The organism is Collinsella sp. LCP21S3_A3 (assembly GCF_052118905.1).
Classification (GTDB): domain Bacteria; phylum Actinomycetota; class Coriobacteriia; order Coriobacteriales; family Coriobacteriaceae; genus Collinsella.
Genome location: NZ_JBQKGH010000006.1, coordinates 1 through 55,995, shown reverse-complemented (window position 1 = coordinate 55,995; position 55,995 = coordinate 1). Strand labels below are relative to the sequence as shown.

Annotated in this window: 54 protein-coding genes and 1 riboswitch (1 of these 55 only partly in view); of the genes, 35 read left to right on the top strand and 19 right to left on the bottom strand. The window is 59.7% G+C overall.

Going from position 1 to position 55,995, the window contains the following annotated elements:
• On the top strand, positions 1-40 hold the end of the coding sequence (locus ACTQ0H_RS04670) for an amino acid ABC transporter ATP-binding protein (protein WP_022094423.1). The gene continues 713 nt to the left of window position 1, outside the view; 40 of the gene's 753 nt are visible here — the last part of the coding sequence; the start codon falls outside the window, past its left edge; the stop codon is at positions 38-40.
• A 43-nt stretch (positions 41-83) separates the two neighbouring features.
• On the top strand, positions 84-434 hold the full coding sequence (locus ACTQ0H_RS04665; RefSeq protein ID WP_441547868.1) for a heavy-metal-associated domain-containing protein: 351 nt from the start codon (positions 84-86) through the stop codon (positions 432-434).
• Between the two features lie 20 nt (positions 435-454).
• On the opposite strand, the gene ACTQ0H_RS04660 is transcribed toward ACTQ0H_RS04665, so the two are convergent.
• Positions 455-880 (bottom strand): hypothetical protein, encoded by a 426-nt coding sequence (locus tag ACTQ0H_RS04660; protein WP_427718560.1) that lies wholly within the window; start codon positions 878-880, stop codon positions 455-457.
• Entirely contained in the window at positions 873-2,444 is a 1,572-nt protein-coding gene (locus ACTQ0H_RS04655; protein ID WP_441547867.1) for a Y-family DNA polymerase, read from the bottom strand. The genes ACTQ0H_RS04660 and ACTQ0H_RS04655 overlap by 8 nt, the downstream gene beginning before the upstream one ends.
• A gap of 214 nt (positions 2,445-2,658) precedes the next feature.
• On the opposite strand from ACTQ0H_RS04655, the gene ACTQ0H_RS04650 reads away from it, so the two are divergent.
• From ACTQ0H_RS04650 to ACTQ0H_RS04630, 5 genes are all read left to right on the top strand, one after another.
• Positions 2,659-3,183: an iron-containing alcohol dehydrogenase gene (locus ACTQ0H_RS04650; RefSeq protein ID WP_441547866.1), complete on the top strand. Its 525-nt coding sequence runs from the start codon at positions 2,659-2,661 to the stop codon at positions 3,181-3,183.
• A 199-nt stretch (positions 3,184-3,382) separates the two neighbouring features.
• On the top strand, positions 3,383-5,077 hold the full coding sequence (gene pgi, locus ACTQ0H_RS04645; RefSeq protein ID WP_117817172.1) for a glucose-6-phosphate isomerase: 1,695 nt from the start codon (positions 3,383-3,385) through the stop codon (positions 5,075-5,077).
• 282 nt (positions 5,078-5,359) lie between these two features.
• Positions 5,360-6,034 carry a deoxyribose-phosphate aldolase gene (gene deoC, locus ACTQ0H_RS04640; RefSeq protein WP_441015806.1) on the top strand — a complete coding sequence of 225 codons (675 nt, stop codon included), beginning with the start codon at positions 5,360-5,362 and terminating at the stop codon, positions 6,032-6,034.
• A 149-nt stretch (positions 6,035-6,183) separates the two neighbouring features.
• Positions 6,184-7,026: a Cof-type HAD-IIB family hydrolase gene (locus ACTQ0H_RS04635; protein ID WP_441536801.1), complete on the top strand. Its 843-nt coding sequence runs from the start codon at positions 6,184-6,186 to the stop codon at positions 7,024-7,026.
• Between the two features lie 64 nt (positions 7,027-7,090).
• A complete protein-coding gene (locus ACTQ0H_RS04630; RefSeq protein WP_370450635.1) occupies positions 7,091-7,750 on the top strand; it encodes an HAD family hydrolase in 660 nt (219 codons plus the stop codon).
• A gap of 60 nt (positions 7,751-7,810) precedes the next feature.
• Here the strand turns inward: ACTQ0H_RS04630 and ACTQ0H_RS04625 are convergent, their stop codons facing one another.
• Together ACTQ0H_RS04625 and ACTQ0H_RS04620 are read right to left on the bottom strand one after the other, a co-directional pair.
• Entirely contained in the window at positions 7,811-8,593 is a 783-nt protein-coding gene (locus tag ACTQ0H_RS04625; protein ID WP_441536803.1) for a TatD family hydrolase, read from the bottom strand.
• Positions 8,594-8,607: 14 nt separating this feature from the next.
• On the bottom strand, positions 8,608-9,405 hold the full coding sequence (locus tag ACTQ0H_RS04620; RefSeq protein WP_441538098.1) for a tRNA threonylcarbamoyladenosine dehydratase: 798 nt from the start codon (positions 9,403-9,405) through the stop codon (positions 8,608-8,610).
• A gap of 296 nt (positions 9,406-9,701) precedes the next feature.
• Between ACTQ0H_RS04620 and ACTQ0H_RS04615 the strand changes: the two genes are divergently transcribed.
• From ACTQ0H_RS04615 to ettA, 3 genes are all read left to right on the top strand, one after another.
• Positions 9,702-9,980, top strand: coding sequence for an autorepressor SdpR family transcription factor (locus ACTQ0H_RS04615; protein ID WP_154517353.1), 279 nt, complete (start codon positions 9,702-9,704; stop codon positions 9,978-9,980).
• The gene (locus ACTQ0H_RS04610; protein ID WP_427718513.1) at positions 9,973-10,674 is read left to right on the top strand and encodes an SdpI family protein; all 702 of its coding nucleotides are present in this window, start codon (positions 9,973-9,975) and stop codon (positions 10,672-10,674) included. The genes ACTQ0H_RS04615 and ACTQ0H_RS04610 overlap by 8 nt, the downstream gene beginning before the upstream one ends.
• A 184-nt stretch (positions 10,675-10,858) precedes the next feature.
• A complete protein-coding gene (gene ettA / locus ACTQ0H_RS04605; RefSeq protein WP_055251458.1) occupies positions 10,859-12,538 on the top strand; it encodes an energy-dependent translational throttle protein EttA in 1,680 nt (559 codons plus the stop codon).
• 59 nt (positions 12,539-12,597) lie between these two features.
• On the opposite strand, the gene ACTQ0H_RS04600 is transcribed toward ettA, so the two are convergent.
• Together ACTQ0H_RS04600 and ACTQ0H_RS04595 are read right to left on the bottom strand one after the other, a co-directional pair.
• The gene (locus ACTQ0H_RS04600) at positions 12,598-13,905 is read right to left on the bottom strand and encodes a hypothetical protein (RefSeq protein ID WP_441538096.1); all 1,308 of its coding nucleotides are present in this window, start codon (positions 13,903-13,905) and stop codon (positions 12,598-12,600) included.
• A 138-nt stretch (positions 13,906-14,043) separates the two neighbouring features.
• Complete coding sequence (locus tag ACTQ0H_RS04595) at positions 14,044-15,006, bottom strand: hypothetical protein (RefSeq protein ID WP_441040975.1); 963 nt, start codon at positions 15,004-15,006, stop codon at positions 14,044-14,046.
• Between the two features lie 203 nt (positions 15,007-15,209).
• Here ACTQ0H_RS04595 and ACTQ0H_RS04590 point away from each other — a divergent pair, with 203 nt between their 5' ends.
• From ACTQ0H_RS04590 to ACTQ0H_RS04570, 5 genes are all read left to right on the top strand, one after another.
• Complete coding sequence (locus tag ACTQ0H_RS04590) at positions 15,210-17,189, top strand: NAD(+) synthase (RefSeq protein WP_441538094.1); 1,980 nt, start codon at positions 15,210-15,212, stop codon at positions 17,187-17,189.
• 118 nt (positions 17,190-17,307) lie between these two features.
• Positions 17,308-18,471, top strand: coding sequence for a pyridoxal phosphate-dependent aminotransferase (locus ACTQ0H_RS04585; protein ID WP_441015783.1), 1,164 nt, complete (start codon positions 17,308-17,310; stop codon positions 18,469-18,471).
• A 201-nt stretch (positions 18,472-18,672) separates the two neighbouring features.
• Positions 18,673-19,623 carry an L-lactate dehydrogenase gene (locus ACTQ0H_RS04580; RefSeq protein WP_089573042.1) on the top strand — a complete coding sequence of 317 codons (951 nt, stop codon included), beginning with the start codon at positions 18,673-18,675 and terminating at the stop codon, positions 19,621-19,623.
• 172 nt (positions 19,624-19,795) lie between these two features.
• The gene (locus tag ACTQ0H_RS04575) at positions 19,796-20,800 is read left to right on the top strand and encodes a nucleoid-associated protein (protein ID WP_118377194.1); all 1,005 of its coding nucleotides are present in this window, start codon (positions 19,796-19,798) and stop codon (positions 20,798-20,800) included.
• A 258-nt stretch (positions 20,801-21,058) separates the two neighbouring features.
• Entirely contained in the window at positions 21,059-21,214 is a 156-nt protein-coding gene (locus ACTQ0H_RS04570; RefSeq protein WP_441068540.1) for a hypothetical protein, read from the top strand.
• A gap of 70 nt (positions 21,215-21,284) precedes the next feature.
• Here ACTQ0H_RS04570 and dapD read toward each other — a convergent pair whose 3' ends face one another.
• Genes dapD through dapA form a run of 3 tightly spaced genes read right to left on the bottom strand, consistent with a single transcriptional unit; the run spans position 21,285 to position 25,086 of the window.
• The gene (gene dapD, locus ACTQ0H_RS04565; protein ID WP_441538091.1) at positions 21,285-22,004 is read right to left on the bottom strand and encodes a 2,3,4,5-tetrahydropyridine-2,6-dicarboxylate N-acetyltransferase; all 720 of its coding nucleotides are present in this window, start codon (positions 22,002-22,004) and stop codon (positions 21,285-21,287) included.
• A gap of 39 nt (positions 22,005-22,043) precedes the next feature.
• A complete protein-coding gene (gene dapB / locus ACTQ0H_RS04560) occupies positions 22,044-22,784 on the bottom strand; it encodes a 4-hydroxy-tetrahydrodipicolinate reductase (RefSeq protein ID WP_441538089.1) in 741 nt (246 codons plus the stop codon).
• On the bottom strand, positions 22,777-25,086 hold the full coding sequence (dapA, locus tag ACTQ0H_RS04555; protein ID WP_441040964.1) for a 4-hydroxy-tetrahydrodipicolinate synthase: 2,310 nt from the start codon (positions 25,084-25,086) through the stop codon (positions 22,777-22,779). Before dapA ends, dapB begins: the two co-directional genes overlap by 8 nt.
• Before the next feature lie 65 nt (positions 25,087-25,151).
• Positions 25,152-25,320, bottom strand: a riboswitch (Lysine riboswitch).
• Positions 25,321-25,464: 144 nt separating this feature from the next.
• Between dapA and ACTQ0H_RS04550 the strand changes: the two genes are divergently transcribed.
• The 9 genes from ACTQ0H_RS04550 (at position 25,465) to ACTQ0H_RS04510 (ending at position 33,120) form a co-directional block, all read left to right on the top strand.
• A complete protein-coding gene (locus ACTQ0H_RS04550; protein WP_441547865.1) occupies positions 25,465-26,652 on the top strand; it encodes an N-acetyldiaminopimelate deacetylase in 1,188 nt (395 codons plus the stop codon).
• Positions 26,653-26,752: 100 nt separating this feature from the next.
• The gene (locus tag ACTQ0H_RS04545) at positions 26,753-27,034 is read left to right on the top strand and encodes a type II toxin-antitoxin system RelE/ParE family toxin (RefSeq protein WP_427747940.1); all 282 of its coding nucleotides are present in this window, start codon (positions 26,753-26,755) and stop codon (positions 27,032-27,034) included.
• Entirely contained in the window at positions 27,006-27,347 is a 342-nt protein-coding gene (locus tag ACTQ0H_RS04540; protein WP_427727846.1) for a HigA family addiction module antitoxin, read from the top strand. The genes ACTQ0H_RS04545 and ACTQ0H_RS04540 overlap by 29 nt, the downstream gene beginning before the upstream one ends.
• Before the next feature lie 89 nt (positions 27,348-27,436).
• A complete protein-coding gene (locus ACTQ0H_RS04535) occupies positions 27,437-27,700 on the top strand; it encodes a hypothetical protein (RefSeq protein WP_441547864.1) in 264 nt (87 codons plus the stop codon).
• A 480-nt stretch (positions 27,701-28,180) separates the two neighbouring features.
• On the top strand, positions 28,181-29,104 hold the full coding sequence (locus ACTQ0H_RS04530; protein WP_427727850.1) for a GIY-YIG nuclease family protein: 924 nt from the start codon (positions 28,181-28,183) through the stop codon (positions 29,102-29,104).
• 9 nt (positions 29,105-29,113) lie between these two features.
• Positions 29,114-30,217, top strand: coding sequence for an ADP-ribosylglycohydrolase family protein (locus ACTQ0H_RS04525; protein WP_441547863.1), 1,104 nt, complete (start codon positions 29,114-29,116; stop codon positions 30,215-30,217).
• A 420-nt stretch (positions 30,218-30,637) separates the two neighbouring features.
• Positions 30,638-31,180, top strand: coding sequence for a DUF4352 domain-containing protein (locus ACTQ0H_RS04520; RefSeq protein ID WP_154517316.1), 543 nt, complete (start codon positions 30,638-30,640; stop codon positions 31,178-31,180).
• 39 nt (positions 31,181-31,219) lie between these two features.
• Positions 31,220-31,642, top strand: coding sequence for an XRE family transcriptional regulator (locus ACTQ0H_RS04515; protein ID WP_154517313.1), 423 nt, complete (start codon positions 31,220-31,222; stop codon positions 31,640-31,642).
• 98 nt (positions 31,643-31,740) lie between these two features.
• A complete protein-coding gene (locus tag ACTQ0H_RS04510; protein WP_441547862.1) occupies positions 31,741-33,120 on the top strand; it encodes a serine/threonine protein kinase in 1,380 nt (459 codons plus the stop codon).
• A gap of 37 nt (positions 33,121-33,157) precedes the next feature.
• Here the strand turns inward: ACTQ0H_RS04510 and ACTQ0H_RS04505 are convergent, their stop codons facing one another.
• Both ACTQ0H_RS04505 and ACTQ0H_RS04500 read right to left on the bottom strand, forming a co-directional pair.
• On the bottom strand, positions 33,158-34,291 hold the full coding sequence (locus ACTQ0H_RS04505) for a coiled-coil domain-containing protein (RefSeq protein WP_441031575.1): 1,134 nt from the start codon (positions 34,289-34,291) through the stop codon (positions 33,158-33,160).
• A gap of 234 nt (positions 34,292-34,525) precedes the next feature.
• A complete protein-coding gene (locus tag ACTQ0H_RS04500; protein ID WP_441547861.1) occupies positions 34,526-34,690 on the bottom strand; it encodes a hypothetical protein in 165 nt (54 codons plus the stop codon).
• A 220-nt stretch (positions 34,691-34,910) separates the two neighbouring features.
• Here ACTQ0H_RS04500 and ACTQ0H_RS04495 point away from each other — a divergent pair, with 220 nt between their 5' ends.
• Together ACTQ0H_RS04495 and ACTQ0H_RS04490 are read left to right on the top strand one after the other, a co-directional pair.
• Entirely contained in the window at positions 34,911-36,167 is a 1,257-nt protein-coding gene (locus ACTQ0H_RS04495) for a carboxylate--amine ligase (protein ID WP_154517304.1), read from the top strand.
• Between the two features lie 85 nt (positions 36,168-36,252).
• Positions 36,253-36,999, top strand: coding sequence for an aspartate/glutamate racemase family protein (locus ACTQ0H_RS04490; protein WP_441547860.1), 747 nt, complete (start codon positions 36,253-36,255; stop codon positions 36,997-36,999).
• Positions 37,000-37,192: 193 nt separating this feature from the next.
• On the opposite strand, the gene ACTQ0H_RS04485 is transcribed toward ACTQ0H_RS04490, so the two are convergent.
• The 4 genes from ACTQ0H_RS04485 to ACTQ0H_RS04470 all read right to left on the bottom strand — a co-directional run bounded on the left by ACTQ0H_RS04485 (position 37,193) and on the right by ACTQ0H_RS04470 (position 41,984).
• Positions 37,193-37,939, bottom strand: coding sequence for an energy-coupling factor transporter transmembrane component T family protein (locus ACTQ0H_RS04485; protein WP_441547859.1), 747 nt, complete (start codon positions 37,937-37,939; stop codon positions 37,193-37,195).
• Positions 37,932-39,698, bottom strand: a complete 1,767-nt coding sequence (locus ACTQ0H_RS04480) for an ABC transporter ATP-binding protein (protein ID WP_441031568.1) — start codon at positions 39,696-39,698, stop codon at positions 37,932-37,934. The genes ACTQ0H_RS04485 and ACTQ0H_RS04480 overlap by 8 nt, the downstream gene beginning before the upstream one ends.
• 162 nt (positions 39,699-39,860) lie before the next feature.
• Entirely contained in the window at positions 39,861-40,430 is a 570-nt protein-coding gene (locus ACTQ0H_RS04475) for a tryptophan transporter (RefSeq protein WP_427794869.1), read from the bottom strand.
• 636 nt (positions 40,431-41,066) lie between these two features.
• Positions 41,067-41,984: a diacylglycerol/lipid kinase family protein gene (locus ACTQ0H_RS04470; RefSeq protein WP_427727874.1), complete on the bottom strand. Its 918-nt coding sequence runs from the start codon at positions 41,982-41,984 to the stop codon at positions 41,067-41,069.
• A 98-nt stretch (positions 41,985-42,082) separates the two neighbouring features.
• Between ACTQ0H_RS04470 and rnd the strand changes: the two genes are divergently transcribed.
• The 7 genes from rnd to ACTQ0H_RS04435 all read left to right on the top strand — a co-directional run bounded on the left by rnd (position 42,083) and on the right by ACTQ0H_RS04435 (position 49,192).
• Positions 42,083-43,216 carry a ribonuclease D gene (rnd, locus tag ACTQ0H_RS04465; RefSeq protein WP_154517283.1) on the top strand — a complete coding sequence of 378 codons (1,134 nt, stop codon included), beginning with the start codon at positions 42,083-42,085 and terminating at the stop codon, positions 43,214-43,216.
• Between the two features lie 238 nt (positions 43,217-43,454).
• The gene (locus tag ACTQ0H_RS04460; protein WP_427727878.1) at positions 43,455-44,159 is read left to right on the top strand and encodes a zinc metallopeptidase; all 705 of its coding nucleotides are present in this window, start codon (positions 43,455-43,457) and stop codon (positions 44,157-44,159) included.
• A 115-nt stretch (positions 44,160-44,274) separates the two neighbouring features.
• Positions 44,275-45,726 (top strand): exodeoxyribonuclease VII large subunit, encoded by a 1,452-nt coding sequence (xseA, locus tag ACTQ0H_RS04455; RefSeq protein ID WP_441538076.1) that lies wholly within the window; start codon positions 44,275-44,277, stop codon positions 45,724-45,726.
• 42 nt (positions 45,727-45,768) lie between these two features.
• Positions 45,769-46,035 carry an exodeoxyribonuclease VII small subunit gene (gene xseB, locus ACTQ0H_RS04450; RefSeq protein WP_006234311.1) on the top strand — a complete coding sequence of 89 codons (267 nt, stop codon included), beginning with the start codon at positions 45,769-45,771 and terminating at the stop codon, positions 46,033-46,035.
• Between the two features lie 154 nt (positions 46,036-46,189).
• The gene (locus tag ACTQ0H_RS04445; RefSeq protein WP_035137921.1) at positions 46,190-46,525 is read left to right on the top strand and encodes a histidine triad nucleotide-binding protein; all 336 of its coding nucleotides are present in this window, start codon (positions 46,190-46,192) and stop codon (positions 46,523-46,525) included.
• 147 nt (positions 46,526-46,672) lie between these two features.
• Complete coding sequence (locus tag ACTQ0H_RS04440) at positions 46,673-47,851, top strand: acetate/propionate family kinase (protein WP_006234305.1); 1,179 nt, start codon at positions 46,673-46,675, stop codon at positions 47,849-47,851.
• 162 nt (positions 47,852-48,013) lie between these two features.
• The gene (locus ACTQ0H_RS04435) at positions 48,014-49,192 is read left to right on the top strand and encodes an acetate/propionate family kinase (RefSeq protein WP_195361193.1); all 1,179 of its coding nucleotides are present in this window, start codon (positions 48,014-48,016) and stop codon (positions 49,190-49,192) included.
• Positions 49,193-49,742: 550 nt separating this feature from the next.
• On the opposite strand, the gene pta is transcribed toward ACTQ0H_RS04435, so the two are convergent.
• Positions 49,743-50,723 carry a phosphate acetyltransferase gene (gene pta, locus ACTQ0H_RS04430; protein ID WP_427718446.1) on the bottom strand — a complete coding sequence of 327 codons (981 nt, stop codon included), beginning with the start codon at positions 50,721-50,723 and terminating at the stop codon, positions 49,743-49,745.
• Between the two features lie 231 nt (positions 50,724-50,954).
• Here pta and glf point away from each other — a divergent pair, with 231 nt between their 5' ends.
• Both glf and ACTQ0H_RS04420 read left to right on the top strand, forming a co-directional pair.
• Positions 50,955-52,157 (top strand): UDP-galactopyranose mutase, encoded by a 1,203-nt coding sequence (gene glf / locus ACTQ0H_RS04425; protein WP_441538074.1) that lies wholly within the window; start codon positions 50,955-50,957, stop codon positions 52,155-52,157.
• Complete coding sequence (locus tag ACTQ0H_RS04420; RefSeq protein WP_427748209.1) at positions 52,150-53,181, top strand: glycosyltransferase family 2 protein; 1,032 nt, start codon at positions 52,150-52,152, stop codon at positions 53,179-53,181. Before glf ends, ACTQ0H_RS04420 begins: the two co-directional genes overlap by 8 nt.
• A 375-nt stretch (positions 53,182-53,556) precedes the next feature.
• On the opposite strand, the gene ACTQ0H_RS04415 is transcribed toward ACTQ0H_RS04420, so the two are convergent.
• The 3 genes from ACTQ0H_RS04415 to ACTQ0H_RS04405 form a co-directional block, all read right to left on the bottom strand.
• Positions 53,557-54,558, bottom strand: coding sequence for a P1 family peptidase (locus ACTQ0H_RS04415; RefSeq protein ID WP_441538072.1), 1,002 nt, complete (start codon positions 54,556-54,558; stop codon positions 53,557-53,559).
• A gap of 100 nt (positions 54,559-54,658) precedes the next feature.
• Complete coding sequence (locus tag ACTQ0H_RS04410) at positions 54,659-55,240, bottom strand: Maf family protein (RefSeq protein ID WP_154517256.1); 582 nt, start codon at positions 55,238-55,240, stop codon at positions 54,659-54,661.
• Positions 55,237-55,779, bottom strand: coding sequence for a DJ-1 family glyoxalase III (locus tag ACTQ0H_RS04405; protein ID WP_441538069.1), 543 nt, complete (start codon positions 55,777-55,779; stop codon positions 55,237-55,239). Before ACTQ0H_RS04405 ends, ACTQ0H_RS04410 begins: the two co-directional genes overlap by 4 nt.
• Between the last annotated feature and the right edge of the window lie 216 nt (positions 55,780-55,995).

Genomic DNA, 55,995 nt, shown 5'->3' with positions numbered 1-55,995 from the left:
GAGCGAGCGCACCAAGGCGTTTTTGGGCAACATCTCGTAGCTGCTTTATGTGGCTGACATAGCAGAAAACGGCAAACATCATTGTGCTTGCCGTAATTGCCGGCGGCTTATTTTTTGGATTCCGGCGTATTGTCGCATCGACGCATGGCACATGCTGTTGCGGCGATGGGGCGGGCAGAAAGAAGGTCAAGAGGGTCGCGGTCGCGGACACCGATGTGTCTCACTACCCCTATAGCGATGAGCTGCTTATTGGCGGTATGAGCTGCGGCGGCTGCGCGCAAAATGTGACGAACGCCCTCAACGCTCTCGATGGCATTTGGGCCACGGTGACGTATACAGACCACACGGCGTGCATCCGTTCTAAAAACCCGATCGATCGTGAGGTGCTTGAGGCTGCCGTGAGGGATGCGGGCTATTACGTCATAAAGCCGTAGGGCCGGGCGTACGCTTGCGCTTAGGCTCGGCCGCGCAGCTCGATGTCTTGGATATCGTCGAAGCCGATGGCGATGTCTCGGAGTTTGAGCAGCTTGAACGCGGGGAGCACTTCGTCGAGAATGCCGGTGCGGCTACGATAGCCGTATGTATCGTAATAAGTGACGCGCACCAAGTCGCCGCGTTTGAGGCCCTCGAGCTTTTTTGAAAGTTCGAGGGCTTTTTCTTCCGTGAGTTCGCATTTGGGCTCAACAGAGATCTCTTGTTTGCGCACGAGCTCGTAGTATCCCGTGAGGGCGGCAAAGGGCATAAACTGCGCGGCGCGGTTGGCGCGAACGGCACCGTTAGCGGTGAGCTTGGGGTCGGCGGAGCGACGTCTTCCCTCGGGGTCCGCCAGGCGTTCAAAAGGCGTCGGTGGCCGCATCGGCTGTTGTTGGGCCTTAGGCACGGTGTCCTCCTACCTGATCGTTGCGTTCGCGTGCGGTGGCGCCGGCGGTAAAGCTTAATCCCTTGACCAGGGCATTCTTGCCGTACTTGCCCTTCACGGCCAGAACGGCGCGGGCCAGGTCACGCTCGCGTTCATCGGCCTTAACATCGCTAAACAGATCGATGGTGGCAAATTCCTCGGGCATGAGGTTGCCAAAGCCCAAATTGATGCGCTTGACCGGTCGTTTGGGATCGACGGTCTGCGCCCAGAGCTCATCGAAATAGCCCATGATCTTCTTAAACGAATTGGTGCGCTCGGGCAGCTTGCGCGAAGCGTTAGAGTGCGCAAAGAGCGCGGCATAGCCGCCACGCGGTTTGCCGCCATGCTCTCCCACAAAGATGCCGTCGATTGCCTGTGCCTCGCGCACCAGACGGCGTCGTTCGTCATCGCGCTGGACGGGCTTGGGTGCACGGGGTGCGAGCTCGGGGCCGGCGGTTGCGGCGGGTTCGATGCTCGACGTGCTCGAACGCACATGTCCGCATCCGTCTACATATTGCGCTGTGCCGCTGGCGTCGAGGCGGCGTATGTCGGCGCGCTCGCTCGCGTAGCCCACAAAGAGCGAGATGCTGTCGCAGACCACGTGCTTATCGACCAAGTCCAGTACGGCGGCATCGACCATCTCGCGCAAGACGGTGTAGGCCTGCTCGTAGGCATAACCCTTCGAGAGCACTTGTCCTGTGGTGGTTGAAGTTGCCTGCGGGCGATAGGCCTGAATATCGGCGATAGTTGTCGGCTCACGCCCAAAGGCGTGGTCGATGAGATACTCGGCATTGACGCCGAGTTCGTCGTAAAGCAGGTTTTCGTCGAGCGCGGCGACGCCCATCAGATCGTATACCCCGTACTTTTCGAGGCGAGCTGCCACGCCGGGGCCGATGCCCCAGATATCGGTGATGGGGCGATGGGGCCAGATCTCCTTGCGAAAGGTCTCGTCGTCGAGTATGCCGATGCGGCTGGGTACGTGCTTAGCGGTAATGTCGAGCGCCACCTTGGCCTGGAATAGGTTGGGGCCGATGCCGACTGTCGCCGTGATGCCGGTGCGCGCGAGGACCTCATCGCGCAGCATGCAGGCAAAGCTTTTGGCATTGGTATGGTAGAGCTCTAGATAGGGTGTCACGTCGATAAAGCACTCGTCAATTGAGTAGACGTGAACGTCTTGCGGACTCACGTATTCAAGGTAGATACCGTAGATCTGCGCCGACACCTCCATGTAGTGCTGCATGCGCGGTACGGCCTTGATGTAGTCGATGCCGTCGGGAATCTCAAACAGACGGCAGCGGTTGTGTATCCCGAGGTCTTTCATGGCCTGGGTAATGGCGAGGCAGATGGTCGTACGCCCGCGTGATTCGTCGGCAACGACCAGGTGGGTGGTGAGCGGATCGAGCCCGCGGTCGACGCACTCGACGCTGGCGTAAAACGTCTTGAGGTCGATGCAGATATAGGTGTGACGCCCGTGCCCCACGCGTTCTCCCATCAAACACATGTTCTTATCGAATGCATGTTCGATAATACCCGCTCGTCCGGACATCGTCAAAACCTGCCAAAAAGGGACAGGTTTATTTTGGTAGGTAAAACGCTTGACCGACCAAAACAAACCTGTCCCTTTTTGGCAGGTATGGTCGGGCGGTTGCATCGGGTTTTAACGCAGCGCTAAAGAGCGCGAAACAGCTCGGAAAACCTCGCTTCGTAGCATGAGCCTAACGATCGATACCACCATAAAGCACGGAAGGGTTGTGGGGATAATGGTCAACTATGGGTTTGGTATGCCGACGCGCCTTGTTGCGGATGGAGACGTGGCTCGCTGGTGTGGACGATTGGTCGCTCACTACGGCGGCACCAAGGCGCTGGTGGTGCTGGGTGGCGACAAACATACGCGCGATGAGCTTGTCTCGGCGGCGCTCGGCTCGCTTGACCGAGCTCTGCTCGAGCGCGTGCTTTTTCGTTGCGGCTCGGTTGAGGGCGACGGGGGAGACGAGCTGATCGACGAAGCTGGGGCCCTGGCGACCGACGAAGGCGTGGACTTTGTCCTGGCGATCGGCGATGCCGATACTGCTGGCTTTGCGCGCGAACTCGCGCGTCGCATGGCGGCGCTCGATGCCGGCGAAGACGGTTTTGTCCCTTATGGATGTATTGTCTCGGAGGGCAAAGTGCCTGCCGTCGTGGGGGCCGGTGAGGTTCCCGTTTTTGCCATCATCGCTCCCGAACTGCTTGAGGGCATTGGGTCTCCTCTGCGTGAGTTGCTCGGCAGCGTGTGCGCCGCGGCCTAATGTCTGCCATAAAGAGATGGGCTATTTTTGGTAGGTAAAGCGTTTGACCTGCCAAAATAAACCTGTCCCTTTTTGGTCGGTCGCCGTTTGGGGGCGGATTGGCAACGCTGGCTGATTACGGTCTTGACCTGCGCTAGAATAGGGGCATCTGATTATCCGGGCGCATGGAGGTTTGCGCCCGTATGTTGAGGAGGACTTTATGGCAACTGTTGCCGCACCTATCGACGCTACGTCGACCGCCGCTTGGAAGGCGCTCGAGGCTCATCAGGAGAAGCTCGAGGCCGAAGGTATCGACCTCAAGGCCTGGTTCGCTGCCGATGCAGAGCGCGTGAACAAGCTGAGCTTTGACGCCGGTGACCTGCACTTCGACCTGTCCAAGAACCTGGTGACCGATGAGACCGTCAAGCTGCTGTGCGATCTTGCCCGCGAGGTGAAGCTCGAGGAGCGCCGCGACGCCATGTTCTCCGGCGAGCACATCAACACCACCGAGGACCGCGCCGTCCTGCACACCGCGCTTCGCCGTCCGGCAAGCGAGAAGGGCCAGCTCATCGTCGACGGCCAGGACGTCGTCGCCGACGTGCACGAGGTCCTCGACCGCATGTACGCCTTTGCCGAGCGCGTGCGCTCCGGTGAGTGGAAGGGCGTTACCGGCAAGAAGATCGAGCATCTGGTGTCCATCGGCATCGGTGGCTCCGATCTGGGCCCGGTCATGGCTTACGAGGCCCTGCGTCCCTACGCCGACGCCGGTATCGACTGCCGCTATATCTCCAACATCGACCCCAACGACCAGGCCGAGAAGCTCAAGGGCCTGGATCCCGAGACCACGCTCGTGATTATCGTCTCCAAGACCTTCACCACGCTCGAGACCCTCACCAACGCTCGCGAGGTCAAGACCTGGATGCTCGAGCAGCTCAAGGCTCAGGGTGCCATCGACGGCTCCGATGAGCAGAACGCCGAGGCCGTGGCCAAGCACTTCGTTGCCGTTTCCACCGCACTCGACAAGGTTGAGGCCTTCGGTATCGACCCCGCCAACGCCTTCGGCTTCTGGAACTGGGTCGGCGGCCGCTACTCCGTCGACTCCGCCGTGGGCCTGTCGCTGATCGTCGTGCTCGGTCCCGAGCGCTTCCAGCAGTTCCTCGAGGGTTTCCACGCCATCGACGAGTACTTCTGCAATACCCCGCTCGAGAACAACGCTGTCGCGCTAATGGGCCTGCTCAACGTCTGGTACGTCAACTTCTTCGGCTCTAAGAGCCACGCCGTGCTGCCGTACTGCCAGTACCTGCACCGCTTCCCGGCCTATCTGCAGCAGCTCACCATGGAGTCCAACGGTAAGCATGTCCGCTGGGACGGCAGCGCCGTGACCTCCGACACCGGTGAGATTTTCTGGGGCGAGCCCGGCACCAACGGTCAGCACGCCTTCTACCAGCTGCTGCACCAGGGCACCGTGGTGGTCCCGGCCGATTTCATCGCCTTTGCCAATACCGCCAACCCCGCAACCGACAGCGGCCAGGATGTTCACGAGCTGTTCCTGGGCAACTTCCTGGCCCAGACCAAGGCGCTCGCTTTTGGTAAGACGGCCGATGAGGTGCGCGCCGAAGGCACGCCCGAGCAGATCGTCCCGGCCCGCTGCTTTGAGGGCAACCGTCCGACGACCTCGATCTTCGGCGATACGTTGACCCCGTTCGCACTCGGCGAGCTCATCGCCCTGTACGAGCACATCACGTTTGTCGAGGGCACGGTCTGGGGCATCGACTCCTACGACCAGTGGGGCGTCGAGCTGGGCAAGCAGCTTGCCAAGCAGATTACCCCGGCCTTCCACGACGACGCCGCCAAGGCCGAGCAGGACGCTTCGACCCAGGCGCTCATCGAGTTCTACCGCGCTCACCGTAAGTAGTCTTTACGGCCGAGTTGGCTTATGAATGAAAGGGGCCCGTATCCGTTGGGATGCGGGCCCCTTTGCTATTTGAGTGGGCATGAGGGCGTATTGAGGGGGGGGATGTCTTGCAGTCGGCATCCGCGTGCGGTGCCATTCGCTGTCCGTAAATATACGTCTACAGCTAATTTCATACCACTTGCCGGAATGAGGGCGCTGCCCTTGCATGTCGGGTGTAGATTGAACGTGGTTTTTCGCGTGAAACCACGAATCGGTTGTCAGCCCTGAACAAGGAGGCCCAGCATGACGCTTGCCAAACCCATCAATAAATACATCGACTATATCGATGCCCCCGAGGACACGTTTGAGCAGTATGTCGAGAAGGCGCTAAAGTACAACTTTCGCTGCGTATTTGCGAACCTGCAGGAGTACGAGACGGGCCGCGCCATGCTCGAGGGCTCTGACATCATCCTTGCCGGCGCTATCGACTTTCCCCAGGGCACTATGACGCTTGAGGAGAAGCTTGCGAGGTTTGAGGAATACGCTGCGTGTGGCTTTACCGAGATTGACTACGTTTTGAATCAGGGGTCGATCGAGAACCGCGATTTTGATGCCATCGAGCGCGAGATGACTGCCGTTGCTGATTTTTGTCGCGCGCATGGCATCACTGACAAGGTAATCGTTGAGATGTGCAAGCTGGACGGCGACGACGCCGCCAAGCGCCGTGTATGCGAGATCGCGCTGGAGGCCAAGCCGGGATTCCTTAAGACATCGACCGGCAGAAGCTTTGGCGGTGCTAAGCTCGAGGACGTGCGGTTGATGCACGAGGTGCTCGGCGATGCCGTGGCAATCAAGGCGGCGGGCGGTATCCATAATTACGAAGAGGCTTGCGCATTCATCGAGGCCGGCGCCAGCGCGTTGGGTGCATCGGCGGGCATCGCGATCGTCGAGGGCGCACCGACGGATGAGCGTCGCTAGCAGACGTATTTGACCTGAGCGATAAAGCTTCACGACCACACGCCGTTCATGTTCGGGACAATATGACTTTTTACCCGTCGCAGACAGAGCCGCAGTAGGTGTTCTGTATGATGACTCAGGCAAGGTTGTTCAATGACAGGGAGGCTTATATGGCAATCAAAGCCATCGCAATGGATATCGACGGTACGCTCACCAACGACCAAAAGGTCATCAGCCCGCGTACGCGCGAGAAGCTGCTCGCGGCGCAGGAGTCGGGCATTAAGCTCATTTTGGCTTCGGGCCGTCCCGCATGGGGGCTGCACGCCTTGGCGCAGGAGCTCGACCTTCATAACCATGACGGTCTGCTGGTGGCCTTTAATGGCGCGCATGTGGTCGACGCTCAGACCGATGAGGTCCTTTTTGACCAGGCCATGCCGGCTGATGAACTGCACCGTCTGATTGATCATCTGCGTAATTTTGACGTGATCCCTATGATTTCGCTTGGTCGCGATCTGCACGTCGAGGACTCGTACCGCTGCATGATTACGCTGCCGGATGGCTCGCAGAAGAATATCGTCAAGTATGAGCGCGACGCGTGCGATCTTAAGATTCGCGAGGTGGAGAGCCTGCATGAGGTCGTGGACACTTATCCCGTGGACAAGCTGCTCACTGCGGGCGACCCGGCCTATCTGCAAGCGCATCACGAGGAGATGTATGCGCCCTTTACTCAGAAGCTTTCGGGTATGTTTACGGCCGACTGGTACTTTGAGTTTACGGCTCCCGGTATCGACAAGGCCCGCGCGCTCGAGGGTGCCCTGCCCAAGCTCGGCATCGATGCCAGCGAGGTCGTCTCGTTTGGCGACGGCCAGAACGACAAGTCCATGATTGAGTGGGCCGGCACCGGTGTTGCCATGGGCAACGCGGTTGACGAGGTTAAGGCCGTGGCCCAGATGGTGACTGCCAATAACAACGAAGACGGCATTGCGGTGGCGCTGGATAAGCTGCTGGGTTAGAATCGCCGATTAATGCATGGTTCGGGCGCCTGCTTACAGGCGCCCTTTTGTTAGGGAGGGTGCCGTGTCCGCATTTCCGTTCGACGCCGTTATCTTTGACATGGACGGCGTCATTGTCGATACCGAGTATTACTACCTGAGCGAGACTGCCGCGTTTGCCAAGGAGCTTGGGCTTAACCTGACTCAAGAGGAGTTGAACGGGCAGATCGGTACCTCACATCAGTTCTTCCTGCATATGCTGGTCGATTGGTTTGAGCGCGCCGGTAAGGGGCATTTCACTGGCGAGGAAGCGTTGGCCCGTTGGGACGAGTGGGCGCATAAGCGTCCGCGCGACTATCAGGCTTTGATTAACCCAGGCGCCGTGGATACGATTCGAGAGCTGCCGCGCCGCGGCGTTCGCGTGGCGCTTGCCAGCTCGTCTCCCATGGATAGCATCGAGGAAGTGCTCAATGCGTGCGGGCTGTCGGATGCCTTTGAGTATGTGGTGAGCGGCGAGCAGTTTAAGGAGAGCAAGCCCGAGCCCGACATCTACCTGCATGCGCTGGACCTGCTGGGACTTCCCGCGAATCGCTGCTGCTGCGTTGAGGATTCGGTGCCTGGTATCACTGCCGGCAAGCGAGCCGGCCTGACGGTCATTGCCAAGCGCGAGGAACGCTTCGGCTTTAGCCAAGATGCCGCGGACAAGATTATCGACCAGCTGCCGGAGCTGCTGGAGCTTGCGTAGGACTTGGACGGCACGTCTACCGTCATAATGGTATCGTTGTCGTCTTTTTGCCCAGAGGGGTTAGCGAAGGCCAAAAATAGAGTGTGCATTTGTTAAAACTGCCGATTCGATACGCTTTGCGTCACAATTTTTGAGCGAGGCGATGCGCATCGAGGTCCTTGTGAGCGATTTGATGAGCGACTGCGCGCTTGTTTCTGTGTTTGCCTCCGCTGGTGCATCGGTCTCGAGTAGTAAACGATCGAGTGGAATCTGTCGTGCGTATTCGCGTCCTCGTTTAGACGCGAGCATGCGTTCGTTGACAGAAAAATAGCAGCCCACATTACGCGCGCGGGTGAGTTCGTCCGAAGTACCGCTAAACCAGTGGAAGATGATAGCGGGGGAGTCGGGGTTTGGGATGAGTAGACCATGCGATTCGAGGACGTCCAGTACGGTTCCTGCCGAACGAACGGCGTGAATCGATATTACGCGCCCGGCAAGAGGACACTGCACGAGCGCATCGCAGAGCCGGTCAAGTGCCTGCATTTGAAGCGGTTCGCTTCCGGCAAAGCGCGCGGAAAAGTCGAGTCCGACTTCGCCGATATAGCGCTCTTGGGCAGCAACTTTGCAAAGCAGATTGATTTCGGCAGGACCGCAGCGGCCGTCGGCGAGCCACCAGGGATGGAGGCCAACGCCCGCGATAATGTTTGGGTAACGGCTGGCCCGCTTTTTTGCTGCCGCGAAGTCGCGCGGGTCGACCCCGCAATCAAAGACCCCCAGTCCTATAGCCGCAGTTTCGTCGGCAACAGCATTCGGGTAAGCCATCAAATCAAGATGGCAGTGTGCATCAAATAACCGGGGCTCCATCTCGGCGCACTCCGCTAGTTCAGGCGCTGGCCATCGGCGCGCACGCGCTCGGTGCCGCGCCCACTGATCTGGCGGATAACCTCGCCGGCAATCATCTGACCCATGATGGGCGGCATAAAGCTGGCGGTTCCGAGCTCGGTACGCTCGTGGATGTTGGAAGGGTCGCGGGGCTGTGTCTTAACCGATTCCTCGCAGCTAAACAATACATGTAGGCTCTTGATTCCGCGCTTCTTACATTCTTTGCGCATAATGCGGCTCATGGGGTCACGTACCGTATCGAAGATGTCGGCAAAGTGGAGGCACTCGGGATGGAGCTTGTTGGCCCCGCCCATGGAGCTAACCAAACGAATGTCGTGGTCCTGAGCATATTTGGCAATGGTGAGCTTGGCCGAGATGGTGTCGATGGCGTCGACGACGTAGTCGAGCTTGCCGTCCGTCTGCTCAAAAACGCTCGCAAAGAACTCGTCGATGTTGTCGCTCAACAGGTATTCGGTGCGCTTGATAACGGTGGCGGCGGGATTAATATCGCGAATCATGGCTTCCATCACGTCTACCTTGCGCTTGCCGACGGTGCTTTGGAAGGCGATGGCCTGACGATTGATATTGCTGGGTGCGATGATGTCCTTGTCCAGAATGACGAAATGACCGATGCCGCCGCGGGCGAGTGCCTCGCAGCAATTGGAGCCCACACCTCCGCAGCCGAGCACCAGCACCGTAGCATCGGCGAGCTTATCGAGTGCCTCGCGGCCCATGATGATCTCGAGCTTGGTGTCGCGTGTCTCGATGGCGGCTGCGGCAACGGTTTCGGTCATAAATATCCTCCGATGGGGAAGCGAATCGTGTTTTAGCTATCGCCATTATAGGTATTATCACGATTCCATTTGAACCCTTGGGGTTTGTTGAAATGGGATCGGGATTCGCATAAGATTGAAGCAGATGGCGCCCGTTGCCGCGGGTTAGCCAACTCCGAAACACGTTTATGGCGTGAGAAGTGGCCGTCTTCGCATTACGCGGGGCGGCTATTTTGAGTACAAGATTAGATAGTTAGACAAATATCTAAATATCGAGTATAGTGTGCGCGTCGAACGAAATGATGAGAGGAGGTCCTATGCCGGGAGAGGGTTTTAAAGCGCTGGCCGATCCTACGCGGCGGCGCATTTTGGAACTACTACGCGAGGGCGACCGCACGGCTGGGGAGCTTGCCGAGCATTTTGACATCAGCAAGCCGTCGTTGAGCCATCATTTGGCGACGCTCAAAAACGCCGGGTTGGTGACCGATGAACGTCATGGCCAAAACATCGTTTACAGCTTAAACACCACCGTCATGCAGGACTTGATCGGTTGGTTTATGGGCTTTACAAACACTGAAGGTGATAAGGATGAATAACGAAAACAAGGGCATTCACGCCACGGGGGTATCGCCACGCGTGTGGATCGCGCTGGTCGCTCTGTGCGTCGCCAATATCGTAGCGCACCTTATGGTGATGCCGAGCTTGCCTGCGCAGATTCCCACGCACTGGGGCGCGAACGGCGTTGACGGTTGGGGTCCCAGCTGGATGGCCTCCGCGCACGGCGTGCTGCCCCTGGTGCTTCTCGCAATGTTCTACGTGGTGCCGCGCATCGATCCCAAAGGTGAGGCATATCGAACCTCGGGCAAGTTCTATCAGGGCTTCGTAATCGCCTTCACCCTGTTCATTTGTGGTATAAGCTGGCTGGGAGAGCTTACGGTCTGGGGCGTGGTGCCGGCGGTCGGTTCGGTCAACGTGCTGATTTCCGGTGCTGTCGGTTTGCTGTTCATTGGCGTAGGCAACTACTTGCCGCGTGTGAAGCAGAACTATACGCTCGGTATCAAGACGCCCTGGGCGCTTGCCGATCCCGAGAACTGGCGCCGTACGCAGCGTTTTGGCGGTGCCTGCTTTATGGTGCTGGGTGTTGGTCTGATTGTGATGGGCGTTGCGGGTAGCGTGCTTTCGAGTGAAGTTGTCGCCGCGGTGATTGCGGTTCTGGCGTTTGGTTCGGTCGGAGTCGTCTACGTCTACTCGTATCTGCTGTGGCGCAAATCGCAGCGAGCCGCTCGTTAAGGTTGCGGAAAACTAGCGTACGCAGTTCATAGTATGTTCCGGGGGACTTTTCCCAGGTAGTATTAGGGGGTATGGGTAACCGTGCCCCTTTTTCGTTACGTTTTAGAGCTGGTTTTCTCATCTCGTTTCCACTAAAGCGAAACAAGAATAGGGAAATAGCAGGTAGAAAGGATAAAACAGGCAAATGGCAGAGTTTATCTACCAGATGTATCAGGCTCGCAAGGCTCATGGCGACAAGGTGATCCTTGACGACGTGACCCTGAGCTTCTATCCCGGTGCCAAGATCGGCGTCGTGGGCCCTAACGGTATGGGCAAGTCGACCCTGCTCAAGATCATGGCCGGCATCGAGGAAGTCTCCAACGGCGATGCCAGACTTACCCCCGGCTACACCGTGGGTATCCTGCAGCAGGAGCCGCCGCTCGACGACGACAAGACCGTCATCGAGAACGTGCGCATGGCATTTGGCGACATGATTGCCAAGGTCGATCGCTTCAATAAGATCGGCGAGGAGATGTGCGACCCGGACTGCGACATGGATGCCCTCATGGCCGAGATGGGAAAGCTCCAGGACGAGATCGACGCCGCCGACGGCTGGGATATCGATTCCAAGCTCGGCCAGGCTATGGATGCCCTGCAGCTGCCCGATTCCGACATGCCGGTCAATGTGCTTTCCGGCGGCGAGCGCCGTCGCGTGGCCCTGTGCAAGCTGCTGCTCGAGGCTCCCGACCTGCTGCTGCTCGATGAGCCCACCAACCACCTGGACGCCGAGTCGATCCTGTGGCTCGAGCACTTCCTGCACAACTACCAGGGCGCGGTGCTTGCCGTCACACACGATCGCTACTTCCTGGACAACGTTGCCGAGTGGATCTGCGAGGTCGACCGTGGTCACCTCTATCCCTACAAGGGCAACTACTCCACGTATCTGGAGACCAAGGCCGCGCGTATCGAGGCTCAGGGCAACCGCGACGCCAAGCTCGCCAAGCGCATGGAGGCCGAGCTCGAGTGGGTGCGCAGCTCGCCCAAGGCCCGCCAGGCCAAGAACAAGGCCCGTCTGGCCCGCTATGAGGAGATGGAGGCCGAGGCCCGCGCAAGCCAGAAGCTCGACTGGACCGACATCCGCATCCCTGTGGGCCCGCGTTTGGGCAACAAGGTGCTCGAGGCCCATCACCTGCACAAGGAGTTCGACGGTCGCGTGCTCATCGACGACCTATCGTTCACCCTGCCGCGCAACGGCATCGTGGGCGTCATCGGCCCCAACGGTGTGGGCAAGACCACGCTGTTCAAGACCATCGTGGGCCTGGAGCCGCTGACTTCGGGCGAGCTCGAGGTGGGCGAGACCGTCAAGATCTCCTATGTCGATCAGAACCGCTCCGGCATCGACCCCGATAAGAACCTGTGGGAGGTCGTCTCGGACGGCCTGGACCACATGATGGTCGGCGAGACCGAGGTCCCCAGCCGCGCATACGTGGCGAGCTTTGGCTTTAAGGGCCAGGACCAACAGAAGCGCGCTGGCGTACTTTCCGGTGGCGAGCGCAACCGTCTGAACCTGGCGCTCACGCTCAAGCAGGGCGGCAACCTGCTGCTCCTCGACGAGCCCACGAACGACCTCGACGTCGAGACGCTGTCCTCGCTCGAAGCGGCGCTGCTCGAGTTCCCGGGCTGCTCGGTGGTCATTAGCCACGACCGTATGTTCCTGGACCGCGTCGCCACGCACATTCTGGCGTGGGAGGGCACCGACGAGAATCCGGGCAACTGGTATTGGTTCGAGGGCAACTTCGAGGCCTATCAGGCCAACCGTATCGAGCGCCTGGGCGAGGACGCAGCCCAGCCGCATCGTATTCACCGCAAGCTGACGCGTGATTAGTCGAGCTCAGGTAACCTAACGAGAAAGGGACGATAACCTTGAGGGTTATCGTCCCTTTTTTACTTGGTAGAAGGCTCGACCTTATCGATAGCCCAGGTGGCGCCGAGGCCGCCGGTGGTGTTGCGGCGGATGCGCACGGTGACTTCGTGGCGCTCGTCGGCCTGCGTGTAGCGCAAGGGGAAGCTTGCGCGGTTTCGCGCGGCCTCGATGGTACCGCGCTCGCGGGCGATCCAGTAGTACTCGCCGACGATGCCGAGGGTGTCGGCGCCGTAGGGGAGATAGGTCGACAGCTGGTGTAGCAATGGGCCGGGGCAGAAGACCTCGGTTGTGAAATCGACGGGGAAGTCCTCGGGGATGGTCGGTGCTGCGGGCGTGGGGGTTGGGGCCGCTGCGGGTACCGAAGCCGGTGCCGGTGCGGGAATTTGGTCGCAAGCAGAGGTGGGTACGGACTCGATGACGGGTGCGGACTCCGGCGTCGCTCCCGGCTTGATCGTGGAATCTGCGGGCTTTACGGTGACTGGCGCGTCTGCAGTTGCGGTTTCAACCTCAACCTGCACCGCGCTCTCATTCTCGACGCTCGGCTTTGCCTCGGCTGGCGTGGAGGCCATGGTGGTGATGCCGGCGTTTGCGTTCTCGGGGTCATAGACGACCGTGAGCGAGATGGCGGGCTGCGGCGTCTCGGGCTCTGGCGTCGACTCGGTAGCGTCTTGATCGTCGGGCTCGTCGGACTGATCGTCCTCGGCCTCGTCGCCAAAAACATCGCTGTTTTGGAACGCAGACGCCTCGGGTTGGTTGGCGGCTTCTTCGGTTGTCGACTTGGGAGCCTCGTCGAGCTCCGCAGTGGCTTCCTGCTCTGATATGACCTCGGGATCGGTCGTGGCGGCGATTTCGGTTTCGGCTCCTGCTGTTACCTCAATAGCGACTTCGATCTCTGTCTCGGGCTCGGGTTCCGGCGCGGCTTCAACCATGGCTTCTGGCTCGGGATGCTTAACGTGCTTGGGACGCACGGCCTTGAGGTCCTTCTCGCCGCGCTTTTTCTTTTTGTAGGACTGCTTGGCGCCCTTGGCAGCCTTGGGCTTGTCCTCGCCTTTGGCAAGGGCGGCATCCCATGCCTCGTTGGCGATGACGGTGGCATACAGACGGCCGCCCTTAAAGACGGTCAGCTTAATGCAGTCGTCGAGCTCCTCGAGCAGCTCTCGCGTGGACTCGAAGCCCAGGTCATAAGCGGCCATGTCACCAGCGGCGAGCGCCTCTTCGACCTGCGTCATAAACGTTTGCTTGCCGCACCCAATCGCATCGCGCAGCAGGCGATACAGATAGATGTGGTTGCCCAGCGATAGTGCGGGCTTAACTATTGTCTTGCTCATGGCAAATCTCCTCTATACACACCAAAGCATCTTACCATCGCATGGGGCTTGCTACCTCGGCGCCCAAGGCAAACGGGCGCGACCGTTGCCGGTTCGCGCCCGTTATGCAGGTCGGTTATCTGTGAGAGGCAAACGTGCTTAGTTGCCCGATGCCGTGCCTTGGCTCGAGCTGTCAGATGGCGTGCCGGACGCGGATCCGCTCGAACTGTTCGAACTGTTCGAGCTGTTGGTGTTGCTGTTGTCGGTGGAGCTTGTGCCCGATGTATTGCCGTTTGCCTGGTCGCTCGTGCTCGGTTGAGAGCCGTCGGTCGTTTGGCTTGAGTCAGTCGTGCCGGATTGCGTACCGCTGTTGTTCACAGAGGAATCGGCGCCCTGCGACTGATCGAGGGTGTTCGAGGACGAATCGGTGGATGCGGAGGCGTCCTGCGAGTCGTCCTGCTGGCTTTGCGATTGATCTGAGCCATCCGCATCGTGCTCGGTTGTGCGCGACGAAAGGATTGACTCGGGACGCTCGCCCAGACCTTCACCGGCGGTGGTGATAAGGATGGCGCCAGCGCAGGCGATGACCGCGACGATGGCGATGGCGATCGAGAAGACGATGACCTTCTTTTGCGTCTGGCTGCGCTCTGCCGCCGCCTTGGCACGCAGACTGTTGGGGGCGACGCGCGCCGTGGTCGCGCGCCCCGCAACCTGGCACATCTCCTGCGTAGTCGCGGCGCCCCCCAGGTGCTCCTCGGCATTAAACTCAACGGGCTCATAGGCGCCGGCAGGGTAGTCGACGGCGGCGTGCGTACCTTTGAGGGCGTTGGCGCTGGCAGAGATAAAGTGGCGGTAGACCTGCGAGGACACAACGGTGATGACCGAGCTCACGGCGGCACCGATCACCGATCCGGCGATGCCGATCTTGGAAGCAAGTGCGACGCTCGTGGCGGCAGCTGCGGCGCCGGCGATGATTTGGGGAATGGAAATGTCGTCGAACAGGCCCTTTTTGGGCGCGATGGCCATGGTCTGTCCGATGGAATGGTTTTCGTGAACGCCGTTGTTGAGTGCGGCCGGTGTCATGACGCGCGTGCGCGGCGCGTCGGTGTACTTGGTTGTCATACGGGGCCCTCCCGGTGTAAATCTGCTTCGTTTCGTGTAGCCATCAGGGTACCCACCAGATGTGAATCGTACGTGACATTTAACAGATACCATCAACTCATCAATAGCTCACCAAATTGGTGGGATGCGGTTACACCCGGCGGTTGAACTACAATAGGGCTTGCTAATTGTTGTGAATGGCGTCTACGCACGGGAGCATTCTTATGAATCTTCACCTTTCTCAGTCTGATGGCTTTTTGCGTGTGGCGGCGGCCTCGCCGCGGATTCGCGTGGCCGATGTCGAGGGCAATGCCGAGGTTGCGCTGGCGGCTGTTCGCGAGGCGGTCGAGCGCGGTGTCCGTGCTCTGGTGCTGCCCGAGCTTAATCTGACTGGCTATACCGCGGCTGATCTGTTCCATAACCGCACATTACTGCATACCTGCGAGACCGCACTGGCACATATTCTCGATGAAACCCGCGAGCTGCCGATTGTCTTTACCATCGGTCTTCCCGTTGCGGTGGCCGAGAATATCTACAACTGTGCCGCCGTGTGCTGCGCGGGCGAGCTTTTGGGCCTCACGGCCAAGAAGTATCTGCCCAACTATGGCGAGTTCTATGAGCGCCGTTGGTTTGCTCCGGCGCCCGCCGATCCCGTGTGGGTTGAGTTTGCCGGTCAGGGTCCGGTTCCGCTGGGTTCGGGGCTTGTCTACCGCTGCTGTGATGAGGGCGCCGAGGATTTGGTACTCGGTATTGAGGTCTGCGAGGACCTGTGGGTGCCGGCGCCCCCTTCGACCGAGATGGCGCTTGCCGGTGCGACGGTGATCCTCAATCCGTCGGCCTCGGACGAGATTATCGGTAAGGCAGATTACCGCCGCAGCCTTATCTCTAACCAAAGCGCGCGCCTGTACTGCGCCTATGCCTACGCGGACGCGAGCGAGGGCGAGTCCACGACCGACATGGTCTTTGCAGGCGAGAACCTCGTCTACGAAAACGGTTCGAAGCTCGCCGCCACGAAGCTCCTCACCTGCGATATGGCGGTGGCCGACGTTGACCTCGACCGTCTGGTTGCCGAGCGTCGTCGTTCGACCACGTGGACGCGCGCAGACGATGCGCCGGAGGCCACGACCGTTGAGTTTTCGTTTGAGGGCGTGCTGGCCGAAGAACCTGTCCTGCGCGATGCGCTCGACATTGACCGTGTCTTCCCCCGCGCGCCCTTTGTGCCGGCCGACCATGGTGACCTGGCCGGGCGCTGCGAGACGATCCTCAATCTGCAGACTGCCGGCCTCAAGACTCGCCTTGCCCATACGGGTACCAAGGCTGCAGTCATCGGTCTTTCGGGCGGCCTGGATTCCACGCTGGCACTGCTTGTGACCGTGCGTGCCTTCGATGCACTGGGACTGCCGCGCACGGGTATCACAGCCGTGTCCATGCCCGGCTTTGGCACGACGCGTCGCACCAAGTCCAATGCCGAGTCGCTCGCTCGCGACCTGGGCGTGAGCTTCCGCGAGGTTTCGATCCACACGGCCGTGGAGCAGCACTTCAAGGACATTGAGCACGATCCGGCCGTCCAAGACGTGACCTACGAGAACAGCCAGGCCCGCGAGCGTACGCAGATTCTGATGGATCTGGCCAACCAGGCTGGCGGTTTTGTTATCGGCACGGGCGACCTGTCGGAGCTGGCGCTTGGCTGGGCTACCTATAACGGCGACCACATGAGCATGTACGCCGTCAACGCGAGCGTGCCCAAGACGCTTGTGCGCCATCTGGTACGTTATGCCGCTGATGTCTTTGGTGGGCGTATTGCCGAGGTCTTGCTCGATATCCTCGATACGCCGGTGTCCCCCGAGCTTCTGCCGCCCACGGGCGACGGTGAGATTGCGCAGAAGACCGAGGATTTGGTGGGCCCGTACGAGCTGCACGATTACTTCCTCTATTACCTGCTGCGTTTTGGCTTTGAGCCGGGCAAGATCTACCGTATGGCGCTCAAGAGCTTTGAGGGTGTCTATGACGCCAAGACCGTCCACACGTGGTTGCGTACGTTCTATCGTCGCTTCTTTGCCCAGCAGTTTAAGCGCAGCTGTCTGCCCGATGGTCCCAAGGTGGGCTCGGTGACGCTCAGCCCGCGCGGCGATTGGCGTATGCCGAGTGACGCCAGCTCGCGTCTGTGGCTTGCGCGGATCGACGCGCTCAATCCAATTGACTAAGGTTGGCTAAATTGAACCAATACGGGGGTTGCAAGCGTTACACTTTTGCAATCTGATGGCCCGTATCGCGCGGCGCTCTTGTCGGAGCGCCGCATTTTTTATATCGAAAGGTGGCACCATGCAGGCATCGCAGCGTCTCGACCGCTTTGGCGCGGAGGTCTTCGCCTCGCTCAACAACAAACTTCTTGCGCTGAAGGCTCAGGGCAAGACCATTTACAACATGAGCGTGGGCACGCCCGACTTTAAGCCGTACGACCACGTGGTCGAGGCGCTCACGCAGGCTGCCCAAAATCCCGAGATGTGGAAGTATTCCCTGCGCGACCTGCCCGAGCTTAAGCAGGCCGTGTGCGATTACTATGAGCGTCGCTTTGGCGTTTCGGGCATTACGCCGTCCATGGTGCAGTCGTGCAATGGCACGCAGGAGGGCGTGGGTCATTTGGGCCTGGCCCTGCTCGATCCGGGTGACACCATTCTGGTTCCCGATCCGTGCTATCCGGTCTTTGAGGCGGGCGCCAAGATCGCCGATGCCAAGCTCGAGTACTATCCGCTGGTGGCGGAGCACAATTACCTGCCCTATGTGGCGGGCATCGATCCCGAGGTGGCCGATCGTGCCAAGTACATGATCGTGTCGTTGCCCGCCAACCCGGTGGGCTCGGTGGGCACGCCCGAGGTCTACGAGGAGATTATCGCCTTCGCCCGCGAGCACGACTTGCTGATCGTCCATGACAACGCGTACTCCGACATCGTGTTTGACGGCGAGCCCGGCGGCAGTTTCTTGCAGTATCCCGGCGCGCTCGAGGTGGGCGTGGAATTCTTCTCGCTTTCCAAGTCGTTTAACGTCACCGGTGCGCGCATCGGCTTTTTGGTCGGCCGTGAGGATGTGGTCTCTGCCTTTGCCAAGCTGCGCAGCCAGATTGACTTTGGCATGTTCTTCCCGATTCAGAAGGCCGCCATCGCCTGCCTCAATGGTCCGCGCGATGAGGTCGAGGCGCAACGTCTGAAGTACCAGGAGCGCCGCGATGCCCTGTGCGACGGTCTTGAGGGCCTGGGCTGGGAGCGTCCCAACGCGCATGGCTCTATGTTTGTGTGGGCCAAGCTTCCCGGTGGTCGCACCGATTCCATGGCGTTTTGCGAGGAGCTTATGGAGAAGGCCGGCGTTGTGGTGACGCCGGGCGCGAGCTTTGGCCCTTCGGGCGAGGGGCACGTGCGCATGGCGCTGGTCCTGCCGCCCGATCAGATCGCTTTGGCTGTCGAGGCCATCCGCGAGGCGGGCCTGTATTAGAAGACTATTTGGGCTCGTCAATAGCTCGAAACCGATTTCGTGCAGTTATTTTACGAATCCTGCAAACAATTTCGGTAAACGGTCGATTTTTGGCTGCGTATAGGAGCATAATCAAAGTCCCGATTGGATGTATTGGGATTACGGCAAGCCGCTCGGGTCGTTCCCGGGCGGCTTGTTTGTGGAGAGAGATGGGAGTTTCTAATGGTTAACGAGAAGAAGGTCGCTATTGTCGGCTGCGGTTTCGTTGGTTCGTCTTCGGCGTTCGCGCTGATGCAGAGTGGTCTGTTCTCCGAGATGGTTCTCATCGACGTGGACAAGAACCGCGCCGAGGGCGAGGCCCTGGATATTGCGCACGGCATGACGTTTGCCGAGCCGATGAAGATCTACGCCGGCGATTATTCTGATGTCGCCGACGCCGCCATGATCGTCGTCACCGCTGGCGCTGCTCAGAAGCCCGGTGAGACCCGCCTGGACCTGGTCAACAAGAACGTCAGCATCTTTAAGTCCATTATTCCCGAGATTAAGAAGTCTGGCTTCGACGGCATTCTGCTCATCGTCTCCAACCCGGTCGACGTTCTGACCTACGCCGCCATCAAGATGTCCGGTCTGCCCGAGGGCCATGTCATCGGCTCCGGCACCGTGCTCGACACCGGCCGTCTACAGCAAATGCTCGGCGCCCACGTCGAGGTTGACCCGCGCGATGTCCAGGCCTACGTCATGGGCGAGCATGGTGACTCCGAGTTTGTCGCCTGGTCCAGCGCTCAGGTTGCCGGCGTGCCGCTGAACACCTTCTGCGAGCTTCACGGCCACCTGGAGCATGAGGCTGCCGAGAAGCGCATTGCCGAGGACGTCAAGAACTCCGCCTACACCATCATCGAGAAGAAGCACGCCACCTACTACGGTGTCGCTATGGCGGTAAAGCGCATCTGCACTGCCGTCATGCGTGACGAGCAGACCGTTCTGCCCGTCTCCTCGCTCATGGTGGGCGAGTATGGTCTGTCCGATCTTGCCATCTCCATGCCGACCGTCGTTGGCCGCGACGGCGTTGTCTGCCGCGTCCCCGTGCCGCTGAACGATGACGAGCAGCATGAGCTCACCGCCTCCGCAAAGGCCCTCAAGGACATTATCGACAGCGTCGACTTTTCCTGCTAAATCAAGCTCGCTAGAGCGAAAAGCTACAATGAAGGCGTCCGGGCCCATGTGACCCGGGCGCTTTTTTATGCAAAGGGGACAGGCTTGTTTGCACCAATCTTCGATGCGCCTGGGGCGGACTCGACCGCTATACTGGTTCGTGCCAAAAGCGATCTAGAACGGAATGCCGTATATGAAAATCAATCACGCGATTCTGCATATCCTGGACTTTGACTCTGCCGTCAACGTCATGAGCCAGCGCGAGCTGGATATCGAAAGCCGTACCGTGCGCAGCTTTGTGACCACGCATCTGCGCCGCGCACGTACCTCGGCCGACAATAAGCGCGCCACGTTTGCGGAGAACTCTGCGTTTGGCGGCGAGCTCAAGGGCTATTTCTTTGGCGAGCGTGAGTTCGTGGACTTGTCTCAGCAGATTGCGGAGTTCATCTCTTCCGAACTCACCAAGGCCGAGAAAGCCGAGTCCACTGACGTGCTTGTGGCGGACTTTGACGATGATGAAGATGCCCGCTGGTTTGCTGTGATGCTGCTGGGCTCCAAGCAGGCATTCATGCACGAGGTGGGTCGCGAAGAGGGCGAGGTTCGTAACGACATCGCGCGCCACTACGCCATTTTGCCAAACCCCTCGCAAAAGGTGCCGAGCTATGCCATCGTGCGCGCGAGCACCATGGAGATCGGCTACGTGGATAAGAAGCGCAAGATTGCCGGCGAGGATCGCATGCTCATTCCCGACGGTCTGCTGCAGTGCGACACGGGGGTTTCGGGTAAGGAGGTCATCGACACGGTGACGCGCGTGGTCGAGGAGGTCGCCGAAGAGCACGGCGCCAACACGGCCGTAGCGCTCGCCAAGGTCAAAGCCGCCGTTGCCGAGAAGGTTGAAGACGACGAGGAGCTGCCGCCTTGGGATATCGTCGATGAGGTCTTTGAGGACGAGCCGGTCATCAAGGAGAGCGTGCGTGCGGCGCTGACCGAGGAGAAGGTTCCCGAGCGCGTGCCCGTGGAGCGCAAGCAAGTCGAGCGCGCGGCCGTACGCAATCATAAGATTCGTACCGACACGGGTATCGAGATCAGCTTCCCGGCCGAGATGGGTTCGAACTCCGAGTACATCGAGTTTGTCAATGAGCCTAACGGCCTCATCTCCATCGAGCTCAAAAACATCGGTAGCATCGAGAATCGATAAGGCTTTTAACTTTTGAATAAAATTAAAGACGCGCGCTGATGAAATCGGAACGCCGCTTCACGGCGAGCTCGCCGGCTGCAAAAAGATTAAATGGCGGAATGCGGGACTCAAAATGGTTTTCCGAATCCGAGAGGACGGAATGGTTGAGATTGCCGAGATTGTAGCAATAGGACGGCGCGATCGTTCCGAGGTCTATAAGACGGCCGTAGGGCGCCTGTCAAAGCAACCCGCCATGGTTGAATACGACGGAACCCTGAGATGATGAAGGCCGAAGCCTCGGACGAGGGCTTCGGCCTTTTTACTTGGGGCTTAATCACGTTGCAGGTTGAGCATAAGTCAGCGAAAACGACCCAGAGCGAGCAAGGTGACGTGAAAGAGGAGGGCATTGACCTTCTGGTCATGCCCGACGATTGAACGTCAGATTGCCGCTCTGGGTCGTTTGGAGCGTCGACAAGTTACGCGGTTTGGTAAAACCGCGTAACTATTAGAGCTGGCGCAGGCCTTCCTCGAGACCGGTCTTGCTGTCAGTCTTCTCGTCGCGCATCTTGATGACGCGGGCAGGGACACCGGCCACGACGGCGCCGGCGGGGACGTCCTCGACGCACACGGCGCCGGCGGCAACGACAGCACCCTTGCCCACGCGCACGCCTTCCAGGACCACAGCATTGGCACCGATCATAACGTCGTCCTCGATGATGACAGGCGTGGCGCTGGCGGGCTCCACGACGCCTGCCAGCACGGTGCCGGCGCCGATGTGGCAGTTCTTGCCCACGGTGGCGCGACCGCCCAGCACGGCGCCCATATCGATCATGGAGCCTTCGCCAATGACGGCGCCGATGTTGATGATGGCGCCCATCATGATGACGGCACGGTCGCCGATCTCGACGCGGTCGCGGATGATTGCGCCCGGCTCGATGCGGGCGTTGATGCCCTTGAGGTCGAGCATGGGCACGGCGGAGTTGCGGCAGTCGTTCTCCACATCGTAGTAGTCGATGGAATCGGCGTTGGCGTCGAGGATTGCCTTGAGCTCATCCCAGTCGCCAAAGACGGTCTTGCCACGGCGGCCGCCATAGACATGCGCATTGCCCCACTGGACCTTCATGCCCGGCTTTTCGCGCACGTACAGCTTGACGGGCGTCTTCTTGGGCGCGGTGGCGATATAGTTGATAATCTCCTGTGCATCCATTTCGGCTGCGTTGCTCATTTGCGGTCTCTCCTTTGGGTGGATCCGGTTGATACCTGGTTAGGCAAACATGACCTGGTCGAAGGTATAGAAGCCGTGCTCGCGGGTGACGAGCTTCTGCGCGGCTGCCAAGGCGCCGTTGACAAAGATCTGACGACTCGTGGCGCGATGCGTGAGCGTGACCTCCTCGTCCTGGCCAAAGAAACTTACCTTGTGCACGCCGGCGACGGTGCCGCCGCGCAGCGAGTGCATGCCGATCTCCTTAGGGTCGCGCGCTCCGCACATGCCCTCGCGGCCATAGACGGCGTGGTAGCCTGCCTCGGGCTCGGCTTCGACGACGGCGTCGAGCAGCAACTTGGCAGTGCCGCTGGGGGCGTCGACCTTTTGGTTGTGGTGCGTCTCGACGATTTCGCAGTCAAAGCCGGGCAGCTCTCGCGTGGCCTGTGCCACCAGATGACGCAGGGCTGCGATACCGATGGAGTAATTGCCGGAGTGCATGACGCGGGTGCACTGACCCAGCTCGCGCAGGCGATCCATCTGCTCGGGCGTATAGCCTGTGGTGCCCGAGACCAACGCCGCGCCCGTGCGCTCGACATAGGCGACGACGGTGTCGAAGGTCGCAACGTTCGAGAAGTCGATGATGACGTCGGCTGCCGGGGCGCTCTCGAGCTCTGACAAGTCGAAGCCGATCTGGGCGACGATGTCAAAAACGGGCTCTCCGGCGGCGTCGGCAATACCCTCGGCGGTAGTGCGGATGAGCGAGCCCATGCGGCCCGTTCCCATAATGACGGTCTTAATCAAGCAGACCAGCTCCCTTCAGAGCATCGGTAAGTGCGGAGCGCGTGTCGTCTGCCATGGGGCACAGCGGCATGCGGTAGTTTGCCTCGATCATACCCATCTGGGCGAGCGCTTCCTTGACGGGGATGGGGTTGACCTCGCTAAAGAGGGCATTGATGAGCGGCTGGCCGGCAATCTGGATATCGCGGGCACGTGCCACGTCACCGTCCAGATAGGCGCGGCACATGTCATGTACGAGCTGCGGCTGCACGTCGGCCCACACGCTAATGGTGCCCGAAGCACCCAGGCTCATGAGCGGCACGGTGAGCGCGTCCTCGCCCGAGTACATGCGGAAGTCGTCGGACAGCAGGTGGGCGATCTTGGCAGCGTAGGCGACGTTGCCCGAGGCTTCCTTAATACCCATGATGTTGGGGTGCGCGGCCAAGCGCTCCACGTTGCGCTCGCTGATGCCGCAGCCACAGCGGCCGGGGATGTTGTACAGGATGCAGGGGATGTCTACGGCATCGGCGACGGTCTTAAAGTGCTGGTAGATACCCTCTTCGTTGGATTTGTTGTAGTAGGGGGTAATGAGCAGCAGGCCGTCGGCTCCCAAGCCCTGGTAAGTGAGCGACTTGGTGAGCATGGTCTGCGTGGAGTTGGAGCCCGAGCCGGCGATGACGGGAACGCGTCCTGCAACTTGCTTGACCACCGCGGCGACAACGGAGTTGTCCTCGTCGTCGGTCATCGTGGCGCTCTCGCCGGTGGTGCCCAGGGCGAGGATGGCGTCGGTGCCATTTTGCAGGTGGAAATCGATAAGGCGCTCGAGCGCATCAAAGTCGACACTGCCGTCCTTTTTAAACGGCGTAACCAGGGCGACGATTGAGCCCTCGAGATTGCGGATGTCCATGTTCTTCTCCTTCGCTTCGGCGATCTGGATGCGCTTGTTCCATTGGGCGGCGACTGCCAGGCGCTCGTCTTGGGCGCGGTGGCGGGCACTTTCGGCGCGCGACTTGGCCAACAGTTCTCGGCCGCACGGCAGCACGTCGAGCGTGGCAAAGTAATCGCCCGGGCGTTCGGCGCGGCGGATGAGGTCGGCCGCGCCATCGGGGCGCAGCAGGACCTCGGCGGAGCGCAGCCGTCCGTTGTAGTTGTAGCCCATGGAGTAGCCATGCGCACCGGTATCGTGGATTACAAGCAGGTCGCCCATGTCGATATGCGGTAGCTCGCGATCGATGGCGAACTTGTCGTTGTTCTCGCACAGATTGCCCGTGATGTCATAGGTGTTCGTGACGGGCGCTGTGCCCTTGTCGGCGCCGCCCGGCTGACCCATCACCGTAATGTGGTGGTAGGCACCATACATGGCGGGGCGGATCAAATCGACGGCGCTTGCATCGACACCGATATAGTCCTTGTAGATCTGCTTCTCGTGGATAGCCTTGGTGACCAGGCAGCCGTAGGGGCCCATCATAAAGCGGCCCATCTCGGTGTAGATTGCCACATCGCCCATGCCTGCGGGGACCAGGATCTCGTCGTATGCCGCGTGCACTCCCTCGCCGATGGCGTGAATGTCGTTGGCCTGCTGCTCGGGCAGGTAGGGGATGCCGACGCCGCCGGATAGATTGATGAAGGCGACGTGTGCGCCGGTCTCGCGCTCCAGGCGCACGGCAAGCTCAAAGAGGATGCGCGCGAGCTTGGGGTAGTAGTCGTTGGTGACGGTGTTGCTGGCAAGGAAGGCGTGGATGCCAAAGTCCTCGGCACCCTTGGTCTTGAGCATACGGAAGGCCTCGAAGAGTTGCTCGGTGGTCATGCCGTATTTGGAGTCGCCAGGGTTGTCCATGATGCCGTTGGAGAGCTGGAACAGGCCGCCCGGATTAAAGCGGCAGCTGACCGTCTTGGGGATGGGCCCCGCAACGCGCTCAAAGAACTCGATGTGGCTGATGTCGTCAAAGTTGACGATGGCACCCAGCTTGTCGGCGAGCTCAAAGTCCGCAGCCGGCGTGTCGTTGGACGAGAACATGATGTCGTGTCCCGTGATACCCAGCGAGCGGGCGATCATGAGCTCGGTATAGCTCGAGCAATCGCAGCCGCAGCCGTATTCGTTGAGAATGGAGATGAGTGCCGGGTTGGGGTTGGCCTTGACGGCAAAGTATTCCTTAAAGCCCGGGTTCCACGCAAAGGCGTCGCGCACCTCTTGCATGTTGCGGCGGATGCCCGCCTCGTCGTATAGATGAAATGGCGTGGGGAACTGCTCGACGATATGCTCGAGCGTCTCCTTGTCCACAAACGGCTGCTTGGCCGCATATGCCTCGTTGGGGGTCAATGCCATGTCCCGTAAACCTCGCTATCCAGACGGCGCCATCTGCGCATCGAATCCGCATAGCGTGGACCCAATGTCCGGATAGCGCTCCCGCATTGCTGCAGACAGTCCTGTGGGTGTTTCCCACAGGCCCACCAGGTTGTTCGTGCCCGAAAAACCCAGTTCGGCGGGTTTCGCCTCCCCGCGGGGTCAAAGCCTGCCGGCTCGCCCGCGGCTCTTCGTGCCCGCGCCTCTATCAAGTGGTAAAGACCCTATCACGTTGCACTTTACCAAACAAGAGTATTCGTATATAACGTTTAAAAAATGCAGGGATATGCTGGAAACATGTGCGCCACAATCCTGTATCACAATAAGTTGCAACAGATGTGCCTCACGAAGGGATCCTCTATGACCGAGCTCCAAGAACTCCGTCGCTATCGGCGCGATCTCCATCGCATTCCGGAGCTCGATTTCGATCTTCCGCAAACCATTGCCTATATCGAGGGCGTGCTGGCACCGCTCACCTGCGAAGTGACCCATCCGTGCCCCAGCTGCGTCTGCGCTTTCTTCGACGCCGGCGTTGATGCCGCGCATGCCACGGCGATTCGCGCCGATATGGATGCGCTGCCCATTGAGGAGGCGACAGGGGCGGCCTTTGCCTCGACCCATCCCGGCAAGATGCACGCTTGCGGACATGACGGTCACATGGCCATGGCACTTGCCGCCGCGACGTATGTCGACCGTACGATTCGCGAGCAGCCGGGCGCCATGAGGCGCAACGTGCTCTTTGTGTTCCAGCCGGCCGAGGAAACGACCGGTGGTGCCAAGACGGTATGCGAGAGCGGCGTGTTCGAGCGTTATGGGGCCGACCGCATTTTTGGCTTCCATGTGTGGCCCGATCTGCCTGCCGGCACGTTGGCGAGCTGTTCCGGTCCGCTGCTGGCGCGTTCGAGCGAGACGCATATCTATATTCACGGTACGAGCATCCATATTGCTAAGACCTATGGCGTGCCGGTCGAGGAGTCGCACGATGCCGCGTTGGCGGCAGCGAAGTTTTTGGTTGCCGAGCGCGAGCTGATGGACGAGCTGGGCGGCGACGAGCCCTGTATCGGCAAGTTTGGTCTGCTGCAGGCCGGTACGGTTTGCAACGCGGTGGCGGGGGAGGCCCATGTGGCCGGAAGCCTGCGTGTGTTTACGGACGGCATGTTCGACCGAGCGCGCGAGGGCGTGCGCCGCGTGCTTGATGAGGCATGCGCTGCAACGGGCTGCACGTACGATCTCGACTTTGCCGAGGGCTATCCGCCGGTCGACAACGACCCCGAGTTGTTTGCCAGCGTCGCGCCTGCCTTGCCCGGCCTGCAGCTTGTGGAGGAACCGCTGTTAATTGCCGAGGACTTTGCGTTCTATCAGCGGCATCTGCCGGGCGTGTTCTTCTTGCTGGGCACGGGTGTGCCGGAGGGTCAAGAAAACCCGAGCGATTCGGATGGCTGCCCAGCTTATGCGATGAGCGCCCTTCACACCGATACCATGCTCTTTGACGAGGAAATTCTGCTCAAGGGCCTCGATGTCTACAAACGATTGCTTTTGCTTGGTTAATCGGCGCGGGCACATGTTCTAGAAAATACGAACAAATGTACGGTATAATAGAGATGTATGTCTGTAGAAACGTTTGACGTTATTAACGTAAGGCGATACTATGATTGCATCGTACAAAGATGAGGATACCGAACGTTTTGCAATGGGTGTGCGGGTCAGGAGGTTCGTGCCCTTTGAGCGGGTCGCATTGAGGAAGATTCGTCAACTGCAGGTTTGTGCTTCACTTGATGACCTTCGCGTTCCTCCGGGCAATCGTCTTGAAGCGTTGAAGGGCGATCGCGCCGGCCAATATAGTATCCGTGTTAATGAGCGCTATCGGGTCTGCTTTGAGTGGAGACAGGGGATGGCTTGGAATGTCGAAATCGTCGATTATCACAAGTGATGAGACCGCGCCCGATTTGCTGTCACCGGTGACTCCTGGTGAACTTCTCAAAGAGGAATTTCTTGTTCCTATGGGCATTTCTCAATATCGTCTTGCTAAGGAGACCGGGATTCCGGCACAGCGTATTGGGCAGATTATTTTGGGGAGGCGTCGTGTTACGGCTGACACCGATCTTCGCCTTTGCCGCTACTTTGGCCTAACGGATGGTTATTGGCTGCGCGCCCAGATAGCGTTTGACCTCGAGGCGGAAAAGAGGCGCATCGAGCCGGAACTGGATAAGATCGTTCCTGTTCAGCAGGCTATCGCATTGTAGTGTTCAAAGATGTTGAGGTTGGAGTGACGATGGGGCGACGCCGACAGTCTGCCGTTTATAGTCCCGGTGGGTGTGGATGCGGCTTGTTGTTGCTTCCGGTTATTGCTGTGAGCATTGGCGTTATGTTTGCGCTTGCCGGGTTGGCTGCAGCGGCACTCGTGTTGCTGATCGTGGCCATTGGCGTGACGATTTGGCTCTGCCGCAATCGCGAGCAACGCCATGCCGACGGCAAGACCGATGTGGGATGGATTGTCTTTTTGGTTACCGCCTACCTGTTGAGCATCAGCTACCTTGTGTTCTTTGTTTTGCTGCTCGTTAGCACCTTTACCGGGGAATCCGTCACGGTGGGCTAGGCTTCGACGAGCCTTTTGAGGATGAGGCGAGGGGGCGGATGGGACATGTTGTTCAAGACGGAGTGCGACGCGCGGGCGGCAAGAAGATCGCGATTCCCATCGGCAAGCAGGACGCGACCGTCTTCCGCAAGGTGATGAGCGCAAAAGACGCCATCTAAGAGTTCGCGCCGGCGCTAGGGACGGCCGATCAGGAGCGGGCATTGCGTATTGCCCGAGTGCGGGCGAGACGGATGGTGGCGTGGATGATTCGCGCTTATCTTCCTTACTTTCGGATTATTCACCAAAAATAGCTGTGCGGGCACATCACGAACAATCGCCAAACAAGGCATAAACACGGGCGCGGGGCTTATCGGCTTCGTGCTCTTCTTCGCCATAAGAAACGACAACAGCAGAGCGGTTAGCCGAGCGCTAATTTTCGTCTGGAAAGCGAGTGGTATGATTCGATCTACAGGCTTTTCAAACTGAAACGGCGGAATTAACATGGGAAATGCCGTTATAACGCTCAGGGATTTGATGCCGGTGGCGCACCCAGAGAAGACAAAGATCAAATTCAACATGAATGCTGGCGACGTGAACGTGCGCGCGTACGACATGCTGTTGAAGGACACCTCGACCCCCGAGAAGACCGATAGCGGCTCGCGATGGTACGAGATGAACGCGTGGAGGAGCGCGACGGGACAAGCGAATAACAACCTCAACCATGCGGATTACCTGCTCTCGTTCGCACAGTACTACACCTACGGGCCCGAGTACTTCATCTTCGGTGGCATGCACAAAGTGGAGAAGGCAGTACCCGAGGTGCTGGGCGGCGTGGGCTACAAGTTGACGCTTCTTCCCGACTACGAGGCCTACATCAAGCGCCTCATCATCAAGTTGAAGAAGCCTATCGGGCGCGACATCTACAACAAGTTCTACGAGAACACGATGCACGACTTCGAGCCCGTAGTGTACGAGTACTCGATGAGCCTGGGCAACGTTGCCCCTTTTCCTGGCTACAAGTACGTGTGTATCGACCACAAGACCTTGCAGGCCGTTATCGCCAGCGTGGGCTCCGACTGGTACTGGGCGCTGGACAACGTGAAGGGCGTCTACTGCATCACCGACACCGCGACGGGGAAACTCTACGTGGGTTCGGCCTCGGGCGACAGCAAGAAGGACGCGGGCGCGGACTTGGGTATCTGGCAGCGCTGGAGCGCCTATGCCAACCCCATGGACCCGACTGGCGGCAACAAGGAGTTCAAGGCCATCGTGGCCGAGCACGGAACTGGGTACATCGTGGAAAACTTCACCTACTCCATTCTAGAGGTGTGCGACACCAAGATGACCACCGCCGAGGTGTGCGAGCGCGAGAGTCACTGGAAAGACGTGCTTTGCTCGCGCAAGTTCGGCATGAACTGGAACTAGGTGCGCGCCATGGGCTTGTTACGGACGGTGAGGGACTGCGTGTACGGCATGGCCGTGGGCGATGCGCTCGGCGTGCCCTACGAGTTCAGGCCGCGCGGCAGCTTTACCTGCACGGACATGGTGGGCCTCGGCACGCACAACCAGCCTGCGGGCACATGGAGCGACGACACGTCCATGTCGCTCGCGCTGTGCGACAGCTACCGCGAGCTCGGCGATATCAATTGCGACGATATCCTCGTCAAGTTCCGCAATTGGATAAACGAAGGCGCATACACCGCCGACGGGAACGTCTTCGACTACGGCAACGCCACCAGGCAGGCGCTCGATACGGGTTGCGGGCTCACAAGCGAATACAGCAAGGGCAACGGCTCGCTCATGCGTTGCCTGCCTATGGTGTTTATGGAATGCTCCGACTGCGACATAAGGGAGGTCAGCGCGATCACCCACGCTACCGACGACTGCTGCCAGGCCTGCGTGGACATGATCGCCTATGCCCGCGAGGTGCTTTACAGCGGGCACGCCGGCTGCGAGAGTGAGGACAGAGCTGGTGCCAGCGGCGGCTACGTGTGGGATACTTACCACGCCGCCATCTGGTGCCTAGAACATACCGACAACTACCGCGACTGCGTACTGACCGCCGTGAACCTGGGCGACGATACCGACACCACGGCTTGCGTGGCCGGTGGATTGGCCGGCATCCTGTACGGATACGAGGGCATTCCGACCGAGTGGTTAGAGGCCTTGCGCGGCAAGGACGTGATTGAGCCTTATTTGTTCGGCGGGGCTTACGGTGATGACCTGTGCAGGTTCGTTAAGCGCTTCGAGGATTCGCTGGACGGTCCCACCCGCGACTTCCACGCGTTGGCCCATGACATGTTCGGCCTGGGTTGGCACATGGACTTTGGCGAGGCCTTTGCCGGGGCATATCCGCGCTCCGGTACGGCCGAAGGACTGCGAGAGGACATAGACACCATAGACGACGTTGGGCTTCTGGGCAGCGGCGTCTTCTCTCGGTGGCGCTATATAACGCACTGGAAGTACGATAGCGTGCCTGATGAGGACGATCTGGAGTGGTTCAGGCTGGCGCTCGGGAGGCTTCGCGAGCTGGCATAGGGGTGCCGTGATTTGAATCGCTTGCCTGAGATGGCTGATGCCGACTTAAAGCACGGGGAGATATACCGCAGCGCTATTGCTTTATTGCCTGAGTGATCTTAGGACCATACCTTTTATTCGATAGCGGGGCGACGGAATCGTCGAACACCATGCGCGCGCTATCTTCGACGGGCAGCCCCCCCTCATGGGCATCTTGCAGGTGAGAGGGGTGCGGCTAACGTCGGCCAGAGGCGCGGCAAGGGCGCTTTGGTATCAAGCTGCAGCCTCAATCACCGCTCCATCTGAACAGGCATCTTCTCAATCCAGTACCAATCTGGCTTACAACCCCCCCATTAGCTCCCAGCTAATGAATTTGAGCTCGCTGCCTTCTACGATGTGCTGTGTACCGGCGCGGTAGCCGGATCGTAGGAAGGATGCATAATGAAAAAGCTCGAAAACGAAGTGCTGCTGAGCCGTCGCGCTGCACTTGGCGCATTCGCCACCGTCGCCTTGGGGACTGCCGGTCTTCTTGCCGGTTGTGGTAGCGATAAGGCGACCGTCACCGAGGACGCTGGCGATGGCGACAAGAAGGAAGAGGCGAAGAAGGAAGAGCAGCCTACGACTGACCTGGCGGTTGGCACGACGGTGACCACGGCTGCCGGTCTTTCCGTCGTTGTCGATTCCGTCCAGCCCGGCCTTACAAATTATGACGGTTCGACCATGACGGGCATTCACGTCACGTACGTCAACAATGGCGATGAGGGCGCAGATTACAATATCTACGACTGGAAGGGCGAGGACGCCAACGGCGCCCAACAGAATCAGGGTTACTACAGCGAGGGCTCCGATGAGCTGCAGTCTGGTACCCTTTCCGCCGGTGGCTCCGTGGCGGGCAATATCTACTTTGATGGCGATATCAAGAAGGCGCTGTATTTTGCCAACATGTTTGATAAGTCTGCCACTGCAAGCTGGGTGCTGGCCTAGCATGTCGCTACCGTTGCGCCGGATGGGAGGTGAAGTCGTATGCCCGATAAAAAGCTGACCGAGGAGTTGCTCAATGAGCTTCTCGATGCGCCGAACATCGATGGCTATATCAGGGAGCACGACTTTGCCGCCCCGTCGCTTTCGGATTACCTGAAGCAGCTACTGCAGGAAAAGGGCTTGGAGCGCTCGCGCGTGGTTCGTATGGCCGATCTCAATGAGACCTTTGGCTATCAGATCTTTACCGGTGCGCGTCATCCGAGTCGCAATAAGGTACTGCAGATTGCCTTTGCGATGGCGCTGACGCTCAAAGAGACCAACCGTGCGCTGACGGCTGCCGGGGTAAGCGTCCTTAACTGCAAGGACCGCCGCGATGCGATTATCATCTTTTGCATCGATCGCGGGTGCAGCCTCCAAAAGGTCAACGAGGAGCTGTATCGCTTTGGCGAGGAGACGGTGAATTAGCCGCTGATATCTGAGCCGGCGGAGCTGTCGAACAACGATGCAAACGAACGGGGCGCGGATGCCATGGGGTGTCTGCGCCCTGCGCTATGATGGAGGCTATGGATACTCAGACCCCAACATATTCCAATGACGAGCTGACCGCAGCGCTTGCCGAGCACCTGGCGTCGCTCGATCGCGACGACAGCTATCGCGTGGAGCGTGTACTTAAGCGCTCGTCCGTTGAAACAACCGAGCTCGTGTACTTTGAAGGAACCGGCGGTGGTTCGCTCGGTCCCTTTGTCCGTAAACGCATCGATGCTTCGGCTCAAATCGGCGGGGCATACGAGCGTCTGTTTGCCGCTCAGCGGGCAGGCAGGCGTTTTGAGCACCTGCCCAGAATCGTCGATTGTCGTCGTGCGGGCGACGAGCTCAACGTGGTTATGGAATACATCGAAGGGGAGACACTCGGGGCACTGGTGGACCGTCTGGGAGCCGTTCCCGATTATGCGCGTGAATTGCATCCTGTCCTTTGCGACGCCGTGGGCGAGCTCCATGCCGGTTTTGCAATGGCGGGGGAGGCTTCGGCGCCGGTGATCCATCGCGACCTCAAGCCGTCGAATATCATCGTGGCAGGTGCCAACTATACGCCTGATGACGGCCTGACGTTTTCATCGCTGGTGATTATCGACTTGGGGATCGCGCGCGTGTGGCGCGATGGCGCCGATGCCGATACTGTCAAGTTTGGGACACGGCCCTATGCGCCGCCCGAGCAGTATGGGTTTGGGCAGACGAGCGTGCGAAGCGACGTCTACGCGCTCGGTGCCCTGCTGTTCTTTTGTTTGACGGGGACCGACCCCAAGCCGGGTCGGGACATGCGCGAACAATGCGAGGCATGCGGCGTTCCCGGCCCATTGGCCGATGTCGTTTGCATGGCGATGGCGCTCGACCCGGCCAAGCGTTTTGCGAGTGCGGAAGCGTTGGGACGGGCGACGCGCGCGGCATACGATCTGAGTCGCCCCGTGCGGCCTCCTGTGCCTGCGCCTGTCCGTACTCCGGCCTCGGAGACGTTGTTGACGCCCCAAGGGCTCCAGAACCCCGCAAGGCTTCCTAGGCCTGCCACCTCCGCTGCATGCGGTCTGCTCTCTCGCGTTCCGGAGTCCCTGGGGCGCATTTGGAATACGCTCGTCTGCTTCTCGCTGCTTGTGTTCTTTGCCGGAAGTCACTTTGCCGTCTTTCAACCCACGGGAGCAAACCAAAGCTACCCGACGTGGCTTCTCATAATCGAGTATTTTTTCTTTGTCGATGGCCTTATGGCGCTTACGCATTTTGCGCTGCTCGATAAGCGCCGTCTTCGTCGGCGATTCGCGCTGCTCGACAGCTATCGCGGCAAGAAACTCGCGAAACTCTGGCTCAAGGCATTGGGTGTGCTGCTCCTATGCATGATCGTCATAGTCGCGGTTGCCAATGCGACCGGCGTCGTCGATACCTCCGCTACCTAAAAGAAAAGGGCCCCATTGGGGCCCTTTGCAGTTGCACTTAGATGCGGTTCATCTGAGCGGCGACTTTGTTGTACCAGTCCTGCCACGTGGGTGGGCAGTACTTTTTGGCCGCAGCCGGGGTAAGGGTGGAGCCGTAGTTGGCGCCCAGATAGGCAACGTGAGCGAAGATGCCCTCGCTCCAGCTGCCAAAGCTGCGCCAACCGCCGCCACGTGCACTCCAGCCCCAGGCGTTGTAAGAATTGGCGCAATAAGCACCCTTGGTGCTCTCGATGCAGGCGATGGCGGGGGACCAACGGGGGTCGACACCGGTATTCCAAGCGGCGACGGCAAAGTTATAGCCCTGGCCTGCCATAGGGGAGCCGGCGAGGTAATTGTCGATGCGGCTCGTCCACTCATTAATGAACGAATCGTAATCGGAACTACCGGTGTTGGCGTTGTTCACCGTGGTGTCGATGGTGGTGTTGGCGTTGGTGGCCTGGCTGCTGGAATTGCTGCCGCTCACGCCCTCGCCCGAGAGCTTCTCGGCGGCAGCGGCCTTATCGGCCTCAAGCTTGGCAAGCTCGGCGGCATTTTCCTGCTCGGCTTTTGCCTGTGCCTCGCTGCGGAGCTGCTGGGCCTGTGCCAGCGCATCCTCGGCGTTTTTCTGCTCTGCCTCAAGCTGAGACTTGGCCTGCTGGAGCTCGGCCTTGTTCTGCTCGAGTTCGGTTTGCATGTTATTGAGCTCTTCGATCTCGTCGATGCTCGAGCTTGTGATCTGGTTGGTGTATTTGCAGGTCGTGATGAACTCACCCAGGCTCTGTGCGTTGACCAGGAAGCTCACGATGGGGTTGGTGCCCTTCTGGTACTTGTACAGATCGCGCATGGCGGTGCATGCCTTTTCCTGCTGATCGGGAAGCTTCGCCTCGATCTTTTCGATACTTGCCTCGTTGGCGTCAATCTGCTTCTGCAGATCGCCGAGCTTGGTGCGGGCATCGTTGTAGGCGCTCGTGGCGGCTTCGATCTTCTGCTGGGCGGCGGCAAGCTGATCCTGCGTTGCCTGCGAGGCGGCATACGCCGCGACGGGGGAGAGCATCGGCGTGGCCGTCAACGCAACGGCGAGCGCGGCGCTCGTGATGATACGAGCCGGCTTCGACGCGATGAGCGCTGCGGTGCGATGATTCGAATGCTGCATCCAGTCCCTCTGCAATCAATCGTAGGTTATTGTTCCTCAGGTATTCTACTACTGCTTTCGACCTCAACTTGAACCTTAAAGGTTTTAAAGGGTCAAGTTGAACTTGAGACTTTGGCTTTGACCTGCAGTTATATCGAATTGTTGAGAAACCATAGAGTTCAACTTTAACGTTACGGGGGCCTGTTTGGGACGGGCTTTGGACTGTGAAAGCTATCTCAACGTTGGGGTTTGTGGCTATAAGGTCCCATCGCGGCGAGCTTGCCCTACTTCGTTGAGCGCCTGGGCGGGGGTGAACGAACAGGTGCCGTCGCCGAGTTTGATTACCCCGATGTTGTCCCCGGCGTGGGCATCGGAGACGAGGCCAAACTGCTCGATGGCGGTTGGAAGGTCCTGGAGCACGCGTGCGCCTTTCACTCGGGGGTATCAATATGCTGAACCCTACAACAACGGTGGGTTCATTGCCGTTTGTCATACGGCGGTGAGTGCGGCCTTCATGCTGGATAATTGCGTTGATTGTCATAGATACAGTGGAGCTTTAGGAGGAAACGGTCCGGCACGCTAAAATAAACAGGTTGCATAAAGACCGCCCGTCGTGGGCAGTTCTAGATAGGAAGTTTCCATGGCATTGCAGTTTACAGAGCGCGAGTTTATCCCCGTGCTGCTCGGTGGCGACATCAACGCCTATTCGGTGGCGCGCGCCTTTTACGAGGAGTATCAGGTCAAGAGCCTGGTCTTTGGCAAGTACCAGACCGGTCCTGCGTACCGCAGCCAGATTATCGACTACACGCCCAATGTGGATATCGACACCATGCCGGTCATGATCGAGACCATTAACGGTGTCGCGCAGGCCAATCCCGATAAGAAGATTATTCTCATGGGCTGCGGCGACAACTATGTCGCGCTTGCCGCACAGGCTCAGGACGCCGGCCAGCTTGCCTCAAACGTCATCGCGCCCTATGCGCCCTACAGCATGCTCGAACAGTGCCAGAAGAAGGAAATCTTCTACGAGCTGTGCGAGAAGCACGGTGTTCCCTATCCGCATACGTTTACCTTTACCATGGCCATGCTCAACGCCCAGGGCGAGGCTCCTGCCGAAGTGCTCGACCAGATTGATTTTCCCTTCCCGATGATCCTGAAGCCTTCCGACGGCATCATGTGGTGGGAGCACGAGTTCGAGGGCCAGAAGAAGGCCTACGAGATCGCCGATCGCGCCGAGCTGGAGCAGGTCATTCGCGATGTATACGCGAGTGGCTACACCGATGATCTGATCCTGCAGGATCGCGTGCCCGGCAACGACGAGTACATGCGCGTGCTTACCAGCTATTCCGACCGTAACGGCAAGGTGCGCATGATGTGCCTGGGCCACGTGCTGCTCGAGGAGCACCAGCCTCACGGCGTTGGCAACCACGCCTGCATCATCACCGAGCCCAATGACGAGCTCATGGGCGGCGTGCGCAAGTTGCTCGAGGACCTCAAGTTTACGGGCTTCTCCAACTTTGACGTCAAATACGACGAGCGCGACGGTTCGTTTAAGTTCTTCGACTTCAACACTCGCCAGGGCCGCAGTAACTACTACGTCACCAACAGTGGCTTTAACGTTGCCAAGTACGTAGTGGACGAGTATGTGTACAACCGCCCGTTTGAGCCCGAGTTTGTGACGGCGCAGAACGAGGCGCTGTGGATGGTTGTCCCCATGGGCGTGGTCGATAAATACGTCAAGGATCCCGAGCTGCGCGCTAAGGCGCATCGCCTGGTCAAGGAGGGTAAGGCCGCCGACCCCTCGTTTATGAAGGGCGACTTTGTCTTTAACCGCTGGCTGCGCATGTGGCACACCAAGCTGCGTCACTTTAAGCTGTTTAAGACGTATTACAAATAGGATGAACGTCGCGCCCGCCCGGTTTGTATCGGACGGGCGCGGGTATGATACGCGCAATGCTGCGAGCGTCACCAAGGAGGCGGCGATGGAAAAGCTGGGAGTTATCGGCGGTATGGGCGCCGAGGCCACGTCGTATTACTACGACCAGGTGGTGCGTCACACGGCGGCCGCCCGCGATCAGGAACATATCGACATGGTGGTGCTCTCTAAGTCGACCATGCCCGACCGCACGCTGGCCATTAAGACCGGCGACCATACCGAGCTGCTGGCGACCATGAAGGAATGCGCGCAGGCGCTCGAGACGCTGGGCTGCGCGCACATTGCCATTCCCTGCAACACGTCGCACTACTTTTACGATCAGATTCAGTCGTTTACCTCGGTCCCCATCATCCATATGCCGCGCGAGTCGGTGCGCTATGCGCTTGCCGGCGTGGTGATGGGGGAGTGTGAGTTCGACCCCAACTTGAGCATGCCGGCCGAGCCGGTGCGCAAGATCGGCATCATGGGCACCGATGGCACCGTGGGTGCCGGCGTCTACGGTCGCGAGTGCGAGACGGCGGGCGTCGAAGTCGTCTATCCCAGCGAGAAGCGCCAGGCCGATGTGATGTCGCTTATTTACGACGATGTGAAGGCAGGACGCGAGCCCGATATGGATAAGTTTGACCGAGTGATGTGGGAGTTTGCCCGCAGCGGCTGCGACCGCGTCATTCTGGCCTGCACGGAGCTTTCGGTGCTGCAAAAGTATCGCGAGATGCCCGAGATCACCCTCGACGCCATGGACGTTTTGGTACGCGAGTCCATCATCCGCAGCGGCGCCCCCTACCGCCTGTAGCTCTCGACCTGCCAAAAAGGGACAGGTTTATTTTGGTAGGTTTTATCTGGGGAAACAGTGAGGCCCCGGCTCGTTTGTGCGAGCCGAGGCCTTTTGCATTTGTCGGTTTCTGCTTGGTGCTGGAGCTTAAAGGACGAGACTGACATTTGCCCATATAAAACCGACCAAAATAAACCTGTCCCTTTTTGGCAGGTTAGAACAAGAATCCGAGGACGATGAGGGCAATGCTGGCAATAAGTATGGCAATGTCCATGCCCTTAATGGGATAGCGCTTGTACGAGCTCGCGCGCGTACGCAGATAAAAGCCACGTTGCTCGGCCGCCAGGGCAGTGGCATCGGTCTTGCCCACGGAGCTCACCAGCAGCGGCACGCAGAGCGGTAGCATGAGCTGGATCTTCTTGAGGGGGTTCTTGGTGTCGTATTCAACGCCGCGCGCGGTCTGCGCTTCCATGATGGCGTTCATCTCCTGGCTAAAGACCGGTACAAAGCGCAGTGCCGTGGTAAACGTGAACGCATAGCGGTACGGCACGTGCAGCACCTCCACGCAAGCGTTAGCGAGATCGCCGAGCTGCGTGATGGTGAGCATGAGGATGAGCGGCAGTGCCACGCCGAGCAGGCGAAGCGCCGCCTTGGTGCCGGTGATAAGACCATCTGTGGTAATCCAGGCAAAGATGGGGGCTCCGGTGCGGATAAAGGCGGTCTGCAGGACCAGCATGATTAGTGAGAGCGGCACCATGAGCTTGACGAGCGAGACTAGGCCTGCGGTCGATTTGGCGTAGATGCCCAAGATAAAAGTCAGCACAAGCAGGGCGATCAGGAGCACATAAGTGTCGCCGAGGAAGGTCGCAAAGATAATAGACGCGGCCAGGGCTAGCTTGGTCACGGGGTTCAGCCGGTGCAGCAGTGAGTCTCCGGGCACGTAGTCGATCACGTTAGTCATGCTTGAGCATCTCCTTTACCAGGTCGACCAGATCGGAGACCTGACTGATTCCGGCGAATCGGGGCGAAACGTCGCGCGCGAGTTCTTTGGACAGGGCCACAACCTGCGGTGGCTCCACGTAGGCGGCGCGCATGAGGGCATCGTCGGCGAAGATCCGGTTCGCGTCGCCGCGCTCGAGGATGCGTCCGTCTGCCATGACTACCAGGCGCTGGGCAAAGTCCGAGACGACCTCCATGTCGTGGCACACCATGATCACGGCGCAGCCGCGCTCGGCCATCTCGCTCACCGTCTCCATCACGGTCATGCACTCGCGGTAATCGAGGCCGCTCGTGGGCTCATCGAGCAGAACCACCTGTGGGTCGAGCACAACCACGGACGCTAGGGCGACCATCTGTCGCTGTCCGCGCGAAAGCGAGAACGGCGATTCGTCCAAGGGGAGCCCAAAGCGCTCCGCCGCCACCCGTGCACGCTGGCGGGCCTCGTCGGTGCCGACACCGTGCAGTTCAAGACCAAAGGCAACCTCGTCGAGTACGGTGTCGCGGCAGAGCTGGCGGTCGGGGTTCTGGAACAGCGTCGCGCATTTTGCAGCGATCGCGCTGGTGGGGACGTCGGCGGTGTTCATCCCCGCCATGCGCACGGTTCCCGACGCTGGATGTAGAAGGCCGTTCAACAGCTTGGTGAGCGTGGTCTTGCCAGCACCGTTCTGGCCGATGATGCCTACGAGCTCGCCGGGATAGACGCACATGTTGAGGTTGCTGACCGAGGCACCGCCATGGGGGTAGGCAAAGGTCACATCGGTGAGTTCGACTACTGGCTCCTGATTGACGCCGCGGGGGACCGCCGGGATATGGGGAGAGGTCTCGGGCACATCGGCGGGCGCGTCCTTGCTCGTTGCATCCGCAAGTAAGGACGAGATAAGCTGGTGCGCTTCGGAAACATTGAGACAGGGCGCCTGATCGCTCGGCAACAGACCCACTTCTGCCAGGCTGTTCGCGATGCGCGCGACGCGGGGACTGTCGACGCCCATCTGGCGCAGCTCGCTTGCGTGGGCAAAGACCTGGTGGGGTTCGCCGTCAAACGCGAGCTTGCCATCTGCCATGACGAGGACGCGGCTGCAGTATTTCGACAACAGCGCGACCTTCTGCTCGATAACAACCACGGTGATGCCGTGTTCGCGGTTGATCTGGCGCAGCGTGTCAAAAACGAGCGTGGAGCTTGCCGGGTCGAGCGCTGCCGTGGGCTCGTCGAGCACGAGCACGTTGGGCGCCATGGCGATGATCGCGGCGATTGCGACTTTCTGCTTCTGCCCGCCCGAAAGCGTGGCAATCTCGCGGTGGCGCAGGTCGCTAATGCCGACGGTCGTCAGCGTCTGGCTGATGCGCTCCTCGATTTGATCGTGCGGTATGCCAAAGTTCTCGAGGCCAAAGAGCATCTCGTCTTCAACGATGGGCGCAACCATCTGGGCATCGATGTCCTGCAGCACGCTTCCCACCACGCGCGAGATATCCGTGAGGGTGATCTCGCAGGTGTCGCGGTCATCGACGAGCGTGGCTCCAAAGAGCTGGCCGGTGTAATGGTGGGGGATGGCTCCGCTCATAACGGCGGCAAGCGTCGATTTGCCGGCGCCTGAGGGGCCGATGACGCCCACAAACTCACCCTTTTCGATGGCGAGTGAGACGTGATCGAGGGCATTCTGCGCCTCGTGCCCATAGGAAAATGAGACGTCATCGAGCTTGATGATGGTATTGCTGGAGCTCATGGGGGCCTTTCTATCGTAAAAGAGCACCGGCCGCAAAACGACCGGCGGTCTACATGGTAGCAAGTATTACTACTTGGAGAAGACCTTCTTGAGCGGAATGCTGAGGGCCTGGACCAGGATGGCGTTGAAGACGGCGGTGCCTGCGTGTGGCCTGTCAGCTACTTAGTCGTTAAGCTTGAGGGCCTTCTTAATGGGGATGTAGAGGGCGGTCACGATGATGGCGTTGGCAACACCGGTGGCGACGACGACAGGAGCCATGACGCCCATGAAAGCCGGGTTGTTCATGACGCCAAAGGAGAAGATCGCCGCGTAGATCATGCCGGAGATGAAGGTGACAACAAAGGTGCTGACGAGCGGGAGCAGGCCCTTGACCTTGGAGTCGGCGAGCACGGAGACGAGCAGAGCCATGACCATGGCGGCGACGGGCTCGGCGATCAGGTCGGGGCCCTTGACGGAGGCGGTGATTTGGATTACAACGCCGGCGAGGAGGCCGATAATCGCGGATTGGCCGATGTTGGGCTTGACGATGAGAATCTCGAGGCAGAAAGCCGCGATGATGAACTCGGGCGAGAGGAAGCCTCCGGTGAGGCCGCTAAAGAACTTGGAGACGGTCATGTTGAGGACGAAACCGGCGGCGAGGAGGATGGCATAGAGAGTGAGTGCCTTGAGGTCGAGTTTGCCGCGGTCAGTGGTCTGGACGGTGCGGGGCTGGGCGGTGGTGTTCTGAGACATGTTGAAAATCCTTTCGGAAGGGGAGTGCAAGGGAAAAGCGGAGGCGCGTGATGCGAATGCGATCGGGCTCGAGATAGAAAAAGGCCCCCGGTCGAAACCGGAGGCCTTTCAATCACCTAGAGCGCAAAAACAGGCGTGAGGGACTCACTGTCGACCGATCGTATTCGCATCACGCCACCACCAGTTGTTGAGGGACTTCATCGCGTTCTTCATCTTGGTGGCTCCTTTCGTGATGCCATGGCGCAGTCGCACCTTGTTTCTGTTGCGTTGCACTATAGCACAGCAAAGTGTTTGCGGGGAATCTTTTTTGAAAGATTTCAGCGACGTTTCCCGCCGGTCGAAGGGGCGGGCTGAGCGGGGGGCGACCTTGGCCATCCCGCCCGCGCCTTAAGGTGTGGGGTTCTTAGGCCTTCTTGCGACGATAGATCACGAAGCCACAGACACCGATGATGATGGCGCCAACACCCATGGCGGCCATGTTGTTGCCCTTGGACTTCTCCTCGGTGATTGGATGAATATCATACCAATGTGGATTTACTTCTTTCGGCGGTGAATCAGGTTGATGGCGTAGCCCACGAGCAGGGCCAGAACGATGACGATAAAGCCAAGGATAGGGTTGTCGTTCACGGGGTTCTCCTATTTTCCGAGTGGTGAGAATTCGTCGACGATGAGGTCGAGGCATTGCGGAAGCGCGCGGGCGCCAAAGACACCGGAGTTGCTGGAGATGATCTCGCCATCGAACTGCATACCCAGCGACGGCGTGCAGGTAATCTTGGCTTCCTTGGTCTGGATAATCTTAAACTGCGGGCGGCCGAGCACCTTGCCGGCGGGGTCGAGCGCGGCGGTGATCACCGTGGGGAGCAGCTGCACCGTGCGCACGGGTTCAATAACGACGATGTCGACCATGCCGTCGTTCATGCGGCAGTTGGGGAACAGGTTGATGTCGTTTTGGATGACTGAGGTATTGCCCGCCATGCAGCAGATGCCGTCGAGCTCCTCGACCATGCCGTCGTGTTCAATGGTAAAGTGCGCCACCGTGGGGTTGGGCGTGGCGAGCGCGGAGAGGAAGTAGGCGATCTCGCCAATGTCGTTTTTGGTGGGGGCGGCCTTCATCATGATCTCGGCGTCGAAGCCCGAGCCGGCGATGATGATAAAGCCGTGGCGCTTCTCGTTACCGTTCTCGTCGATCCAAAAGAGCTCACCCATGTCCACCTTGACCGTGCGGCCGGCGCGGCAAGCCTTGGCAAGCGCCGCCGCCTCGGGGGCATTACCGATGTTGTTAAAGAACAGGCAGGCCGTGCCGGAGGGGAAGATGAGCGTAGGGACACCGCACCCGCGCATCTGGTCGAGCACGTTGGAGACGGTGCCGTCGCCGCCCGAAACGACTACGCGGTCGAACTCACGAACGTCCGCTACCGCGTCCTCGGGCTCCATGCCATCGCCGATAAAGCGCATTACGACCTCGTCGCCGCCCTGTGCAAGAGCGTGCGTGAATGCGTAGATTTCATCGGAGCTGGGACCCGATGCCGGGTTGTGGATGATAAGGCAGCGCATACTTACGTTCCCGTTCTGTGACTAACCGAGTATAGTTGTAGGGCAATGCCGATATCCTACCCGTGTTTTTCGGGCCTAACCTTATTCGATGGGTTGATATGTACATTTCCACACATCAGGCTCTACTCGACTTTTGTCAGCGCGCTCGTGAGTTCGACGCGATTGCCGTCGATACCGAGTTTTTGCGCGAGCGCACGTTTCATCCGCGCCTGTGCCTGGTTCAGATTGCCACCCCTGCCGAGAGCGTCGCGGTCGATCCTTTGGTGATCGACGACTTATCGCCGCTGGCCGAGCTTATGGCCGACGAGAGCGTGGTCAAGGTCTTCCACGCCTGCTCGCAGGATATGGAGGTCATGCTCCACACCGTGGGCGCGCTGCCGCGACCGATTTTTGACACGCAGGTCGCCGCCGCCTTTTTGGGCGAGCGCCAGCAGATTTCCTACGGCGCGCTCGTTCAGACGTTCTGCGGCGTATCGCTGCCCAAGACCGAGTCGCTGACCGATTGGTCGCGCCGCCCGCTGAGCGATAAGCAAATTGAGTACGCGATCGATGACGTCAAGTATCTGATCGTCGCCTATACCGAGATGATGAGCCGCCTGCGCGAGCTGGGCCGCGTGGACTGGGTGCTCGACGAGTTGCGCCCGCTGGCCGACGAGTCGCACTACCGCGCCGACCGGCATGAGGCATTCCGCAAGGTCAAGCGCATCAACTCGTGTAGCCGCCATCAGCTGGGCATTGCGCGCGAGCTTGCCGCCTGGCGCGAGGACCGCGCCGAGCGCCGCAACATCCCGCGCAAGTGGGTCATGTCCGACGATACGCTGCTGGCGCTCGTCAAGCGCAATCCTGTGCGCGTTGAGGAGTTCCGCAGCATCCGCGGCACCGATCAACTGGGGGAGCGCGATGTGGACGGCGCGCTCATGGCCATCAAACGCGGCGCGAGCTGCCCGCACGATCGCCTGCCGCTCATGGTGCGCGGACATCGCCAGATCTCTCCGGAGCTGGAGAGCGTGACGGATCTCATGTACGCGCTCATTCGCCTGGTTGCCGAGCGTTCGGGCGTGGCGACCTCGGTCATTGCCTCGCGCGATGACCTAGCCGACTATATTGAGCATCCCGAGCAGAGCCCTTTGCGCGAAGGTTGGCGCTTTGAGCTTGTGGGCTCGCGCCTGGACGATCTGCTCTCGGGCAACATGGGGTTGACGGTGAAGGACGGCAAAATCGAGCTCCTGTAGGTATATGGTTACGCGGTTTTACCAAACCGCGTAACAACTCGACGCTGCAAACGGCCGAGAGCGGCAATCTGACGTTCAATCGTCGCTCGCGTACCAAAGTACGCGTCGCTTCTCTTTCACGTCACCTTGCTCGCTCTCGGCCGTTTTCGCTGACATTGCCAAAACATCGATGTTGATTTGCTGGTCAGTCGAATGGGTAGAATGCCTCCAACGTGTAACTCGATTCGGAGGAATTCGCATGCCCTATTACTATGGTTATGGCTTTGGCATCGACCCGCTGTACCTGCTGGTCGTCCTTGTTTGTACGGTGCTCGGTCTTGCCGCGCAGAGCTATATCAACTCGACGTATAAAACCTGGTCCAAGGTTCGCTCGGACGGCGACACGGGCGCTGCGGTCGCGCGCCGCATGCTCGACGCCAGCGGTTGCAATGCCGTGGGTATCAAAGGCGTCGCCGGTGAGCTCACCGACCATTACAACCCGCAGGATAACAACCTGTATCTCTCGGATGCCAACCGTTCGGGCGGATCGGTCGCAAGCGTTGCCGTCGCTTGCCACGAGGCGGGCCACGCCGCCCAGCGCCAAAGCGGCTATGCCATGATGAAGGTGCGCACTGCCCTGGTCCCGGTCGTCAACTTTACCCAGAACACCTGGACCATCGTGCTACTCATGGGCCTGTTCATGAACATCGCGGGACTCACGACCCTCGCGCTGATCTTCTTCTCGTTTAGTGTGTTGTTCCAGCTGGTTACGCTGCCGGTCGAGATTGATGCCAGCCGCCGCGCCGTGGCGTACATCGAGCAGTCGGGGATGAGCTCCAAGCAGGTCAACGGTGCCAAGAAGGTCCTGACGGCAGCCGCGCTTACCTATGTTGCCGCAGCGCTCACCTCGATCATTCAGCTGCTCTACCTGATGGCTCGCTACAACAGAAACTCCAACCGATAACAAATTGGCTTGACAGGCGCCGCGGGGATTTGTGTCCCCGCGGCGCTGTACTATGTGTTGGACTTGAATTTGCGCAGGGCTGGAGCCTTTGTGCACGATAACGAAAGGAGGCTGCGTGGCAGGCTGGAATCTAACCGGCAATGCTGTTTCCGCCGAGTTTGACGGCTCGGGCGATCGGGAGCGCAAGGAACTCAGCGTGAGCCAGGCGGTGGAGATCGCCGCCGGTGCACTCGATGCTATTCCGCAGCTGAGTGTCTTGGGCGAGGTCACGGGCTTCCGTGGCCCCAATGCCCGAAGCGGCCACTGCTACTTCCAGATTAAGGACGATTCGGCCGCCGTTGACTGCATCATTTGGAAGGGTGCCTATCTCAAGCGCACGTTCGATCTGCGCGACGGCATGCAGGTGAGCTTTAAGGGTAGCTTCAATCTCTATAAGCCCACGGGCCGCATGAGTTTTGTCGCCCGCTCGTTTTCGCTGGCGGGGGAGGGTCTGCTGCGTCAACAAGTGGCGCAACTGGCCGAAAAGCTGAGCCGCGAGGGCCTGATGGACGAAGCGCGCAAGCGCCGCATCCCGGTGTTCTGCTCGCGTGTGGCGGTCGTCACCTCGCTTTCGGGTGCCGTAATCGATGACGTCAAGCGCACATTGCGTCGTCGCAACCCACTCGTCGAGCTCGTTTGCGTGGGTGCCAAGGTTCAAGGCGAGGGTGCGCCGGCAGAGCTCATTGAGGGTTTGCGTCGCGCCGCTTCCATTACGCCGGCGCCCGATTGCATTTTGCTGGTGCGTGGCGGCGGTTCCTTCGAGGACCTCATGACCTTCAATGACGAGGAGCTTGCCCGTGCGGTGGCAGCCTGTCCCGTGCCTGTGGTGACGGGCATTGGGCATGAGCCCGATACCTCGATCTGCGACATGGTGAGCGACCGTCGCGCCTCCACGCCCACGGCGGCGGCAGAATCGGTGGCGCCGGCTATGACGGAGCTGGCAGATGTGCTCGAGACGCGCCATCAGCGTCTGGGCGCCGCGATGGCTTCGATGATCGGGTCGAATCAGGTCGATCTGGAAATGCTCGATCAGCGTGGTCGCCGCGCTTGGGATACCTATACGGCCCGTCTGGGCGATGCGCTCGATGCGGCCGCGTGCCGCCCGTGCCTCAACGATCCAACGTTTATGGTCGAGCGTCGCGAGTCCGAGCTTGCCCTGACGGCCGATCGTCTGTCCGGCGCTGTAACGCGTTCGGTTGGGGCCTTCCGCTCCGACTTCGAGCGTCTGCCCGAGCGCTTGATCGCAAGCACCTCGGGGCTCGATGGCAAGCGCCATGCGCTCACGCTTGCGAGCTCCCGTCTGGAGCATCAGGGACACACGATGCTCAGCAAGCCCGCGTCCGACCTGGGCCGAGCTGCTGCGTCGCTCGATGCCTTGTCGCCGCTCAAGGTGCTTGCCCGCGGTTACTCCATCGCGTACAGCGAGGACGGTGTGGCTACGAGCGCCAAGACCTTTAAGCCGGGCGACGCTATTCGCGTGCGCATGGCGGACGGCAACGTGGCAGCAACCGTCAACGCGGTCGAGTAGACCGCGTTTCACAGTGATAGACCCTTAGGAAAGGAAACAGATATGGCAGAGAAGACCCCGGTCGAGCAGCTTACGTACAAGCAGGCCTCGCAGGAGCTGGAGCTCATCATCCGCAGCCTGGAGTCGGGCGACATGGAGCTCGAGGAGTCGCTCGAGAGCTATACCCGCGGCGTCGAGCTCCTCAAGAGCCTGCGTACCCGCTTGTCCGATGCCGAGCAGAAGGTCTCGGTGCTCCTGAAGGACGTCGACGGCAACGACGTGCTCGCCGACGGCGAAGCCGCCAACACCGACGACAACCTTTCGTTCTAACCACCTCGCAGCCTACTTTGGGGTAGTCTTTTTGGGACGGGGCTTTTTTGACTACCCTTGCGCGACGGCTCGCCAGGTGCCTGCGCTTGCGAAAAAGTAGTCAAAAAAGCCCCGTCCCAAAAAGACTACCTTGGTCTGTGAGAAAGGAACAACCATGTGTGATTGCATCTTCTGCAAAATTGCCAACCACGAGATCCCCTCGACCGTCGTTTACGAGGACGATCAGGTCATCGCCTTCGACGACCTCAATCCCCAGGCGCCGGTCCACACCCTCGTGATTCCCAAGAAGCACTACAGCGACATCGCCGACAACGTACCGGCCGAGACCATGGGTGCCATGGCTCACGCTATCCAGGAGGTCGCCAAGGCCAAGGGTCTGGAGGACGGTTTCCGCGTCATCTCCAACAAGGGCGTCAACGCCGGCCAGACCGTCATGCACTTCCACATGCACGTCCTCGGCGGCAAAAACCTGGGCGAGAACCTCATCTGAGGGCGCTTCTTCCGTGGGATGAGGCGAAAGCTTAGGCACCGATAACTTATATATCAACGCAATAAACCCGAGCGCGAGGGCGTTTGGGTTTATTATTGAAGCGTATGTAACCTGGCGGCACCACACCGCCTGTTAGTAGGGAGACACATGAACGTTCTGGTCGTCAACGCAGGATCTTCGACCCTTAAGTATCAGGTCATCGATACCAAGTCCCATAAGGTGTCCGCGAAGGGCTCCTGCGAGCGCGTCTGCTTTACCGGCGGTACCTTCACCCACGCTGCCAACGGTTCCAAGAAGGTGACCGAGAACATCGAGTTCCCCGACCACAAGGTCGCCATCGAGGTCGTCCTGAAGGACCTCGAGGCCAACGGCGTCAAGATCGAGGGCATCGGCCACCGTATCGTTCAGGGCGGTTGGTACTTCGGCGATTCCTCCCTCGTCGACGAGGACGTCCTCGCCAAGATCCGCGAGGTCGCTCCGCTCGCCCCGCTGCACAACAACCCCGAGGCCAACGTTATCGAGTACTGCCTCGAGCAGTATCCCGACCTGCCCAACGTCACGGTCTACGACACTGCTTTCCACTTCAATATGCCCGAGGTCGCCAAGACCTACGCCCTGCCCAAGGACGTCTGCGACAAGCTGCACATCCGTAAGTATGGCGCCCACGGCACCAGCTACCGCTATATCTCCAAGAAGGTTGCCGAGATGACCAACGGCGAGGCTCGCAAGGTCGTCGTGTGCCACATCGGTTCCGGCGCTTCCCTGTGCGCCATCGAGGACGGTAAGTGCATGGACACCACCATGGGCTTGACGCCGCTCGACGGTGTCATGATGGGCACCCGCTGCGGCTCCATCGACCCTGCTACCGTGTGCTACCTGCAGCGCGAGGGCGGCTACACCTTCGACGAGGTCGATGAGATGATGAACAAGAAGTCCGGCCTTTTGGCTGTGACCGGCGGCAAGACCAACGACTGCCGCAACGTCGAGGAGCTCGCCGCTGCTGGTGACCCCGAGGCTCAGCTCGCCTTCGATATGTTCGTCTACAAGATTGCCGCCAAGGCTGCCGAGATGGCCACTTCCATGTGCGGTATGGACACCCTGGTCTTTACCGCCGGCATCGGCGAGCACGCTCCGGCTGTCCGCGCCGGCGTGGCCGATCGTCTGGCCTTTATGGGCGTCAAGATGGACCATGCCCGCAACGCCCTGCGTGGCGACGGCGCTTGGTGCCTGTCCGCCAAGGATTCCAAGGTCAAGATCTTCGTCATCCCCACGGACGAGGAGTTCATGATCGCTTCCGACGTTGAGCGCATCGTCAACGGCAAGTAATTGCAAGAGGGGAGGGCTGGACGACCGAGCGCCGTTCGGCCCTTCTTTTGCGCCCGTTGGGCGATATGCTGATAGCTATTTATCAAGATATGATAACTTCTTATTAACATGCGGCCGCCTTAAGGGGTCTGCGTCGACCGTATTGCACTGCAAAGGAGTCTCATGAACGTACTTGTTGTCAACGCCGGCAGCTCAAGCCTTAAATATCAGCTTTTGGATACCGATACCCGCAAGGTTTTCGCCAAGGGCAACTGCGAGCGTATCGGATCGGACATGGGCATCTTTGGCCACTCCGAGAACGGTGGCGCCAAGCAGACCGAGGAGGTTCCTTTCCCCGATCATCGCTCTGCTATCGCTCGTGTGCTCGAGGAGCTTGAGAAGACCGACTTTACGATTGATGGCATTGGGCATCGTATCGTTCAGGGCGGCTGGCACTTCGATGATTCCGCAGTCGTTGACGACGAGGTTATGGCCAAGATTCTTGAGGTGGCACCGCTCGCCCCGCTGCACAACTACGGCGAGGCCGCGGCGATTGAGTATTGCCGCGAGAAGTATCCGGAGCTGCCCAACGTGGCCGTCTTCGACACCTCGTTCCACATGACCATGCCCGAGGTCGCCTACACCTACGCGCTGCCCAAGGACGTGTGCGACAAGTACCACGTGCGCAAGTACGGCGCCCACGGTACAAGCCACCGCTATGAGTGGATGATGGCCAAGGAGATCCTGGGTTCGCGCTGCCACCGCCTGCTTTCGTGCCATCTGGGCAACGGTGCTTCGCTCGCCGCCATCGAGGACGGCGTGTGCCGCGACACCACGATGGGCCTCACGCCGCTCGATGGCCTGATGATGGGCACCCGTTGTGGTTCCATTGACCCGGCCACCGTGTGCTACCTCCAACGCGAGGGCGGCTACAGCTATCAGGAAGTCGATGACATGATGAACAAGCAGTCTGGTCTGCTTGCCATCTCGGGTATCTCCAACGACGCCCGCGACATCCGTACACGCGCCTCCGAGGGCGACGAGCGCTGCCTGCTCGCCTTCGACATGTTCGCCTACAAGGCCATGCAGCAGGCCGGTTCCATGATCGCATCCATGGCGGGCGTGGACACCATCACCTTTACCGCCGGCATCGGCGAGAACGACTGGTCGATCCGCAAGGCCTTCTGCGACTGCTTTGAGTGGCTGGGCGTGCGCATCGACAACAACAAGAACCGCGAGGCCGTGGGCAACGGCCCGCAGGTCATCAGCGCCGCCGGTTCCGCCGTCACGGTCATGGTCATCCCCACCGACGAGGAATACATGATTGCCCACGACGTCGAGCGTCTGACCAAGAACAACTAACGCGCTCATTTGCAAGTAAACGAAAGGCCTCCTGAGCAACAGTTCGGGAGGCTTTTTTTGGAAGGTGGACGGCGGAAACCCCATTCCATTTTGAACGCGGATTTTGGGACACACTTTCCGGTTGAGGCACGTTGCGGAAAATGCGACCCACAACAAAGCAAAATTCCGTCCCGCAGTTTCCCAAACAGCCCCCAAGTGGAAGCTACATCCCACAATCCGCCTTCAAACCGGGACACGCTTTCCGGCACAACAACCGCCGAGGCCCTATCAGCCTTTCAAATCCAAAGTGACCATATCCGCATCGTTTGCCCCCCAGCAACGGCACCCATCCATTCAGTTTCTCAGCCCCAGCTCGTAGCCAAGCCGCCGTCCACCCCAGATCCCCTGAATGCTACGTGGCGGTAGAAGGCCGTACGGGCTAACCCCTGAAAACAATCCGCAGACCAGAAACGCCCCCGTTCGTAGCTCCGGAGGAGCAGAACGGGGGCGTTTCATTGGTCGAGGACGTTTTCAGGGGTTAGCCCGTACGGCCTTCGGGCGAGTGCGTGCGCTACTCAGCCATCTGAGCCTGGACGGCGGTGATGGCCACGACACCCACGATGTCGTCGGCAGAGCAGCCGCGCGAAAGGTCGTTAACCGGCTTGGCGATGCCCTGCAGGATGGGGCCGTAGGCGTCGGCGCCGGCGAAGCGCTGGACCAGCTTGTAGCCGATGTTGCCGGCCTCGAGGTCGGGAAACACGAGCACGTTGGCCTTGCCGGCAACGGAGGAGCCGGGAGCCTTGAGCTGGGCGACGTTGGGGACGATGGCGGCGTCGAGCTGCAGGTCGCCATCGATGGCGAGCTCGGGGGCCTTCTCCTTGCAGAACTTCACGGCCTCCTGGACCTTCTTGGCGACCTCGCCGCCGGCGGAACCCATAGTGGAGTAGGAGAGCATAGCCACGTGCGGTTCAACGTTGCCCATGAAGGTGGACCAGGAGTGAGCGGAGGCGATGGCGATCTCGGAGAGCTCATCGGAGGACGGGTTGATGTTGAGGCCGCAGTCGGCGAAGATCAGCGTGCCGTCGGTGCCGAACTGCGGGGTGTCGGTGCACATCACAAAGAAGGCCGAGACCAGTTTGGTGCCCGGGGCGGTCTTGAGGATCTGCAGCGCGGGGCGCAGAGTGTCGGCGGTGGAGTGGCAGGCGCCGGAGACCAGGCCATCGGCATCGCCCATCTTGACCATCATGGTGCCAAAGTAGGTGGCGTCCATCACCTGGGCGCGAGCCTGCTCGATAGTGACGCCCTTCTTGGCGCGGAGCTCGGCAAACTTCTGCGCGTACTCCTCGTGCTTCTCGGCATTGCGCGGGTCGATGACGGTAGCGCCGGGAACGTTGATCTCGTCGGGGTTGCCCAAGATGACGATCTTTGCCAAGCCCTCCTCGATGATCTTGGTAGCTGCGATGATGGTGCGCGGATCTTCGCCCTCGGGCAGGACGATCGTCTTAAGGTCGGCCTTGGCGGCAGACTTCATACGGTTTAGGAAATCGCTCATGTTACTCCTTACAAGCGTTTCGCTAAGCTCCAGGCACCCGGCTGTCCACGAATAAACCCGCTGCTAGCGGGTTTACCTTTCAAATATGTACGCCGTGGTGCTTGAGCTTTCCTTGTGTGGCAAGCTCATTATAGGACGCATTAGCGCTATAATCGCTCTGATAAATATGTCTCGAAGAATGTTCGAGAAAAGCCCAGCTAACGAGCCCGTGGCTTTTGACAAGGAGTATCGATGCAGATTACCTCAGGCCTGCCTGAAGGCTTTAACGCCGGCGCATACGACATGATTGTCGTCGGTGCCGGGTATGCCGGTGCCGTTTGTGCCCGCCGTCTTGCCGAGACCATCGGCTATCGCGTTGCCGTTTTGGAGCGCCGTGGCCACATTGCGGGCAATGCTCACGACTGCTTTGATGAGGCCGGGATCCTGGTCCACGAGTATGGTCCGCACATTTACCATACCTTTAACGAGCGCGTCCACAATTTTCTGTCGCGCTTTACCAAGTGGACGGACTACCAGCACAAGGTGCTCGCCAACATCAACGGCACCCTTATGCCCGTGCCCTTTAACCACGCGAGCCTCAAGCTCGCCTTTGGCGATGAGCGCGGCGAGGAGCTGTATCAGAAGCTCGTGGAGACCTTTGGCAAGGACGTCAAGGTGCCCATCATGGAGCTGCGCAAGAAGAACGACCCGGATCTTGCCGAGGTCGCCGATTACGTCTACGAGAACGTCTTTTTGCATTACACCATGAAGCAGTGGGGCCAGACGCCCGACCAGATCGATCCCTCGATCACCGGCCGCGTTCCCGTCTTTGTGGGCGACGATGACCGCTATTTCCCGCAGGCCCCCTTCCAGGGCATGCCGCAGGACGGCTATACCGCGTTGTTCGAGCATATGCTCGACCACGATCTGATTGATGTGTTCTGCGACGTGGACGCCCGCGACCTCTTTGAGATTGACGAGACCACCGTCAAGATCGACGGCAAGGTCTATGGCGGCGAGATCGTCTACACCGGTCCGCTCGACGAGCTGTTCAACCTCGACTTGGGCGCTCTGCCGTACCGTACGCTCGACATGAAGTTCGAGACGCTCGATATGGACCAGTTCCAGCCCGTGGGCACCGTCAATTACACCACGAGCGAGGATTACACGCGTATCACCGAGTTCAAGAACATGACTGGTCAGGTCCTGCCCGGCAAGACCACCATCATGAAGGAGTATTCCAAGGCCTATACGCCCGGCTCGGGTGAGACGCCCTATTACGCCATTCTGGAGCCCGAGAACCGCGAGCTCTATGAGCGCTATCTTGAGCGCGTCCAGAACCTGACGAACTTCCACCCGGTGGGTCGCCTGGCCGAGTATCGTTACTACGATATGGATGCCGTGACCAACTCTGCCCTCGATCTTTCGGATGAGATTATCGCCTGCCATGCATAAAGTCATATCATTCGGTATTCCCTCGTATAACGCCGCCAAGGACATGGACCATTGCATCACCTCCATTCTGGAGGGGAGCAATTACGCCACCGATATCGAGATCATCATCGTCGATGACGGTTCCAAGGACGAGACGGCAGCTAAGGCCGATGAGTGGGAGGCGCGTTACCCCGGTATCATCCGCGCGGTGCATCAGGAGAACGGCGGCCACGGCATGGCCGTCCTCTCGGGCCTGCGCGAGGCGCAGGGCACCTACTACAAGGTCGTCGACTCGGACGACTGGCTCGACGGTGCGGCGCTTTCGACCATGCTTTCGATTCTGCGTGGCTTTGAGGAGCGCGACCAGCGCGTCGATCTGTTTATCTCGAACTATGTGTACGAGAAGGTTTATGAGGGTACGCATACCGCTATTGGTTACAAGTTTGCCCTGCCGCGCAAAAAGATCTTTACCTGGGACCAGATTGGCCATTTCCGCCCGGACCAGAATTTGCTCATGCACAGCCTGTGTTATCGCACGGATGTGCTGCGCGCGTCCAATCTGCCTATGCCGCCGCACACGTTCTATGTAGACAATATCTACGCCTATGTGCCGCTGCCGCGCTGCAAGACCATGTACTACGCCGACATCGACCTCTATCGTTACTTTATCGGTCGCGAGGGCCAGAGCGTCAACGAGGCCACGATGGTCAAACGTCTGGACCAGCAGTTTCGCGTGACGCGCATTATGATGGAGGCGTTCCATCTGTACAGCGATGTCGAGTCGTCACGTCTGCGCGCGTACATGATGGGCTATTTCACCATGATGATGGCAATTTGTTCGGTGCTAACCAAGCTTTCCGATGAGGATTGCGCCGACGAGCGCCTGACGACATTGTGGAGTGATTTGAAGGCCTACGACGAGCGTATGTATCGTCGTGCACGCTACGGTGTGGTCGGCTTCTTTACCAACCTGCACGGGCGGGCTGGAGACAAAACCACACTCGGCCTATACCGTCTTGCCTCAAAGATCTTCAAATTCAACTAGCTGTTGAGTAATCGCTGCTGATAGGTTGACTGGGCCCCTTGGCCTTTAGTTTGCTACTGCGAACAGTCCTGCTCGCACGGAAAGCACATTAAGTGCTTTCCGGCTCGTGCGGAACTTGTATCAAACTAAAGGCCAAGGGGCCTTTGCTATAAGAATCGATTGTCAGGCTGCCTGAATTTGAAGATCTTGGACGCGCGGTACACAGGGGCCTGGGCTGAAAAGTTTTAGTTGGTAGTCGGTCGGAGACGGGCGGGCGTTACGTTTGTCGCGAGTTCCGCATGCAAAGAAGGCCACTAAATGTGGCCTTCGTCTTGCATAGGACTGTAGAGCAGCAAACGTAACGCCCGCCCGCCTCCGACCGACGGTCGAGCGAGATTACTTCGCGGCGCCGGGGATGCCGTGGGATGTTTTGGCGGTTTTGGCTCCGTTTACGATGGCGGTTTCCAGGGCCCTTACGGCGAGCATGCCCAGCAGGTCTAGGGGAACGGCGGCGCTTGCCTGGCTGCCCAGCTTGCCGCTGGCAAGGGTGTAGATGGTGTCACCGTCGTTGGTGGTGTGTGTGGGGCGGATGGCGTGTGCATAGGCGTCTGCGGCCATCTGGGAGACCTTGGTGGCCTGGGCCTTAGTGAGCTCCACGTTGGTGACGATGCAGCTGATGGTGGTGTTGGTGCGGTCGAGTGGCATTTTCATAGAGCCGGCGGCGGCAAGGGCGGCGAGCTCCATGTCGACGATCTGGTCGCTATCGGCTGCGGCGCGCATGCCGGCCACCCACTCGCCGGTGGTCGGGTCGACCACGTTGCCACAGGCGTTGACCGAGACCACGGCGCCCACCTTGACGGTGCCGAGTGTCACGGCAGCAGCTCCAAGGCCAGCCTTCATGCAGGTGGCGGGCCCCATGAGCTTGCCTACGGTGGCGCCGGTGCCGGCACCTACATTGCCCTGCTCGAGTGTGGTGGGGGTATGGTCGAGCGCCTCGCGCACGGCGGCGATACCGGCGTCAATGTCGGGACGCACGGTGGGATCGCCAAAGGCGAGGTCGAAGATGCAGCTGGAACACACGATGGGCACCTGCGTGGGGCCGACGGGCAGGCCGATGCCGCGGCTCTCGAGTTCGCGGGCCACGCCGCTTGCCGCTTCGAGACCAAAGGCCGAACCGCCCGAAAGGCAGACGGCGTGGACCTTATCGACGGTGTTCTCGGGACGCAGCAGATCGGTCTCGCGCGAAGCGGGAGCACCACCACGCACGTCAACGCCGCCGGTGGCGCCCTCGGGCGCCACGATTACGGTGCAGCCGGTGCCGGCCTCCTCGTCTGTATAGTTGCCAAAGCAAAAGCCATCGACATCGCAAACGTCAATGGCTTGGAGCAGGGTGTCCATGTTTTCTCCTATCGGTTTTCCGCCGGGCCTTATGCTCGGTCGGGATCCGTACGGTACGGCAAAATTGTAGGCGCCGGGGGATACCCAGCGCCAGATGCAATTACGAGAGTTTTTGAATCGCGCGTGCGACGCGAGCGATGGGTAAGCCCACCACGTTGTAGAAGTCGCCCGAAATGTCATGCACGAGCATGCGGCCGCCTGTGCCCTGGATACCGTAGGCTCCGGCCTTGTCCATGGGTTCGCCGGAGGCAACATAGTGCCCGATCTGCTCCTCGGTAAGCTCGTAGAACGTCACGTCGGTCACATCGACAAACGACAGACTTTCGGCGGCATGTGGAGCTGCAGCGTCGCCGGCTTTAACGATACAGACGCCGGTTGCCACCTGGTGCGTGCGGCCCGAAAGCTCGCGGAGCATGGTGCGTGCCTCGTCTTCGTCTGCCGGCTTGCCCAAAATTTGCCCGTCAAAGGTGACAATGGTATCGGCTGCGACAGTCAGTTCGTTGGGTTCGGCATGCTCGGAGGCAACGGCAGCGGCTTTGGCGCGTGCCAAGCGTTCGACAAGCGTAAGCGGAGCTTCGCCATCAAAAGGTGTTTCGTCGATATCTGCGGGAATTACGCGAACGTCATAGCCCGCCTCGCGCATCAGCTCTATGCGGCGCGGCGATTGCGAAGCCAAAATCATAGCTGGATGCCCTCGGCAACCTTCTCGACGGCCTTGTCGCCGGCGAGTGTGCGCAGCAGCTCCAAGGCAAAGGGAAGTGACTGCGCCATGCCGCTGGCAGTGATGATGTTGCCGTCTTGCGTGACCTTCTCGCCGGTATAAGCACCCTCGGGGAAGCTCTTCTCAAAGCCGGGGAAGCACGTGGCGCGGCGCTCCTCGAGCAGACCAAGCTCGCCCAGGATAAACGGGGCGGCGCAGATGGCGGCAACGTGCTTGGTTGCGGCGAACTCGCAGACTACATCGCAGACACGCTGGTCGGCGCGCAAGTTGGTGGCTCCGGGCAGGCCGCCGGGCAGCACGATGCAGTCGTACTCCTCAAAGTTGATCTCATCAAAGAGCGCATCGCAGGTCACGGGAATCTGCAGCGAGCTCACGACCTCGCGTGTGGGCATGATCGAGACGAGCGTGGCGCGCACGCCGCCGCGACGCATGACGTCGACCATGGTCAGGCATTCAATAGTTTCAAAGCCATCGGCGGCGAGAACGGCAACGCTGGGCATGAGAGTTCCTTTCGTAAGGCGGCATACAATTAGCCGTCTTATACCCCGAAGACCTCCGCTTGCCACGCTCGATTTCCCAATGTTTAAAAGGGGACGGGGATTAAATAAGGCTCTGTTAGACCAGGATTGACATGCCGACCTGCCGGCTAACTCGCCGTCTCCTCGTCGGGCGCCGGCGTCTTGACCCTCATCTCGAACGGCATCCCGCCCTCTCGG

What these genes read in the sequence shown, in the direction of transcription:
- ACTQ0H_RS04480 (WP_441031568.1), bottom strand. Translation starts at nt 39,698, where the DNA reads ATGAGCTCCAGCAATACCATCATCAAGCTCGATGACGTCTCATTTTCC.
- ACTQ0H_RS04485 (WP_441547859.1), bottom strand. Translation starts at nt 37,939, where the DNA reads ATGACTAACGTGATCGACTACGTGCCCGGAGACTCACTGCTGCACCGG.
- ACTQ0H_RS04545 (WP_427747940.1), top strand. Translation starts at nt 26,753, where the DNA reads ATGATTGCATCGTACAAAGATGAGGATACCGAACGTTTTGCAATGGGT.
- ACTQ0H_RS04575 (WP_118377194.1), top strand. Translation starts at nt 19,796, where the DNA reads ATGAAAATCAATCACGCGATTCTGCATATCCTGGACTTTGACTCTGCC.
- ACTQ0H_RS04635 (WP_441536801.1), top strand. Translation starts at nt 6,184, where the DNA reads ATGGCAATCAAAGCCATCGCAATGGATATCGACGGTACGCTCACCAAC.
- ACTQ0H_RS04505 (WP_441031575.1), bottom strand. Translation starts at nt 34,291, where the DNA reads ATGCAGCATTCGAATCATCGCACCGCAGCGCTCATCGCGTCGAAGCCG.
- ACTQ0H_RS04650 (WP_441547866.1), top strand. Translation starts at nt 2,659, where the DNA reads ATGGTCAACTATGGGTTTGGTATGCCGACGCGCCTTGTTGCGGATGGA.
- ACTQ0H_RS04610 (WP_427718513.1), top strand. Translation starts at nt 9,973, where the DNA reads ATGAATAACGAAAACAAGGGCATTCACGCCACGGGGGTATCGCCACGC.
- ACTQ0H_RS04655 (WP_441547867.1), bottom strand. Translation starts at nt 2,444, where the DNA reads ATGTCCGGACGAGCGGGTATTATCGAACATGCATTCGATAAGAACATG.
- ACTQ0H_RS04530 (WP_427727850.1), top strand. Translation starts at nt 28,181, where the DNA reads ATGGGAAATGCCGTTATAACGCTCAGGGATTTGATGCCGGTGGCGCAC.
- rnd (WP_154517283.1), top strand. Translation starts at nt 42,083, where the DNA reads ATGTACATTTCCACACATCAGGCTCTACTCGACTTTTGTCAGCGCGCT.
- ACTQ0H_RS04445 (WP_035137921.1), top strand. Translation starts at nt 46,190, where the DNA reads ATGTGTGATTGCATCTTCTGCAAAATTGCCAACCACGAGATCCCCTCG.
- ACTQ0H_RS04595 (WP_441040975.1), bottom strand. Translation starts at nt 15,006, where the DNA reads ATGACAACCAAGTACACCGACGCGCCGCGCACGCGCGTCATGACACCG.
- ACTQ0H_RS04515 (WP_154517313.1), top strand. Translation starts at nt 31,220, where the DNA reads ATGCCCGATAAAAAGCTGACCGAGGAGTTGCTCAATGAGCTTCTCGAT.
- ettA (WP_055251458.1), top strand. Translation starts at nt 10,859, where the DNA reads ATGGCAGAGTTTATCTACCAGATGTATCAGGCTCGCAAGGCTCATGGC.
- ACTQ0H_RS04495 (WP_154517304.1), top strand. Translation starts at nt 34,911, where the DNA reads ATGGCATTGCAGTTTACAGAGCGCGAGTTTATCCCCGTGCTGCTCGGT.
- ACTQ0H_RS04590 (WP_441538094.1), top strand. Translation starts at nt 15,210, where the DNA reads ATGAATCTTCACCTTTCTCAGTCTGATGGCTTTTTGCGTGTGGCGGCG.
- ACTQ0H_RS04615 (WP_154517353.1), top strand. Translation starts at nt 9,702, where the DNA reads ATGCCGGGAGAGGGTTTTAAAGCGCTGGCCGATCCTACGCGGCGGCGC.
- ACTQ0H_RS04420 (WP_427748209.1), top strand. Translation starts at nt 52,150, where the DNA reads ATGCATAAAGTCATATCATTCGGTATTCCCTCGTATAACGCCGCCAAG.
- ACTQ0H_RS04625 (WP_441536803.1), bottom strand. Translation starts at nt 8,593, where the DNA reads ATGGAGCCCCGGTTATTTGATGCACACTGCCATCTTGATTTGATGGCT.
- glf (WP_441538074.1), top strand. Translation starts at nt 50,955, where the DNA reads ATGCAGATTACCTCAGGCCTGCCTGAAGGCTTTAACGCCGGCGCATAC.
- ACTQ0H_RS04570 (WP_441068540.1), top strand. Translation starts at nt 21,059, where the DNA reads ATGATGAAGGCCGAAGCCTCGGACGAGGGCTTCGGCCTTTTTACTTGG.
- pta (WP_427718446.1), bottom strand. Translation starts at nt 50,723, where the DNA reads ATGAGCGATTTCCTAAACCGTATGAAGTCTGCCGCCAAGGCCGACCTT.
- ACTQ0H_RS04440 (WP_006234305.1), top strand. Translation starts at nt 46,673, where the DNA reads ATGAACGTTCTGGTCGTCAACGCAGGATCTTCGACCCTTAAGTATCAG.
- ACTQ0H_RS04460 (WP_427727878.1), top strand. Translation starts at nt 43,455, where the DNA reads ATGCCCTATTACTATGGTTATGGCTTTGGCATCGACCCGCTGTACCTG.
- ACTQ0H_RS04540 (WP_427727846.1), top strand. Translation starts at nt 27,006, where the DNA reads ATGTCGAAATCGTCGATTATCACAAGTGATGAGACCGCGCCCGATTTG.
- ACTQ0H_RS04550 (WP_441547865.1), top strand. Translation starts at nt 25,465, where the DNA reads ATGACCGAGCTCCAAGAACTCCGTCGCTATCGGCGCGATCTCCATCGC.
- ACTQ0H_RS04620 (WP_441538098.1), bottom strand. Translation starts at nt 9,405, where the DNA reads ATGACCGAAACCGTTGCCGCAGCCGCCATCGAGACACGCGACACCAAG.
- ACTQ0H_RS04405 (WP_441538069.1), bottom strand. Translation starts at nt 55,779, where the DNA reads ATGCCCAGCGTTGCCGTTCTCGCCGCCGATGGCTTTGAAACTATTGAA.
- xseB (WP_006234311.1), top strand. Translation starts at nt 45,769, where the DNA reads ATGGCAGAGAAGACCCCGGTCGAGCAGCTTACGTACAAGCAGGCCTCG.
- ACTQ0H_RS04415 (WP_441538072.1), bottom strand. Translation starts at nt 54,558, where the DNA reads ATGGACACCCTGCTCCAAGCCATTGACGTTTGCGATGTCGATGGCTTT.
- ACTQ0H_RS04470 (WP_427727874.1), bottom strand. Translation starts at nt 41,984, where the DNA reads ATGCGCTGCCTTATCATCCACAACCCGGCATCGGGTCCCAGCTCCGAT.
- ACTQ0H_RS04510 (WP_441547862.1), top strand. Translation starts at nt 31,741, where the DNA reads ATGGATACTCAGACCCCAACATATTCCAATGACGAGCTGACCGCAGCG.
- pgi (WP_117817172.1), top strand. Translation starts at nt 3,383, where the DNA reads ATGGCAACTGTTGCCGCACCTATCGACGCTACGTCGACCGCCGCTTGG.
- ACTQ0H_RS04600 (WP_441538096.1), bottom strand. Translation starts at nt 13,905, where the DNA reads ATGAGCAAGACAATAGTTAAGCCCGCACTATCGCTGGGCAACCACATC.
- ACTQ0H_RS04580 (WP_089573042.1), top strand. Translation starts at nt 18,673, where the DNA reads ATGGTTAACGAGAAGAAGGTCGCTATTGTCGGCTGCGGTTTCGTTGGT.
- dapA (WP_441040964.1), bottom strand. Translation starts at nt 25,086, where the DNA reads ATGGCATTGACCCCCAACGAGGCATATGCGGCCAAGCAGCCGTTTGTG.
- ACTQ0H_RS04410 (WP_154517256.1), bottom strand. Translation starts at nt 55,240, where the DNA reads ATGATTTTGGCTTCGCAATCGCCGCGCCGCATAGAGCTGATGCGCGAG.
- ACTQ0H_RS04435 (WP_195361193.1), top strand. Translation starts at nt 48,014, where the DNA reads ATGAACGTACTTGTTGTCAACGCCGGCAGCTCAAGCCTTAAATATCAG.
- deoC (WP_441015806.1), top strand. Translation starts at nt 5,360, where the DNA reads ATGACGCTTGCCAAACCCATCAATAAATACATCGACTATATCGATGCC.
- ACTQ0H_RS04490 (WP_441547860.1), top strand. Translation starts at nt 36,253, where the DNA reads ATGGAAAAGCTGGGAGTTATCGGCGGTATGGGCGCCGAGGCCACGTCG.
- ACTQ0H_RS04525 (WP_441547863.1), top strand. Translation starts at nt 29,114, where the DNA reads ATGGGCTTGTTACGGACGGTGAGGGACTGCGTGTACGGCATGGCCGTG.
- ACTQ0H_RS04475 (WP_427794869.1), bottom strand. Translation starts at nt 40,430, where the DNA reads ATGTCTCAGAACACCACCGCCCAGCCCCGCACCGTCCAGACCACTGAC.
- dapD (WP_441538091.1), bottom strand. Translation starts at nt 22,004, where the DNA reads ATGAGCAACGCAGCCGAAATGGATGCACAGGAGATTATCAACTATATC.
- ACTQ0H_RS04585 (WP_441015783.1), top strand. Translation starts at nt 17,308, where the DNA reads ATGCAGGCATCGCAGCGTCTCGACCGCTTTGGCGCGGAGGTCTTCGCC.
- ACTQ0H_RS04520 (WP_154517316.1), top strand. Translation starts at nt 30,638, where the DNA reads ATGAAAAAGCTCGAAAACGAAGTGCTGCTGAGCCGTCGCGCTGCACTT.